General features: G+C 47.4%; 44 protein-coding genes, 1 tRNA gene and 4 pseudogenes (2 of these 49 only partly in view). 26 read left to right on the top strand and 23 right to left on the bottom strand.

All coding sequences use genetic code 11. The features are described from left to right. Both HMPREF9141_RS03715 and HMPREF9141_RS03710 read left to right on the top strand, forming a co-directional pair. The coding region annotated (locus HMPREF9141_RS03715) for a hypothetical protein (RefSeq protein ID WP_007367159.1) crosses the window boundary (this coding region is incomplete at its 5' end): on the top strand, window positions 1-3,179 show 3,179 of its 3,634 nt. 455 nt of the annotated region lie to the left of the window's left edge. A 125-nt stretch (window positions 3,180-3,304) separates the two neighbouring features. Further along, window positions 3,305-3,505, top strand: coding sequence for a hypothetical protein (locus HMPREF9141_RS03710; protein WP_007367158.1), 201 nt, complete (start codon window positions 3,305-3,307; stop codon window positions 3,503-3,505). 190 nt (window positions 3,506-3,695) lie between these two features. Here HMPREF9141_RS03710 and HMPREF9141_RS03705 read toward each other — a convergent pair. Continuing rightward, window positions 3,696-5,023: pseudogene (locus HMPREF9141_RS03705) on the bottom strand (TraM recognition domain-containing protein); the annotation flags it as partial. 3 nt (window positions 5,024-5,026) lie between these two features. Here HMPREF9141_RS03705 and HMPREF9141_RS12675 point away from each other — a divergent pair. The 3 genes and pseudogenes from HMPREF9141_RS12675 to HMPREF9141_RS03695 all read left to right on the top strand — a co-directional run. Then, window positions 5,027-5,260: pseudogene (locus HMPREF9141_RS12675) on the top strand (hypothetical protein); the annotation flags it as partial. A gap of 154 nt (window positions 5,261-5,414) precedes the next feature. Then, on the top strand, window positions 5,415-5,717 hold the full coding sequence (locus HMPREF9141_RS03700) for a DUF4134 domain-containing protein (RefSeq protein WP_007367154.1): 303 nt from the start codon (window positions 5,415-5,417) through the stop codon (window positions 5,715-5,717). Between the two features lie 4 nt (window positions 5,718-5,721). Continuing rightward, a complete protein-coding gene (locus tag HMPREF9141_RS03695) occupies window positions 5,722-6,057 on the top strand; it encodes a DUF4133 domain-containing protein (protein ID WP_007367153.1) in 336 nt (111 codons plus the stop codon). Between the two features lie 178 nt (window positions 6,058-6,235). Here the strand turns inward: HMPREF9141_RS03695 and HMPREF9141_RS03690 are convergent, their stop codons facing one another. Continuing rightward, window positions 6,236-8,080: an ATP-binding protein gene (locus HMPREF9141_RS03690; RefSeq protein ID WP_007367152.1), complete on the bottom strand. Its 1,845-nt coding sequence runs from the start codon at window positions 8,078-8,080 to the stop codon at window positions 6,236-6,238. Window positions 8,081-8,841: 761 nt separating this feature from the next. Between HMPREF9141_RS03690 and traM the strand changes: the two are divergent. From traM to HMPREF9141_RS03660, 6 genes and pseudogenes are all read left to right on the top strand, one after another. Continuing rightward, a pseudogene (gene traM / locus HMPREF9141_RS03685) lies at window positions 8,842-9,678 on the top strand (conjugative transposon protein TraM); the annotation flags it as partial. Window positions 9,679-9,726: 48 nt separating this feature from the next. Further along, entirely contained in the window at window positions 9,727-10,677 is a 951-nt protein-coding gene (traN, locus tag HMPREF9141_RS03680; protein WP_007367149.1) for a conjugative transposon protein TraN, read from the top strand. Continuing rightward, window positions 10,671-11,261 carry a conjugal transfer protein TraO gene (locus tag HMPREF9141_RS03675; RefSeq protein WP_007367148.1) on the top strand — a complete coding sequence of 197 codons (591 nt, stop codon included), beginning with the start codon at window positions 10,671-10,673 and terminating at the stop codon, window positions 11,259-11,261. Before traN ends, HMPREF9141_RS03675 begins: the two co-directional genes overlap by 7 nt. Before the next feature lie 12 nt (window positions 11,262-11,273). After that, window positions 11,274-11,732, top strand: a complete 459-nt coding sequence (locus HMPREF9141_RS03670; protein ID WP_007367147.1) for a DUF3872 domain-containing protein — start codon at window positions 11,274-11,276, stop codon at window positions 11,730-11,732. Window positions 11,733-11,743: 11 nt separating this feature from the next. Next, window positions 11,744-12,250: a glycoside hydrolase family protein gene (locus HMPREF9141_RS03665; RefSeq protein WP_007367146.1), complete on the top strand. Its 507-nt coding sequence runs from the start codon at window positions 11,744-11,746 to the stop codon at window positions 12,248-12,250. 88 nt (window positions 12,251-12,338) lie between these two features. Continuing rightward, complete coding sequence (locus HMPREF9141_RS03660; protein WP_007367145.1) at window positions 12,339-12,941, top strand: type 1 glutamine amidotransferase family protein; 603 nt, start codon at window positions 12,339-12,341, stop codon at window positions 12,939-12,941. 88 nt (window positions 12,942-13,029) lie between these two features. Here the strand turns inward: HMPREF9141_RS03660 and HMPREF9141_RS03655 are convergent, their stop codons facing one another. Beyond that, window positions 13,030-13,491, bottom strand: a complete 462-nt coding sequence (locus tag HMPREF9141_RS03655) for an HU family DNA-binding protein (RefSeq protein WP_040554429.1) — start codon at window positions 13,489-13,491, stop codon at window positions 13,030-13,032. 496 nt (window positions 13,492-13,987) lie between these two features. On the opposite strand from HMPREF9141_RS03655, the gene HMPREF9141_RS03650 reads away from it, so the two are divergent. Continuing rightward, window positions 13,988-14,671 carry a hypothetical protein gene (locus HMPREF9141_RS03650; protein ID WP_007367142.1) on the top strand — a complete coding sequence of 228 codons (684 nt, stop codon included), beginning with the start codon at window positions 13,988-13,990 and terminating at the stop codon, window positions 14,669-14,671. Window positions 14,672-14,748: 77 nt separating this feature from the next. Here the strand turns inward: HMPREF9141_RS03650 and HMPREF9141_RS03645 are convergent. From HMPREF9141_RS03645 to HMPREF9141_RS03620, 6 genes and pseudogenes are all read right to left on the bottom strand, one after another. Beyond that, a pseudogene (locus HMPREF9141_RS03645) lies at window positions 14,749-15,591 on the bottom strand (PcfJ domain-containing protein); the annotation flags it as partial. A gap of 4 nt (window positions 15,592-15,595) precedes the next feature. Next, the gene (locus tag HMPREF9141_RS03640) at window positions 15,596-16,015 is read right to left on the bottom strand and encodes a PcfK-like family protein (protein WP_007367140.1); all 420 of its coding nucleotides are present in this window, start codon (window positions 16,013-16,015) and stop codon (window positions 15,596-15,598) included. Window positions 16,016-16,037: 22 nt separating this feature from the next. Then, complete coding sequence (locus tag HMPREF9141_RS03635; protein ID WP_007367139.1) at window positions 16,038-16,469, bottom strand: hypothetical protein; 432 nt, start codon at window positions 16,467-16,469, stop codon at window positions 16,038-16,040. A gap of 361 nt (window positions 16,470-16,830) precedes the next feature. Next, the gene (locus HMPREF9141_RS03630; protein WP_007367138.1) at window positions 16,831-17,178 is read right to left on the bottom strand and encodes a hypothetical protein; all 348 of its coding nucleotides are present in this window, start codon (window positions 17,176-17,178) and stop codon (window positions 16,831-16,833) included. Window positions 17,179-17,318: 140 nt separating this feature from the next. Continuing rightward, complete coding sequence (locus HMPREF9141_RS03625; RefSeq protein WP_007367137.1) at window positions 17,319-17,783, bottom strand: DUF1896 domain-containing protein; 465 nt, start codon at window positions 17,781-17,783, stop codon at window positions 17,319-17,321. Window positions 17,784-17,818: 35 nt separating this feature from the next. Beyond that, complete coding sequence (locus HMPREF9141_RS03620) at window positions 17,819-19,042, bottom strand: site-specific integrase (RefSeq protein WP_007367136.1); 1,224 nt, start codon at window positions 19,040-19,042, stop codon at window positions 17,819-17,821. A 483-nt stretch (window positions 19,043-19,525) separates the two neighbouring features. Here HMPREF9141_RS03620 and HMPREF9141_RS03615 point away from each other — a divergent pair, with 483 nt between their 5' ends. The 3 genes from HMPREF9141_RS03615 to HMPREF9141_RS03605 are packed head-to-tail and all read left to right on the top strand — an operon-like array spanning window position 19,526 to window position 23,404. After that, window positions 19,526-20,815, top strand: coding sequence for a site-specific integrase (locus HMPREF9141_RS03615; protein WP_007367135.1), 1,290 nt, complete (start codon window positions 19,526-19,528; stop codon window positions 20,813-20,815). 12 nt (window positions 20,816-20,827) lie between these two features. Continuing rightward, window positions 20,828-22,096 carry a PDDEXK nuclease domain-containing protein gene (locus tag HMPREF9141_RS03610; RefSeq protein ID WP_007367134.1) on the top strand — a complete coding sequence of 423 codons (1,269 nt, stop codon included), beginning with the start codon at window positions 20,828-20,830 and terminating at the stop codon, window positions 22,094-22,096. 18 nt (window positions 22,097-22,114) lie between these two features. Further along, window positions 22,115-23,404: a hypothetical protein gene (locus HMPREF9141_RS03605; protein ID WP_007367133.1), complete on the top strand. Its 1,290-nt coding sequence runs from the start codon at window positions 22,115-22,117 to the stop codon at window positions 23,402-23,404. Window positions 23,405-23,444: 40 nt separating this feature from the next. Here HMPREF9141_RS03605 and HMPREF9141_RS03600 read toward each other — a convergent pair whose 3' ends face one another. From HMPREF9141_RS03600 to HMPREF9141_RS03575, 6 genes are all read right to left on the bottom strand, one after another. Beyond that, window positions 23,445-24,107 (bottom strand): hypothetical protein, encoded by a 663-nt coding sequence (locus HMPREF9141_RS03600; RefSeq protein WP_007367132.1) that lies wholly within the window; start codon window positions 24,105-24,107, stop codon window positions 23,445-23,447. Between the two features lie 21 nt (window positions 24,108-24,128). Further along, complete coding sequence (locus HMPREF9141_RS03595) at window positions 24,129-25,055, bottom strand: relaxase/mobilization nuclease domain-containing protein (RefSeq protein ID WP_007367131.1); 927 nt, start codon at window positions 25,053-25,055, stop codon at window positions 24,129-24,131. Continuing rightward, window positions 25,052-25,399, bottom strand: coding sequence for a plasmid mobilization protein (locus HMPREF9141_RS03590; protein ID WP_007367130.1), 348 nt, complete (start codon window positions 25,397-25,399; stop codon window positions 25,052-25,054). Before HMPREF9141_RS03590 ends, HMPREF9141_RS03595 begins: the two co-directional genes overlap by 4 nt. A gap of 102 nt (window positions 25,400-25,501) precedes the next feature. Further along, window positions 25,502-26,392: a DUF8464 domain-containing protein gene (locus HMPREF9141_RS03585; RefSeq protein ID WP_005845937.1), complete on the bottom strand. Its 891-nt coding sequence runs from the start codon at window positions 26,390-26,392 to the stop codon at window positions 25,502-25,504. A 182-nt stretch (window positions 26,393-26,574) separates the two neighbouring features. Continuing rightward, entirely contained in the window at window positions 26,575-27,627 is a 1,053-nt protein-coding gene (locus HMPREF9141_RS03580; RefSeq protein ID WP_005845938.1) for an AAA family ATPase, read from the bottom strand. Beyond that, window positions 27,624-27,932 carry a DUF3853 family protein gene (locus HMPREF9141_RS03575; protein WP_005845939.1) on the bottom strand — a complete coding sequence of 103 codons (309 nt, stop codon included), beginning with the start codon at window positions 27,930-27,932 and terminating at the stop codon, window positions 27,624-27,626. The genes HMPREF9141_RS03580 and HMPREF9141_RS03575 overlap by 4 nt, the downstream gene beginning before the upstream one ends. A 356-nt stretch (window positions 27,933-28,288) precedes the next feature. Between HMPREF9141_RS03575 and HMPREF9141_RS03570 the strand changes: the two genes are divergently transcribed. From HMPREF9141_RS03570 to HMPREF9141_RS03560, 3 genes are all read left to right on the top strand, one after another. Beyond that, complete coding sequence (locus tag HMPREF9141_RS03570) at window positions 28,289-28,492, top strand: helix-turn-helix domain-containing protein (RefSeq protein WP_005845940.1); 204 nt, start codon at window positions 28,289-28,291, stop codon at window positions 28,490-28,492. A gap of 91 nt (window positions 28,493-28,583) precedes the next feature. After that, window positions 28,584-31,904, top strand: a complete 3,321-nt coding sequence (locus HMPREF9141_RS03565; RefSeq protein ID WP_007367129.1) for a helicase-related protein — start codon at window positions 28,584-28,586, stop codon at window positions 31,902-31,904. A gap of 15 nt (window positions 31,905-31,919) precedes the next feature. Next, on the top strand, window positions 31,920-35,306 hold the full coding sequence (locus tag HMPREF9141_RS03560; protein WP_007367128.1) for an Eco57I restriction-modification methylase domain-containing protein: 3,387 nt from the start codon (window positions 31,920-31,922) through the stop codon (window positions 35,304-35,306). A gap of 23 nt (window positions 35,307-35,329) precedes the next feature. Here HMPREF9141_RS03560 and HMPREF9141_RS03555 read toward each other — a convergent pair whose 3' ends face one another. From HMPREF9141_RS03555 to HMPREF9141_RS03530, 5 genes are all read right to left on the bottom strand, one after another. Further along, window positions 35,330-36,190 (bottom strand): TaqI-like C-terminal specificity domain-containing protein, encoded by an 861-nt coding sequence (locus HMPREF9141_RS03555; RefSeq protein WP_007367127.1) that lies wholly within the window; start codon window positions 36,188-36,190, stop codon window positions 35,330-35,332. Continuing rightward, a complete protein-coding gene (locus tag HMPREF9141_RS03550; protein WP_040554192.1) occupies window positions 36,190-36,801 on the bottom strand; it encodes a master DNA invertase Mpi family serine-type recombinase in 612 nt (203 codons plus the stop codon). Before HMPREF9141_RS03550 ends, HMPREF9141_RS03555 begins: the two co-directional genes overlap by 1 nt. A 145-nt stretch (window positions 36,802-36,946) precedes the next feature. After that, window positions 36,947-37,031 (bottom strand) — tRNA-Ser (locus HMPREF9141_RS03545). Window positions 37,032-38,047: 1,016 nt separating this feature from the next. Further along, complete coding sequence (locus tag HMPREF9141_RS03535; protein WP_007367123.1) at window positions 38,048-38,494, bottom strand: RpiB/LacA/LacB family sugar-phosphate isomerase; 447 nt, start codon at window positions 38,492-38,494, stop codon at window positions 38,048-38,050. 65 nt (window positions 38,495-38,559) lie between these two features. Then, window positions 38,560-40,575: a transketolase family protein gene (locus tag HMPREF9141_RS03530; RefSeq protein WP_007367122.1), complete on the bottom strand. Its 2,016-nt coding sequence runs from the start codon at window positions 40,573-40,575 to the stop codon at window positions 38,560-38,562. 483 nt (window positions 40,576-41,058) lie between these two features. On the opposite strand from HMPREF9141_RS03530, the gene HMPREF9141_RS03525 reads away from it, so the two are divergent. The 4 genes from HMPREF9141_RS03525 to fdxA all read left to right on the top strand — a co-directional run bounded on the left by HMPREF9141_RS03525 (window position 41,059) and on the right by fdxA (window position 46,388). Then, a complete protein-coding gene (locus HMPREF9141_RS03525; RefSeq protein ID WP_007367120.1) occupies window positions 41,059-44,634 on the top strand; it encodes a sensor histidine kinase in 3,576 nt (1,191 codons plus the stop codon). Continuing rightward, window positions 44,621-45,346: a DUF5932 domain-containing protein gene (locus HMPREF9141_RS03520; protein WP_007367119.1), complete on the top strand. Its 726-nt coding sequence runs from the start codon at window positions 44,621-44,623 to the stop codon at window positions 45,344-45,346. Before HMPREF9141_RS03525 ends, HMPREF9141_RS03520 begins: the two co-directional genes overlap by 14 nt. After that, entirely contained in the window at window positions 45,336-45,977 is a 642-nt protein-coding gene (locus HMPREF9141_RS03515) for a hypothetical protein (protein WP_007367118.1), read from the top strand. The genes HMPREF9141_RS03520 and HMPREF9141_RS03515 overlap by 11 nt, the downstream gene beginning before the upstream one ends. Window positions 45,978-46,220: 243 nt before the next feature. Next, window positions 46,221-46,388 carry a 4Fe-4S ferredoxin gene (fdxA, locus tag HMPREF9141_RS12670; protein WP_007367116.1) on the top strand — a complete coding sequence of 56 codons (168 nt, stop codon included), beginning with the start codon at window positions 46,221-46,223 and terminating at the stop codon, window positions 46,386-46,388. Between the two features lie 1,320 nt (window positions 46,389-47,708). Here fdxA and HMPREF9141_RS03510 read toward each other — a convergent pair. From HMPREF9141_RS03510 to HMPREF9141_RS03500, 3 genes are read right to left on the bottom strand one after another with little or no spacing between them, the layout of a single operon-like run. Then, window positions 47,709-47,978 (bottom strand): hypothetical protein, encoded by a 270-nt coding sequence (locus tag HMPREF9141_RS03510; RefSeq protein ID WP_007367112.1) that lies wholly within the window; start codon window positions 47,976-47,978, stop codon window positions 47,709-47,711. 20 nt (window positions 47,979-47,998) lie between these two features. Then, window positions 47,999-48,703, bottom strand: a complete 705-nt coding sequence (locus HMPREF9141_RS03505; RefSeq protein WP_007367111.1) for a CDP-alcohol phosphatidyltransferase family protein — start codon at window positions 48,701-48,703, stop codon at window positions 47,999-48,001. A 21-nt stretch (window positions 48,704-48,724) separates the two neighbouring features. Further along, a complete protein-coding gene (locus HMPREF9141_RS03500; RefSeq protein WP_007367110.1) occupies window positions 48,725-49,423 on the bottom strand; it encodes a phosphatidylserine decarboxylase family protein in 699 nt (232 codons plus the stop codon). 129 nt (window positions 49,424-49,552) lie between these two features. Here HMPREF9141_RS03500 and dnaE point away from each other — a divergent pair, with 129 nt between their 5' ends. The 4 genes from dnaE to HMPREF9141_RS03475 form a co-directional block, all read left to right on the top strand. Continuing rightward, on the top strand, window positions 49,553-53,272 hold the full coding sequence (gene dnaE, locus HMPREF9141_RS03495; RefSeq protein ID WP_007367109.1) for a DNA polymerase III subunit alpha: 3,720 nt from the start codon (window positions 49,553-49,555) through the stop codon (window positions 53,270-53,272). Window positions 53,273-53,409: 137 nt separating this feature from the next. After that, window positions 53,410-53,724, top strand: a complete 315-nt coding sequence (gene trxA / locus HMPREF9141_RS03490) for a thioredoxin (RefSeq protein WP_007367108.1) — start codon at window positions 53,410-53,412, stop codon at window positions 53,722-53,724. 848 nt (window positions 53,725-54,572) lie between these two features. Beyond that, window positions 54,573-57,053, top strand: coding sequence for a ferrous iron transport protein B (gene feoB / locus HMPREF9141_RS03480; RefSeq protein ID WP_007367104.1), 2,481 nt, complete (start codon window positions 54,573-54,575; stop codon window positions 57,051-57,053). 443 nt (window positions 57,054-57,496) lie between these two features. After that, on the top strand, window positions 57,497-57,671 hold the 5' portion of the coding sequence (locus HMPREF9141_RS03475; RefSeq protein ID WP_007367103.1) for a SusC/RagA family TonB-linked outer membrane protein. Its footprint extends 3,134 nt past the window's final position; only the first 175 of its 3,309 coding nucleotides appear in the window; the start codon lies at window positions 57,497-57,499; the stop codon falls past the right edge of the window.

The following is a 57,671-nucleotide window of genomic DNA, read 5'->3' as shown; positions in this document are numbered from 1 at the left end:
GGAGCCACAACAATTCCAAGTGGGACCAGTTCAAGGTGCGCGACATCATTGTAGGTTACGTCAGGGCACCCAAGGTGAGGTTCGAGCGGGACAGGTACGATATGTACTACACATCGATACCATCAAGTTTTTTTAAGCCCGTCCTCAACTATGATACTCACAACGTTAATGCCGAGTTCAAGGTGGACAATAATGATATTGCGACTGTCACCTCGGGCGGATTCCTAAAGTTCAAGCGCCCCGGAACGGTAGTCTTCACCGCCACTTGCAGTGCCAGTGAGAACTGTGCCAAAGCGCAGTGCAGCACGACGGTCACCACGAAGCGCGACGGAGTAACCTTTACCTCAGTAGGCCTGCCCGATGTGCTTTTCAGTAACACCCCTCACAACTTACGCGACTATCTCAATAATAGCAAAACAAAGAGCGGCGAGAATTTTGATTATAACGATGAGTCCTTCAGCGTTACCAGCAGCAACAACGCCGTCCTCCGCTACGATATGCCTTATCTCAAGTTCGGCGGCACGGCAGGCGAGGCGACTATCACCTTCACGCAGAAAGAGACCAATTTCTACGAGGCGGCCTCCCTCTCGCATACCATCATCGTGATGCGCCGTGACCAGGACGGCACGATACTCATCAAGGACGCCAACGAGTGGAAGCTGTTCTGCAAACTCGTCAATGAAAAGGGCATGACTAATCTCAACGCCAAGCTCGAAGCCGACATCAATCTCGGTGGAGATATCGCGATGATAGGCAGATATGACCATAAGTATGCCGGCACGTTCGACGGACAGAACCATACGCTCACGCTCAACTGGAACACCGGCGAAAGCGACATCGCCCCCTTCCGCAGGGTGGACGGCGCAACCATCAAGAACCTGCGCACCGCAGGGACTATCAAATCGAGCGGTCACTTTCTGGCAGGGCTGATTGACGAGGCATCCGGCGATAACAACACCATCTCGAACTGCGTCAGCGCGGTGAACATCACGAGCAGCTATACCAGCGACAGATGCGGGGCTGGAGGCTTGATTTCCTATATATACACCAACACCCAAGTCACCATCACCGACTGCCTCGTCAAGGGCGCAATCAACGCCACCGGTGCAGGCAGGACAGGCATGGGCGGATTTGTATGTTACCAGTATGGCACCTGCACCCTGAACACCTGCCTCTACGCTGGCACGAACAACGGCAGCAACGAATATAGCTACACCATCGCCCCCAACGCCACCATCAACAACTGCTACTACCTCAACGCCTGCGGTAGTGAATACAAGCAGGGCACGAAAGTAACCGAGGAGCAGCTGCGGAGCGGCGAAGTAGCTTATAAGTTGCAGAACGGCAGAAACAACACCGTCTGGGGACAAATGCTCGGCACGAACGACGAGCCCCTGCTCACTGACGACGGCGCGAAGCGGGTCTATAAGGTGGATTTCACCTTCAACAGCCAGGTGCGCGCCACGCGCTACGCCACGCGCAACAAGGCCATCTACGGCTCCATGCCCACCTTTACACCAAAGGACCTCCTTGGCAGCGACTACAACGAGCACCATTATTACTCCGGAATCGCCTTTGAGGACGGCTTCAACGGCTCAACCACCGTAACATCCGACAAGCAGGTGCGCATCAACCTCGCCGAAAAGGACTGCTACGAAATCGCATCAAAGGAGAACTGGAAGGCGTTCTGCGACATTGTAAACAGCGGACAGAACAAGATCGACGCCAAGCTCATGCGCAACGTCGACCTCGGCTCGGAAATCAACATGGTGGGAAATGATTCGAAAGAGTACGGCGGCACGTTCGACGGGCAGGGATATACGCTGAAGCTCAACTGGGATAGCGGTTCAAACGGGTACATAGCTCCCTTCAGCGTTGTGGAAGGCGCCACCATCAAAAACCTGCGCACCGAAGGGCAGATAACCTCAAACGAAAAGTTTTTGTCTGGATTGCTTATGAGTGCCTATGGCACCATCACCCTCACTAACTGTGTCAGCAATGTGAACATCACGAGCAGTATTCTAATTAGCGCATGCGACGCGGCGGGCATGATTTACTTTGTAAAACCCGGTGCCAATGTTACCATCGATGACTGCGTTGTAAAGGGTAATATCACTGCCACGACGGATATAGGAAAGGATAAAATGGCGGGATTCGTAGGAAGTCAGGAAGGCACCTGCACTCTGAACAACTGCCTATATCTTGGCAGCGGCAATGGGGATACATTTTCAAGAACCTTTGTAGGTGACGCTTACTACGGCGCAACCACAACCCTCAACAACTGCTACTACCTCAACACCTGCGGCAAGGCACAAGGCACGAAGATAACCGCCGAGCAGCTCAAGAGCGGCGAGGTGACAAAGAAGTTGCAGGCCGACCGCACCGACAAGTGCTACTGGGCACAGCAGTTGGGTGAAATGCCCGACTTCTACAACGCAGCCGACAAGAGCAAGGCGAACTACGTGTACTACGACGCGGCAAAGAACGGCTGGGCGTGCGACGACTTCCGCCTCACCGACGGACAGCCGTTGCCCATCGGGCTCGACTTCACTGCCGCCACCGTTACCTACGAGCGCAACTTCAATGGCACGCAGAATGCCACGCTGTGTCTGCCTTACGACTTGTATGCTCAGGGGTTCAAGGCCTACACCCTCTCGGGCGGCAACAAAAACGAAGTCCATTTCAAGGAAGTGGACGACAAGCTCACGGCATACACGCCGTATTACATCACGGCTAACGGTATGCCACAGCTCGGCGGCAGAAACATCGAGGTGAAAGCCTACAAGGCCGACAAGATGACGATCCCCGCCGCAGGTTACAAATTCACGGGTACGGTAGCCGGCGTGAGCAACGCCACCGCTGCCGCCAACAACGCCTACATTCTGCAGGACGACGGCAAGTTCCACAAGGTAACGACGACCAATTCCGCCGCCACCATTCCTGCCTACCGTGCCTACATCATCTGTCCACCGCAGGCGTCAGGTGCCAAGCAGCTCTCTGTCGTCCTCGACGGCGAGACCACCGGCATCGGCAGCACGACGAACGAGGCGACCGACGGAAAGAACGGTCCGGTGTATGACCTGCAAGGCCGCCGCGTGGCCGATCGCCTCGATGACGCACGCCACCGGCTGCCCGCAGGCGTCTACATCGTCGGCGGCCGCAAGGTTGTTGTGAAATAAAAAGATGTCTCTCTCATCGGGGGTGCGGCACGCCGCTGGAGCGTGATTCATCACGTTCCGAATCCCATGGAAACGGGTGGTGCGCTCCCCCCGATGATTTAAAACAAACAGTTAATTAATAAAAAATGAACAATTACATCAAACCGGAAATCAAAGTGGTCCCCATCACATTAGAAAACTCTATACTCGCCGGCTCCATCAGCGTGGGCATCAGTGAAGACCCCGCTACGGGACCGGCCCTGTCGAAGGGTAACAGCTTCTTCGACGACGACGAGGACAACGAGGGCAACAGCGGCAGTTCCTCGTCCTCGCTGTGGGACGATTAACGCTATCTTTTCATCGGGGCACGACACGCAACAGGTGCCGCGCCCTCCCGATGATTAAAAAATTGACGCACATATACAATCCGATAGATATTCTCTCGAATATTAATCTTTAGCCTCCTAATGGTAAGGTATCTATTCTCGGATACCTTTGCAAGAAACAGATGCTCGGAGACATCGGTTGGTAAATGGTCTACTCCTTGTTTAAGTGGGCAAGAGTCGGGTCGGCCTTGATGCGTTCCTCCTCCAATTCCACAAGTGATAGAATCTCTTGTTTGATGCGTTTATAGTTGGCTTCGATAGTCTCTTTGAGATTATCAGATCCAACTTCATTTGTAAAGTCTACTATTACAGGTATGGGCTGGTAGGCTTTCATTTCTGCCGATACCTTAGCACTATTCACGACTATTTCTGCGTGGAATATCTTTTGGTCGATGCGCTCGTTGAAATTGTCCGACACAGCACCGGCAAACATTCCCTGTGTAAGATTACTGATTTTGCTTGCAGGGATAAGGCTGTCCATCTGTGTGGAGATAGACGTAGACTTGTCATTGCGGTTGATGGTCATAGACTGCCGTTGTTGCAAGACCTTACCAAAGCGCTCACTCAATGTCTTGGCAGTTTCGCCTACTACTTGACCAGAGAAAACATTGCCCACCGTATTTTGAATCACCTTGCTTTCTTTGTCTCCATAGTCACGGGTGAGCTGTGAAAAGTCCTGAAAGCCTAAGCAGACTGCCACTTTATTACTTCGGGCAGTAGCGATAAGATTATCAAGTCCACGAAAGTAAATGGTAGGCAGCTCGTCGATGATTACTGATGATTTGAGTTGCTTCTTCTTGTTGATGAGTTTCACAATACGACTGTTATACAGACCGAGAGCAGCCGAGTAGATATTCTGACGGTCGGGATTATTACCAACAACAAGGACTTTCGGCTCATTAGGGTTATTGATGTCGAGCGAGAAATCATCACCCGTCATCACCCAATAAAGAGCTGGCGAGATCATACGGGAAAGCGGTATCTTGGCACTGGCTATCTGCCCCTGCAACTGATCCTGTGCTCCGCCCTCCCAAGCGTCCATAAAGGAGAAAGGTAGTTGGCAAGCTCATCGTAGGAAGTGAGTATAGGGAATATCTGTGCATAGGGGCGGTTCAGAAACTCTATGGCGTGCGGAAAAGTGCAATACTTCCCGTTCTCATAGATTTTCAAAAACCAGATGATGGCTGCCAGCAAGATAATCGGCGACTCCACAAAGAAATCTCCCTGCTTCTGAATCCATGAACGGTTCAGATTGAGCATAATCGTATAGGCACTCTCATAGGCATCCGATATATCCGTCATAAAGGCTGGATTGATGGGATTGCAACGGTGCGACTTGCGAGGGTCGTCAAAGTTAATCACATAGAACTGTGGTTTTACCTTGTAAGCGTCCAAATGCTGGAGCAGGTGATTATAGGCAATCTCGGAAAGGTCGGGAAACTTGTAATCGTAGATATACATGGCAAAGCCTTTCTCTATCACGAAACACTGCAGGCGATACGAGGCACACAGCTCATGGACTACATTAAGGAGGCAACGCTCAAACAGGAGCAAGACCATCAAAAGCTACTTGCTGCCATTCGCAAGGCGGAAGAAGCGGAATTACAGCAAGGCTATATAGGGGCTTCTCCTAATTCAGAAACAGACTATAGCATATTGAGCAGCAACAGCGATGTTTCGGAAGAAGCCGCGCGTTCACTGTCATACTATTTGTAAAACTATTGTTTTTGTTCATATTGTACAGTGTTCGAGGGGTGGCTCAAAAGTAAAACAATCAAACTATATCTGTCATACGATAAAACCGAGCCACCCCTTTTCACCTCTACCCAAAAGAAAACAATTCATTTAACAACTTAAAATAAAAAAAACAATGAACAACAAAAAGAAAATCACAATGCTGTTCCTGCTGACGGCTACCGCCATAGGAGCATACGCACATGGCAACGGCATGGCGGGTATCAATGAAGCCACAAAAATGGTAACAAGCTATTTTGATCCCGGAACGAAGCTTATCTATGCTATCGGTGCTGTGGTAGGTCTGATAGGAGGAATAAAAGTGTACAACAAGTTCTCAAGTGGCGACCCCGATACGAGCAAGACCGCAGCCTCTTGGTTCGGTGCGTGTATCTTCCTCATCGTGGCTGCCACTATCCTGAGAAGCTTCTTCCTGTAAGGCGATGGCATCATTTGAAATCAACAAGGGCGTAGGTCGGACGGTGGAGTTCAAGGGCTTGAAGGCACAGTACCTCTTCCTCTTTGCAGGAGGGCTGCTGGCTGTCTTCATTCTCGTTGTCGTGCTCTATCTCTGTGGCATCAGTCAGATAGCCTGTCTTGTCATAGGCGTAGTGGGTGCCAGCCTTGTGGTATGGCAAACGTTCACCATGAACAGAAAGTACGGGCAATACGGGCTGATGAAAAAAGGAGCAGTGCGTATGCACCCACGCTACCTTGTGAACCGCCGTACGGTCTGCCACCTTATCCGTAACCTTCAACCAAAGAAAGCGAAGAAATGAGACGTGCTGTTGAGGTTTTTAACCGAAAAAACAAGACAACCTCTTTAGAGTCGAAGTTTCTACTGCTCTCCGTAGCGTAGGAATGCTGACATTATGATGATTTCAGTGTGGAACAGCCTAGATTTGTAGTTATAATTGAGGTGATAATGTACCTAACCTCGAAACGCACAAACTTCACTTATTGTTTTCGTTTTTCGAAACTATGTTGGAGTATTTTTAAGAATGTCGAATTCCTCGAATTTGCGTCTTCAACCATAGCAGAAAAATCAAGTATGTAAGCATTTTGAATAACACTTTCTGAACTTGTTAAATTTAAAGACACTTGTTTTGAACGAAAATATATTTTCCCATTTGAAAATAAAGGCTTGAAATAATTATCCCTTAGATGCATTTCATATTGATCATCGAAATCAACAATACCATAAAACCACATTCTCTGTATACGATTACCATAATATTCAGCTAGTCTGCGCGTTCGAGTATCCAATTGAAATTCAACAATAGAATTTTGTTCAGCACTTAAGCCTAAACGTTTTAATTCAACAACAACAACATCTACTTTCTTGTCTGATTCGTTTGGATTTCCCGAAAAGAAGAGCGTTATATCTGGACGATCATTATCTTTATCTCTAACTTCCCCTTCAGTAAGGACATCTATTACTCGTGACATTTCTGCTTCACTAAGTACTGTGCTATAACTCATAAATTTATCATCAAGGACCCAGACGTTATTTCTATACATATCTGTAACAACATCTTGTCCATGAAATTCTGCGTATTTAGGTGCTATAAGATTATGCAGTTCCTCTTCTTTATTATTTTTATCTAATCCTTTCATTCTTTTGATTACATTCTGTCTGAATAAAATATATTCAGTTAAAGCACGTGCAGAAAGGTCTAATGATTTGTTAAATTGTTCGTCATTTAACTCCTTGGCACCAAGAATTTCTTTCTGATCTCTGAAGAACTTATCTTGAGCTTTTTTCAGAATATCAGTTTGCGAAGAATATCCTATGTCATTATTATCAAAATAACCGCAAAGATGTGGAAAGGTTTGTTTTAAATAAGTAACTCTTTTCTCATTATTCTTATTTATTTGAGGGAACTGCTCTTTTATGACTTCTGATATTCCATTCCTAAAAATAGTCTTTATTATAGTCAATTCATTGTCTGAGATGGTAAGATTCTGACGAGTTCCATCTATATTTCCTTGAAATGATTCAGAAATGAGCAAAAATATCATTTCATAACCTTTAGGTAGATTTTCATCTGCAATTATTTCTACTCTATGACTACGGTCATCAATAGCTAATGCTGTTATAACCTTTGTCTCTTTTATTTCTACTTCTCTGACATAGTAATAAAGGTCTATACTATTAAAAAGATCCATTTGTGTAGTTAATTCCTTAACAGAGAAAGAAGGCATACTATCAGTGGTAATTGTTTCTTCTGAAACGATTTGCCCATCAACAAATAAGCGAATAAAGATATTGAGTTGTTTACCTGCCAACTTCGCTTTATAGAACTTCATATAGAAATTTTCCAATAGTGCATTCTTTATATAAGATGGCTTTATATAATCATTTCTTCCAAGTTTTGTTCCTAAGAACTCCGTCATAGTCAATACCGTGCCATTGTCTTCATTACCCGTATGTATAGTTTGACTTGTTCCGCTGAAGGATTCATCAAAATCAAAAACTCTTGTGACAGAATTGTTAAAACAGCTCTCAACATGTACCTTACCAAAATAGCACAAATAGACTAGGCGTCCTAGTCCCTTATGACTTGGCTCTTCTTCAACATCAAAGAGCTTTCCAAATTTTCGAAAACGTTCATCTGTGAAACCTATACCATTATCTGTTAGAACTAAGGATAACTCCTTTAGCTCATTCCCTTGTTTTATATCAATATAAAAATCAGTTGCACCCGCATCAAGAGCATTGGCAAATGCCTCAAAATAAATCATCTCAAATGATGATTTAGAAAAGAAAACTTTCAAAGCCTGTTTTATATTTACTTCCATGATGATTATGAGTTTATTTATATCTAAAAAAGATATTACTTCATTTCTCCTTTTGCTTATAACTGCGCAAAGTTACATTTATAATTTTATATTTCAAACAAAAGAGACAACCTTTTATTATTACATGCTAACCTTTTCATAATAACTTAATAGAACATATTTCTCCAGTATATCATTACAAATAGTAAAAAGATTCTTTCGTTAAATGCGTGGATACTTTTCGTATAGCTTTAACAGAAGAACCGAAGATTTATTAAAAAAGGCATAGACAAGACTGTCAACTACCTACTTTATTATCACCCTCTAACACAGAAAACTTTGATGGCAAACAATGGATTAAGAATGACATTATTTCGGATAAAACATCTATCAATAAAGGCAAAATTTGTGTAAAGAGCGAGTTTGCAAACAACGGTAAATCAATTAGTTATAAAGCCTTGTAAGAAAAGGTGCTTGTTTGGATTTCAAAAGGGCGTTATTTAGACTTCAAAAGAGCATCTATTGCTCGACAAACAGGCGTCTTTATGAAACCAAAAGAGCATGTGTTAGCTTTGAACTGCATAAAAAGAGTTTATAAACGTTGGTTGGTATGGGGATAAGTTGTTTGTAGAAGATGAAAGACGTGGTGTTAACTTGTCTTTTCTGCATTTTTATCTTGTGCTTTATCCCTTTTTGTGAGACCGCCTAACTTCGGATAGTCATATCGTATAAGGATATAAGATTTTATTCTGTTTCCAACCTATGCATTTAACGGAAGAACCCTTAAAAATGAACTCTCTGTCAAAGACAGCAGGGAGGACAATGAAGAGAAACGACAGCTTGCCTTGATGGAAAAGAGCTATCAGATGGCAGCGAAGTATCTTTCCAAAGCATCAACTCCACCTACCCTCAATAACGGTCTGACTGCTGAAAAAGAGAAGACAGAAGGGGCTGCAGGTGGCTCTGAAGCCGCTAAGGGCAAGACCATGCAGAATGAAAAGCCTGCAATGGAGGTGCTGCCGGAGCGTAGGCAGTTAGTATCTTCACTTAATCAGCCTATGAGCGATGTGTACTTTATGGAGGAATACGGCAAGAAGGCTCGTAATATGGGCTTTCATTCGCTTACCGGCAGTTCTCCTTCTTTGCTGTGCAATACGCTCAAAGTAGTAGTGGACAGGACTACTGTTCTTAAGGAGGGTGACAATGTCGTACTCCGTCTGCTTGAAAGTGCCAAGGTAGAGGGGCTGCACATTTCACGTCAAAGCCGACTCATAGCCGTCGCCAAGATAGAAGGTAACCGTATGCACCTGCTTGTCAAAAGCATTGAGGTGGACGGACATATCATAGCCGTCAAACTCTCGGCATACGACACAGACGGACAGGAGGGAGTGTATATACCAGGTTCGGAGGACATCAATGCGCTTAAGGAAGTCGGGGCGAACATCGGCGGTTCAATGGGAACATCCTTTACCTTCGCTTCCTCTGCCAAAGACCAGATTATCTCAGAGGCTGCCCGTGGGGTGATGCAGGGTGCAAGTCAGCTGCTTCAGAAGAAACTGCGTACTATCAAGGTAACGCTCAAGGGTGGCTACCGCCTTTTCTTGGTTCAGTCCAAATAAAACAATCGAAAATGATAAGTAAAAATAACATCAAATCAAAAAGGAACAATGAAGAAAATTATTTTATCAATGGCTATGCTTACCTTGGTGGGAGCAACAGCCACAGCACAGGAAAACAATGATGGTCTGACACCAAGCCGTCCGCTTACTTCGGGAGAGCTTTTTCAAGGTATGAGCCGTTCCATTCCTAACGGGCGTGTCGTCCTGCCATACGGCTTGGACGTAACCTTTGACAAGACCGTGCATCTTATCTTCCCTTCTGCCATTCGTTATGTAGACTTGGGTTCACAGAACATTATCGCAGGGAAGGCGGAGGATGCAGAGAACGTACTACGTGTAAAGGCTTCGGTGAAGGACTTTGAGACAGAGACTAACATGAGTGTTATCTGTGAGGACGGCTCATTTTACGCTTTTAATGTAAAATATGCCGATGAACCGGAAAAGTTAAGCATCGAGATGAAGGACTTTCTCTCTACAACAGAAGGCAGGCTGCCAAGCAATCGCTCTGATATTTACTTTAAGGAACTCGGTAACGAGTCGCCTGTATTAGTAAAACTGATGATGCAGACTATCTATCAGAATGACAGACGCTGCATCAAGCACATCGGTGCACAGCAGTTTGGCATGAAGTTCCTGCTTCGTGGCTTGTATGCCCACAATGGCTTGCTGTATTTCCACACTCGTATGGAAAACGGCACAAATATGCCGTACTCAGTGGATTTTATCACATTCAAAGTGGTGGATAAGAAGGGGGCAAAGCGCACCGCCATACAAGAGCAGGTGCTTCAGCCACTTCGTGCCTATCATCAGGTGATGCAGGTGCGTGGCATGGGTAGTGAACACGCTGTGTTTGCGCTCGAGCAGTTTTCTCTTGCAGAAGACAAGCAGCTTGAAGTGACGCTCTATGAGAGAAATGGCAGTCGTATGCTGACTTTTTATGTGACGGCAGAAGACCTGCAACTGGCAAAGAAGATTGATAACCTCAAACTGAAATGGTAATGAAAAAGAACAATATCATTCTGACAGTATGCATTGCGGTGGCCATGACTTTCAGTTTGCCATCGCAGGCACAGCGACTGATACCCAAGCAAAGGGGAATAGAGGTCGTAGGGAGTGTTCCGCTTATTAAGGGAGAAAAGTTCCATGCAGCTGACAATTTCGGTATAGGAGCATCACTCACCCGCTATCTGGGTCGTGAGAACTATACCTTTGTTATGGCAGAGTATGAACAGCAGAATATGCCGTACAGAAGTTATAACGTAAAACTCAAGGATGCACTCTTGCAGGTGGGCTATATGCACCCTGTTCTTTCTGATAGAGGAAAGAATGTGCATCTTTATGGCGGCATATCCGCTTTGGGTGGCTATGAGCAACTGAACGAGGACAAGAAGTTGCTGCCCGATGGGGCAACACTGCTCGACCGCTCTCGCCTTGTCTATGGCGGTGCCGTGCATGGCTCGGTGGAAGTGTTCCTCACGGACAGGGTTCTCTTTCTTGTAAAGGCGCAGGGACGTTTCCTCTTTGGAACGGACGTGCATCGTTTCCGTCCGGCTGTTTCAGCAGGACTAAGGTTTAACTTTTAAGTAGAAGAAAAGATGAAGAAGATATTGAATACGATATGGGTAATGGGTGTGCTGACCCTTGCCGTGTTTTGCCTATCTGCTTGTGATAGGGATTTGGATGTTCAGCAGTCTTATCCGTTTACGGTGGAAACAATGCCGGTTCAGAAGGACATTATAAGGGGGCAGACGGCTGAGATACGCTGCACGCTGAAGCGGGGCGGTGAGTTTGCCGACACTCGCTATACGATACGCTACTTCCAGTCTGACGGTAAGGGCTTGCTAAGAAATGATAACGGCACTGTTTTCAAACCGAACGACCGCTATCCGCTGACGAAGGATGTGTTCCGTCTATATTACACTTCTCTGTCATCTGACCGCCAGACGATTGATGTATACGTGGAGGATAGTTTCGGAAAGGTGCAGCAGTTGACCTTTAGTTTCAACAACGAGAGAGAACAGGGCAAGGATAAGCCTGCATCTTCTCGCCACTAAGACCATAATTGATGCGAACGATAAATGCTTTCATTTTACTTTGTGTATTCTGCCTGTTCTGTCAGCCGACCCTTGCCCAGCGCAGGGTGCGGCTGGCAGACTTGCCACCTTTTGAGCGTGCAGTTGTCGTAGTGAAATACTTTGAGGGTATGCACGGCTGGAAGAATTATCCGTATGTTGGATATGGGCATCAGCTGCAACCAGGAGAGCGTTTCACAGCGGATATGACGGAACGGCAGGCAGACTCCCTGCTCCGTGCCGACCTTTGGAAATGCTTTGAACACTTCAAAGGGTATGGTAAGGATGCCCTGCTGCTGACCTTGCTTGCCTACAATGTGGGTGTAGGGCGATTGCTTGGATATGGTAAGCACCCAAAGAGTAAGCTACTGCGAAAGATAGAGGCTGGAGATAGAAACTTCTATTGGGAGTATGTTTCGTTTTGCCGATATAAGGGTAAAGTTTTGAATGGGTTAGTCAAATGCCGAAAGGTTGAGTTTGCGTTGTTCTTTATCATCTGACTATATTAAACCAAGAATTATTCCTATGATGTTGTTTCTATTTTGCTGAAAAATTGTAACTTTGTATTACGATTAAATAGGATAAGCAATGAATAAAGAAACAAAAAAGGTACTCTTCGTCTTATTGAATGAGTACACAGATTGGGAAGGTGCTTTTCTCTCTACAGCCCTTCATGTTGGCGTAATACCAGGTAGTGAAATCAAGTACAGAGTGCATACAGTTGCTCCGACATTAGATGCAGTCTGTTCCATTGGTGGATTCAAAACGTTACCTGATTATTCTTTTGAGAATATGCCCAAAGACTATGCAGCCTTAGTCCTTATCGGTGGCAATCGATGGGATTCACCTGAAGCAGAACTTGTTGCGCCATTGGTACAAGAAGCATTGGATAAGGGTAAAATAGTAGGAGCGATATGCAACGGAGCATCGTTTCTGTGTGCTCATGGCTTCTTGAACAACGTAAAACATACGGGTAATGGTCTCGACCAACTTAAACAATGGGGTGGTGAAAGATACACGAACGAAACAGGATATGTGAACGCACAGGCTGTAAGTGATAAAAACATCGTTACAGCAAATATTACTGGTCACTTGGAGTCCACTCGTGAAATGCTCTTACTTCTGAAAGCCAATACCTCGGAAAAGATTGCAGCTTGGTATGACTTTTATAAGAATGGATTTGTAAAATAGTAGTCATACTACTAAATAAAATTGATGCGTGGAGTACATCGTCTCCACGCATCAATTTTATAGTTAGCAATCACACATACATCTTATTTTATGGATGCGGTTGTGGCTGAGGTCCTGGATTAGGCTGTTTCTCACCAGACTTCTTGTCAGGTGCAGCAACACGTTCGTAGCTCACGCCAGTAAGTGTAAAATACTTCTTTGAGGGAGTGAGGTGTACCACAGGTTTCGTAATATGAACCTTTGGGTTGAACTCCGCTTTTCCTTTCTCTACCAGTTTACTCTGGAAAGAAGGTGTAAGTGTCCCGATGTCTCCGAAGTCTACAATGTCTCCGTTCTCAACGTGCTTTTTTGCTATCTCGGCTGCAAGTCTGAGAACAGCCTCGACTTCTGCACCTGTGAACGTTGTAGCGTGTGCCACTTCATCACAGAAACTACGATGATCAACTCTCTTTCGTCCTGTAGGATGTGCCTGAAGAACGATTTTCCCTTTCAAGTTTCCAACTGTTCCTTTACGCTCCTTTAGCGTATAAGCAATGGGTCTGTTCGCCATAGTCATTAGTGTTGCCCCCGATTGTTAAGCCTTTGGAGGCTGGGGCTTTATCCTCCTCAACTTGTTAATAGATTTATATCACAAAGGTAAGAAAATTATCGACTGTCTCCAAGGAAAACACATACTTTTTTGATATTTCTCAACCCTTTTCTTTTAAAAGGTTTACCTATTTCAATAAAATTGTCTACCTATTATCAGAAAACCGTCTACCTTTTCCGCCAAAAGGGTTTACCTTTTCAATTAAAAAGGTCTACCTTTTTCGGCGAAAAGGTAGACCTTTTTTGAATAAACCGTCAAACCTCTTCTGTAGATTTAGATATGGTTATCCGCATATAATTGAAATATAGTAAATAGAAAACCATCGAATATTTTGTTAGTTTCACAATATTTGCGTATATTTGCGGTGTTATTATATATCTAAACACATTATTGACCAAAACTAATAAGAATGAAAAGTAAAGGGTATTCGAGGTTTTGTAATAGATTACAATACTTCATGGCTGACAATGAAATGATTAACATTTTGTTGAAAAATAAGGAGCTTCTTGCAGGAGATGATGCTATTTTTAAAGGTGTAACAAAAGAAGATAGTCCCGTATTATCCTCATATGCTAACACCCCACATTGCCGTAAAATAACAATTTATCATTTAAGAAAAACCTTGTTAGTTTCATTTATAAAGGAACAGTACGAAGAAGTAACTGAATACTTGAGGTATGTTCTTTTTCATGCCGCAAAAAATGGAGCACCAACTCGACGCCTTATAGGAGAAAATAACAAGATTAACCTTGATGCTAATTTCATACTATCCGCACCTAACCATGATACACTTAGAAAAGTTGTGACAGAGCGTATATTCCAACAATTAGAAAATGAAAAAAGTACCTTGGATTTAATTAAGAAAATTAACAATAAATTGGGGTTGGAAATTCCTGAAAACATTATAAAAGAAGCTTTGCCATACTTACTGATTAGGCATATATTTGTCCATTCAGACGGGAAGCCTGATAAAGAATTTAAAGAGAAATACCCTCAATTCAAATTAGATGAGAAGAAAAAAATAAATCTTTTAAAATTACCAATCAATGATATAAAAGACAAAGTGAAAAAATTAATAAGAATGATTGATGAGAAAATGTTAGAAAAAGATTTTTTCCCAAAAAATGAAATTCAAAATTAACGAAGCCTGCTGATTTAAAGGTAGAGAAAATAAGCCATGCAAATTTTAAGTTTGCGTGGCTCTTTGTATTGCCTTGTTTTAAGGTCTGTTGGGCATAAATATTTTGGATTATGAATATCCTTACCTAATCTTCTAAGTGTATCTACATAATCACTCCAAAGGGAAATATCTGTAATATCATAGCCGTTACGAACTGCAATCTTGTAGGACTGCCATAGTTCCTCAAAAGTCCTCCTGTTGCCAAGAAAGTAACGTAAATGGTCTGTGCTACCTGCCTTTAGCAATGTTTCCACTCGGCTGTCTGTAAGCAATGCAGGAATAAGCTGGGTAGGCACGATGCCATAGAAATTATCCTTAAAACCATTTCTACGAAGTATGTCTGTAACCTTGAACTTCGGAAATATCGGTGAGTAGGCAATATGCTGATAGGCTTCATTATCGTTGCGTATCGCCATAGGACTATAATAGGAAAAGGTATCAACATAGTGTCCCAATACCCTCTGTATGGCAACCACAGCTTTTCGTCCCTGCATATTCCACCAATATTGCCCAATCTCTATTATGGAAGTCTGTGCTTTGTAACCTTTCTCCATACCCACAATAAGTAGGAACATACGCAATACTTGAAACTCTCCGCAAGTGGTAAGTATAGTGAAATACTGCTTCTGCTGCAACTTGCGTTCGTAGGTTCCCTTGACCTGCAACTTTGCCCTGCAATGAGGGCAAGTGCAAGCTTCTCTATGTTTGTTCATTACCCAACTATGCCCACAATCCATACAAGTGGTGCGACCTTTTGGCAAGCGGTAGGCTAAGTGGTCTATGCACTCACGGAATGCCCACTTGCTTTGTGTCTTGGTTATCGGACGAAGATACTTGCTTTGTTCCAAAACCGCCTTTTCAAATTTGTTTCTCGGTTTCATAGGCTTAAAAATCGAATAGTGATGGTTGTACTTGGGTTGTCGCGTTCTCAGTCTTTTTCACTCGTGCGTTACGGCTCTGTATCTTGGCAAGTTCCTCCCGCTGATATTGCTTAATGGCTTCCTGCCTTGCTTCGGCTTTTTCTTCCTCCGTGAGTTCTACAATGTGATTAACGGCAACTTGGCAAGAAATAGCCTTACCTACTTCTATATCGTCCTCATCGTAGTAGTGAACAGCCATAGAGAAGATTTCATCATCATCAAAGCCATTACAACCGCTTTTCTGCACTTCATTAAGAATGTAGGTGATGCACTCCTCGATATTCTTGTTCGGCTTCATCAAGTTAGGGGCAAACAAGGGGTCTGTCATAGCACGCTGATTGAGATACTCGGCTATTGTCCGTGTGAAATGTTCTGTTCCTTTCATTGTCGTATATGTTTTGATGTTGTTAATACTTGGGAATTTCTACTATTTGATTGATGCGTCCATATAGGTAGGCTCTTAGGCTTGTTCTGTCGGGTGCGTAATACTCTGTCCATTGTCCATACTGCTTGACAAGATATTTCTTCAGCACGTCAAAGAAGTCAAAGCGATAGCCTTGCAGGGGAACGGCTGTGCGGAAATAGGTGTTTGAGTTCACCGCTTCACATAGCCAATTCTTTTCCTCACGGCTCATACGCTCGCCACAATAGAGTTTCACACGTAGGAGATATACTTTGCTATTACAAAGGCTCTCCAAAGAGGGTACGTCCCATTGTACAAACTTAATTGCCAACACTTGCTCACTTTTTCCAACCACAGAGTTAATGCGGTAATGAGAGGAGGAGCTATATCCTTTTCTTTTCATCGAAGATGTTGTATTTACTTTCTGCTTATCCATAGCGACATTTTTTTTATGCGTCCAAAGATCGGAGTATGCTGATTCCTTTTTGTAGCAAAATAGAGGTAGCGGGGCGAGGCTTGCACAAGGTTTTGGCGGAAAATACTACCCATAGGTGTGGAGATTTTCCAGACAAACCCAGCGGCACTGACCTTTTGAAAGCCACAAGCCCCGTACTACCTTTGCGGATAAAAAGGGAACAGCATCCGTCTTCTTCATTTCGCATATCGTGGAGCATTGGAAAGGAAGCGAAAGTGCAACGCCCATAGTGGAAAACAGAAAAGGTGGCTATCTCAAAATGCGAGATAACCACCTGATGAACGATAAATGAAAGTGTTTACAGATTACATCGTCGTGCTTCTCAAAGCACGCAAAGCAGGATGGCACAGAGTATCGCCAGCCAGAAGAGAAAGCTCAGCAGCGTAAAGGTAACTTGGAGAATGACTCTGACAATAAAGCGCAGTATCAGAAAGCCTGCAATGACTGACACGGCGGTAACGACCTGTGGCGTTACTATCTTTGAGATAAGCCAAACGACACCGATAACGATGGAAAGCAGGATGACCAGTTCGATGAAGCGTGTCCAACTGAAACGGCGGACTTGCTTGAAAGAAATCGGCTGCTGCTTGATGTTATTGCTTTTGTTCGATGCGTCTGCCTTGATGAAGGCAGGTGTGTGGACATCTTGATTCATGATGATTGTATTCATAATCGGAGCTTTGAATAGTTCAAGAGCAATAACAAGATGCGCAGGCTACACAAAGACAAGTGTTGGTACAAACTCTTGGCGTGTGGAGCGGAGCGTTTATCTTGGCTCTTGATACTACAAAAGCTCCCGATGGTGCTGCATCAAGTCATGTTCTCACCGCCTATCGTTGGCAGACCATTGACCTCAATGAGCAGAACGATTGTTCCTGTCAGTTCGGTGTAGAGTTTCTCATACTCAGGACTTGCGCCAAAATCTTCCGTGAGTTCATACTTGTCGAAAACGCTTTGCACAGCCTTGTTCTTCAGGAGTATCGGGGATAGTCTTTCGGGGAGTGGGGAGGGCAGTTCTTTCTCAAACTCATTCTCCAAGACAGATACAAGCGTGTCGTACTTTGAGAAATGCAGTCCTCTATACAACACTTCGCTTGCCATACTCTCAGCTTCGGGATGCGAGAAGCCTTGCGCTACTGCATCACAGTAGGTAGTAAGGGCTTCACCGGCTCTTGCCGTTATGAATGGTTTATCACCCAGCATTTCGGGGAAATGCTCACTGAGATAATTCTCTAATTTCAATCGGAAGTAAGATAGTTCTTTCTTTGTTTCCATAATCGTCTATTATTTTAGGGTTATACATTAATATATTATATGCCCATGGCTGTATTGAACTTACTGAGTTTTCCAGCCAGTTCTTCCATATCATGCTCTATCTTCTTGTTGGTGATGCGAGCATAGATTTGTGTAGTCTTTATGTTGGTGTGCCCCAGCATCTTCGACACACTTTCCATCGGAACGCCCTTACTCAGCGACATTGTGGCAAATGTGTGGCGTGCAAGGTGGAAGGTCAGCCTCTTCTTGATACCGCAAAGGTCGGCAATTTCCTTGAGATAAGCGTTAATCTTCTGGTTTGTAAGTACCGGAAGGAGTTTACCGTCCCGATAGGTCTTATGCCCATATTTGGTGATGATACGCTTAGGAATGTCAAGAAGCAGCACATTGGTTTCCACGCTTGTCTTCTGTCGTTTGGTCATAATCCATTGCTTGTCGTCAAGCGTAACGATGTTGTCCGGCGTAAGGTTGGACACGTCTATATATGCCAGACCTGTAAAGCAAGAGAAGATGAAAACATCCCTTACTAACTCCAAGCGTTGAATAGCAAGATCCTTGTTGGCTATCTTCATAATTTCCTCGTCCGTAAGGAAGCCACGGTTTACCGGCTCCAAGTGGAAACGATGATTGAGGAATGGGTCGTGAAGAAGATAGCCACGCTTTTGCGCATAGATGGTCACGGTTTTCAGTGCCTTCAATTTCTTGACTGATGTGTTATAGGCACACCCAGCCGCCGTACTCAGATATAACTCAAAATCCTGTACTACGGATGGCGTGAACTCTGCCAGTCCAATATCTTTCTTCCCATACTTATAGATAAGGAATTCTGCGAAATGCCTTCTTAAAACGCTGTACTTTTGCAGGCTGTCCTTGCTGATGGTATGTCCGACACGCTGTCTGACATCTTCGTTGAACTTGTCGAATATAGGGAGAAAGGTCGTGTACTCCCTGTCTTTCCCGACAAAGAATGAGCGGATTTTATCCAATGACAAGGATTTATCATCCTCGAATTTGTGGTAAATGTTATTCAGCATTGTGGAAATGGAGTCCAATGCGGCATTAGCGGATAAGGCTTCTGCCGTCCGACCTTTGAGCCTGCTTGTGGCATTGTTCCATACAGTCTTGTCCACGAAGATTTTCGTAGATCCAAAATTAGCCATCTCTCCGTTAAGGAATACCCGGAGCATTACAGGCGACTTTCCTTCTTTGTTCTCATAGTTTGAGCGTAGGTAGAAGGATACCTTGAAATTTGTTCTCATAATGCATCATTCTTTTGTGTAGCACTCGGCTGCAAAGTTAATATATAACATACTGAAACAGAAAGAATTGATGCCGTCAATATGGTATTCAGAATCCCGTCACTGCTACATTTTTTATTGCTACAATTTTTGTGTAGCAGTTTATGTAGCAGAATTTGACCGAATAATGACTGTCAAAACATAGGGTTATGCCGTCAGGCGATAGAGGTTTATACAAAGAAAAATCGTTGTAAAACCTTGATTTTACAACGATTAGCTAATTTTTGAAGGCTAAATTGACAACCCTTGTGAAGCCCTTTTGAAGCCTATTAGCGGAGAGAGAGGCTCTTTCTCTTGAACCTTCAAATAGTATCATAAACGCTCAATCTGTTGTATAATAGTCCTTTAAGTAGAATGTTAATAAAATAAGATTTCATGGAAAATCTTTGGTAGAATTAATTTTTGGGTGTAAATTTGGGTGCAGAAATCAAAATACCCAAAAGTATGAACATCAAACGGAATATTATTTTCACGTTGGAAAGCAGGAAAAAGGACGGAGTTCTCATTGTAGAGAATGTGCCTATCCGTATGCGTGTCAATTTTGCTTCCAAACGAATTGAATTTACAACAGGTTATCGTATTGATGCTGCGAAATGGGATTCTGATAAGCAGCGTGTAAGAAATGGTTGTACAAACAAACTGAAACAATCAGCTTCTGAAATCAATGCTTCACTATTGAGCTATTATACAGAGGTGCAGGAAATCTTCAAGAAGTTTGAAGTAGAAGAAATAATGCCAACCCCTGAACAAATCAAAGAAGCATTCAATGCGCTGCACAAACCTATTGAGGAAGAAGTCAAACCGAGAAAATCAATGCCTAACACTTTTTACAAAGTGTTTGATGAATTTGTGCGAGATTGTGGACGGCAAAATGATTGGACGGATTCCACCTACGAGAAGTTTGCTGCGGTGAAAAATCATCTGATGAACTTTCGAGATGAACTTACATTTGATTTCTTTGATGAAAAAGGTCTAAACGATTATGTTACCTATCTCCGTGATGTAAAGGAAATGCGCAATTCTACTATTGGCAAGCAACTCAGTTTCTTAAAATGGTTTTTACGTTGGGCTTTCAAGAAAGGTCTGCATCAGAACAATGCTTACGATAGTTATAAACCTAAACTCAAAAGCACACAGAAGAAAATCATCTTCCTCACATGGGAGGAACTGAACAAACTCCGAGAGTTTGAAATACCAGCAGCCAAGCAAGCTTTAGATCGGGTGCGTGATGTATTTCTCTTCCAATGTTTCACGGGCTTGCGCTACTCCGATGTGTTTAATCTTCGTAGAAGTGATATAAAGGGCGACCACATTGAGGTGACAACAGTTAAGACTTCTGATAGCCTGATTATCGAGTTGAACAACCATAGTAAAGCAATTCTTGATAAATACAAGGATGTGGCATTTGAAGATGACAAGGTGTTGCCTGTTATTACTAACCAGAAAATGAACGATTATCTTAAAGAATTAGCAGAACTGGTAGGCATTGACGAGCCTGTACGTCAAACTTATTATAGAGGTAATGAACGCATTGATGAAGTTACACCTAAATATGCCTTACTTGGAACACACGCTGGTCGTAGAACGTTCATCTGTAATGCGCTTGCATTGGGTATTCCACCTCAAGTTGTGATGAAATGGACTGGACATAGCGATTATAAGGCTATGAAACCTTACATAGATATTGCAGACGACATCAAGGCAAATGCCATGAGTAAATTCAATCAATTATAACACCGAAACAATATGAGCCAGGAAATAAATAAAGCAGAGAAACAATATTTATCTCTCGTTGTTCGAGCCATCGGTTCTGACCTTGAGCATACGCAAGTACGCATGATAGCCTCTGCAAATGCAGATATGCTTTTCCACTATTGGAAAGTAGGGCATTTTATTCTCTACCTCCAAAAAAAAGAGGGTTGGGGAAGCAAAGTAATAGATAATCTTTCTAAGGCGATACGTTCTAAATATCCTGATAAGAAAGGCTATTCCACTCGTAACCTTATCTATATGTGCCAATTCGCCAAAGCTTATCCTATGGAGATTCTATTAGAAATGGGTAAGGTTGAAAAACAGCTTAATAGTCCTTCGGTAGATAATGTATTACAACTTACAAACGAACTCAATCAATTTACGCAAGAACCTCTTGCGCAAATTCAAGCTACAGATAATCAGGGAAATATAATTACGCAAGAACCTCTTGCACAATTAGGAGAGATTTCAGAAACAGTGTCTGTCATCTACCAACACGACATAAATCTGATAGAAGACATTTTTAAGCAGTCTGCCGTAGTTCGCACTAACTGGGCGAGCCATGTTATATTGCTTAATAGCAAGCTGCCTTTGGGTGAACGTTATTGGTATATCACGCAGGCGGTTGCCAATGGTTGGAGTAGTAATGTTCTGCAAATGCAGATTGAAACCAATCTTTTCGCTCGGCAGATTACGGCAACGAAAGTGAGCAACTTCTCTGTACGATTACCCAAACCGCAAAGCGACCTCGCGAACTATTTGATGAAAGACCCTTATATCTTTGACATGATGGGGCAAACGGATAAAATGGCAGAACGAGACATTGAACGACAATTGGTTTCTCATATCACCAAATATCTTTTGGAAATGGGCAGCGGCTTTGCGTTTGTAGCACAGCAGAAGCATTTTGAAGTGGGCGATTCTGATTTCTATGCTGACCTTATCCTCTATAATATCCAACTACACGCATACGTAGTTATCGAACTTAAAACCACACCATTTAAGCCCGAATATATGGGCCAACTTAACTTCTACATCAATGTTGTGGACGAAACTCTCCGTGACGAACACGACAACAAGACTATCGGCTTACTCCTCTGCAATGGTGGCGACAAGGTTGTGGCGCAATACGCTCTCTCTGGCTACGACCAGCCTATAAGTGTGAGCGACTATCAACTCTCAAAGGCAATCCCCGATAATCTAAAATCGGCTCTGCCTACGGTGGAGGAAGTGGAAGAAGAACTATCAAAGTGTATACAATAACAGCAAAGAAACCTTATTATGAAAAGACATAAATTATTAGGCTACTATGTACCTGCATTTTTTGAAATGCATATTGATACAGAAAGTGAGGATATGATTATCAATCAAATGCCTATAGAGGATGCAACGGTTTTATTTCATGAGTACATTCATTTTCTACAAGACATTTCCTCATATTATGGATTGAGCCGAATATATGCCTATAGCGAATATATGCATAAAATGATCAATGAGATATACAAGATGCCACAGGGAGATTTCCAAATCCCTATGACTCTTTTACATAGCAATGATAATGTTAAATTAAATAATGATCTAATTAAACTAACAGAAGGAGATGTTGCGAACAAAGCCACGATTAGTATAAATGGGATAAATATATTAGAAGATAACCTTGAGAAAAATGAGGATCTACAGACTATACCTTCTGTTATGTTAGAATTTTCGGACAATGATATTGTCACCTTTGGCGCAGGTGCTATTTCTGAAAGTATGGCATACTTATTAGAGCGGTTGTGCTCTCCCAATGGATATAAGAAATCTCCCGAATACCCTTATATGGCTGCAGAAAAAGTTGCATCGTTTTATGATGAGGAATTTGTAAAAGACAAACTAAAGATTTTAGCTCTATGCGATATGAGTTTAATGTCTTCTAACCCTGGAATTTGTTTCGTAAGAGTAATGGATAGCATTCGGAAGAAAGAATTATCTTTTGCTTCTCCTGAGGCTGTCTACGACTACTTTTATGAGAACAAGACTGCAAAAGTTACGGGCGAAGAAACGATTTTGATTGATGCATTTATCACATTACAAAACACGGTAGTGCAATGCCTCAAAAATTATTTGACCATAGATGAGATTAATACACCATATTATCAGTGGATAGATCTCGTTATGAAATTTGTAATAGACTGGCGTAAATATGACATGTATTTCTTATTAAAAATGGCACGCCATAATCAGCTATTTACCAATGATTGTTTTGGTTATTGTATTAAAAAAATTGGTACGCCTCTTATGAGTAATAATATTCGTGGGTGCTATTTTAAAATACCAATAGGTGAAGAACAAACAGAAAATGGCATGGATGTTGAGTATTTTAAAGCAATTTATCAAATAGATACATTACTGAGTAAAGGTAAAGTCAGTTGTGACATGTATGACTGGTGTTGCAATTCTCCTTTATCAACTCCGAATGATTTATGCAAGACTTCTCCATGGCTAAAGATTTCTGAAAAAGCACTGTGCCCATATGCATTTTTATGGAAACATTGGAATTTAAGCAAATATAAGCCATACAAAAGATAAGAGATACAGTAAACGTTCTACATTACCGTATCTTTTATGCCTATCGAATTCTTAGTTTAAATCTTAGCCTTCTTTGTTCTTGCTTAATCCTATCTTGTTGTAATAACAATTCAGCTTGCCGTTGCAAGGCTTGCTCATAATCAGTGACCTTCTCCTTCAATAGGTGAATAGCTTTGGGATTGCGATGCGTTAAAAATATGCTGTCAAGATGAGCGAAGTCCAAAGTTGTGGCTTTGCCCTGCATACGTAGATAACGATAACGTAGGTCGAAATCAGAGGCTGTTTGCAGCTTGTTGGCTCCCATACCGAAGAACCAACAGCTAACCACGACCAATCCGCAAACCAATCCAAGTAGAATACGCTCGGCTAATTGTACGCTTGCAAAGAGCGAGTAGTTCTTAAATTCTACAGGCTTTTGTTGCTTGCTGATGAGTTCATGCAGCGTTTCAAACTTTGGATCGAGTTTCTTATTCGACTCTGATAGTGCCTCCAAAACAAAAAGTTGATGTTCTTTGATTTTGGTTTGAGTTTCTTTCGAGAGATGGATTTGTATGGCTTCTTGCCTTTTAATACTATCTGCTCTTGGACTGGACAGTTTTTCTGCAATAGTAGTACGCAGTTCTGCTTGTGCCTTACTGATGACTTTGCAATCTTGTTTGAGTTCTTCGAGAATATCGAGAACAGGTGTTATTTCGTTATTCATACTGATATAAATTTGCTGTGATTAAATTCTACGTTTGCGATTAGCTCTATTGCGAAGTTTCTTTTGGAAGCGGAGCTCATCAACATCTACGCCATTACTTGGTGTTGGCATAGAAAACACTTCACTAATTGCTTCGGATAGGTCGGTAATAAAATTGCTTTCATCTACAGAATGTACCATAGGATCGTTTTGTAGATGAATTTGCTCTTGTTTGTGAGAATTTTGTTCTATCTCCACTTTGAGGCGAGAGAAAGAGCACGTTCGGTCTATCTTTGAGCCACTGAAACTGCATCCGTCTTTTTCAAAGATGATCCCCTGAACAACATCGGTATTACCTTTCGTCTTGAAACGAGTGGTAATATCTTGTTGCTCTAATTCTGCAACAAAATCTTTCCAAGTCTGAGATTGAGGTAATATAGACTTAATAGCATCGAATATCTCATACTGCAATTTATCTTCACCTCTTAATCGCGAGCGGTTTACCTCTTGCTTTCCTTCGCCAATGGATAGACCATAACGCTCAGTCAGTTCTCTACAAATCTTAGTTGAACGATACTTTTCGTTGTGGTCGCTGATGGTTTTGCCATTGTTACCAATGCGATTGATACAAATGTGCAGGTGAGGATGCTGGCGGTCACTGTGCCTTACGATAAGGCTCTGTGTGTCGCCATAGCCCATTTTATGAAGATATTCGTTGGCAATCTTCGCCATTGTTGCATCTGTTAGTCGTTCTGAATCATGTGTCGAGAATGAGAGTATGGTATGGCAAACTGTTTTCTGTACACTTGGACGCATAGAGGCTTGCAAGTTGAAGTCGTATGCAATGTCATATGGAAAAGAACTGCGCACGCCATTGGCTTGTAAGACTTTGACTTTATCTTCACGCTTGCTAAGCATATAACTGACAACTCCACTGAAGTTTGTTCCTTTAATAATCTTGGCAATCATGGTTTCAAGCGTTTCATAAGTTCGTGAATAAGTTGTTTCAGAGCATTCAAATCTTCATTGAGTGCAGAGATTCCGAAAGCATTGAGTCGATGGGCAATCTGATTAAGATTGTTTGCCATGCCTGACACCGTGCGAATGAGTTGCATCTCTTCGGGTTTGATGTGTGCCTTAACTTCTGCTTTTGCAATGAGCCGACGCAGAAACTCGGTATGAGTGATGGAGGCTTCTCTCGCTTTGCCCAACAAAGTATAGTACTCCATCGTATTAAGCCGAAGAAGCACTTGATATTTCCGCTTCTCTGATAATGTCTTGGTGGGTCGCCCACCTTTATTCTTCTGTTCCATATTTTTATTTTTTGATGAGACCAACGGGATTTTTACCTCCCAATGGTGGGAGCAAGTAGGTTTTGAGATACTCAAAACACAAACTTGCTTCCCTGATAAACACTATCTTCTGATACCACGCTTCGTGGTCGGTAACGAAGGTTGACTTTCTTGCACTTTGGATTGAGAAACAAGCCATTCGTTGAGATCTTTGTGAGTTTGATAGCGAACAGATCCATCTATGACAGATGGGTAAAACTGTTTCAAAAATTCAAACAATTTTCGTCCTGCTTCATCATTGTCTAGAAAACTCTCAACTTGCTTGTAGCCTTTTATCTTCTCTTGAATGCGTGGCAAAAGAGCCAGAGAATTAAGAACTATGGTGTCGCAGGTTGAAGAAAGATTTAGCGTTTGCCACGAAAGGAAATCCATAAACCCTTCAAAGATTTGTAAAACGTCTGTGCCTTTACTAATAGTTGTAATCGCTTTTGGAGCAATGCAGCCTTTGAAATAAGGACTACGAATTTCCCATCCGCCAGCATCGTTTGAAAATCCAATGGCATAGTATGTTCGATTGGTATTATTGTATCGAATTTCAGAACATAATCTATTAGCGATGCTGAGAGATATTCCTCGCTCTGCGATGTAACGTAACAAATAAGGATTGGTAAGTGATTGCACAGATATGATTTCTAATTTGTGCTTAGAGGTTTTTCTTTCACCGCCAAAAGAAAAATCTCTATGCGCTACTTGTTTTATATCTCCCAAAAGTTCGATGGCTTTGCTAATGGTGCAATGCTGTAAGGCACACACAAGGTCGATGATGTCGCCATGTTCTCCTGTCCCGAAGTCATACCATTGGTTGCGCTCTGTATTTACTTTGAATGATGGAGTATTTTCGTTACGAAGTGGGGAGCAGTACCAAAAATGAATTCCTTGTACTCGTGCAGGTGAATAACCCTGTTGCTGCAAATAATCTGTGATAGAGATTTGCTTTATATTTTGTATTTCCATTGTAATTTTGTATTGATGTTTGAAATGAATAACTCTCAGCCTTTTTCTTTTGGAGGCTGAAGGTTTTAGGATTAGTCGGACAGTCGTACACTATAGGCACCCCTTTACGTCCGACCAAGTTTGTTTCTCCTTGGTCGAATTAGTTCAGGTATATATAGCCTGTGTCCAACCGACCAAAGGTTTTATTGTAGAGAATTATGGTTGAGCCGATATTTTCCTCGTTCCTCCTTAACCACTATGCCTTTGTTGAGCAAGAATTGCAAAAGCTCCTTGAGCTTTGTTTGTCCGTAGGATTGTCCCACAACTTCTGCATAAGCCTCTTTAAGAGCTACGATAAGTTTACTATATGGCAAAATTTCGCTTGTAGAGAAAACTGATTCCAACGCCTTTCGATGTTCGTTATCGCTTAACTCTTGATAGGAGAAGCGATGTGATTTTCGCTCATTGTCCGAATATGAGAGATCTATTTGGGGTATGCAAATATCGTCTTCAACTTCCTTGAGCCGAAAGGCAAATTTTTCAAAGGGTTTGGAGCGGATGATGGAGGGCACAACAATACTGCGTTCAGGCATAGTGTTATCCCTCGTGATTTGAAGAACTGTTTCTGCCTTGTTGTTGAGTTCCGTCCCAATATGTCCCCGTGCGTTGTCGTCGCCCTTATTGAGGTGAAGCACGGTCTGTATGTGGATGTTTTGCTCGCTCGTCCATTGCATTAGGTCGCCCACTAACTTGGTTGCCTCCGTTGAATTGTTGATGTCGAGCATCAAATCACGAATGCCATCAATGACTACCAAGCCCACGTTAGGAGTATTGTAAATGGCGTAACGGATGATTTCTCTACGCTCGTTGGGATCGGCAATGGCTCTGAGATGGCTAAACTTCAAATGTTCTGGCTCTCTATCAGTCGGCAATCCTGCCAATCGCAGAATGCGTTGCATCACGAGTTGGCAATGATAAGGGCTTTGCTCAGTGTCAAAGTAGAGGATAGTGCGCTTGCTCTCGGGAAATGACGCCCGATACTCCAGAACTTGCCCATTGACAAGGGCTGCTGCAACGATAGCACTCACATTGAAAGTCTTCTTAGCTTTCGCCTTGCCTGTCGATACACTGAAATTGCCCAACGTGCCGATGATGGCTTCGCCTGCTTGCAGCACAACGGGCGGAAGCGAGAACTCGTCCGTTACATGAATGAGCGACTTTCGCCAAATGTTTTCATAATCAGTTGTATTCATCATCGTCCTCCTGTCTTTCGTCCTGCCAGTTCGAGTGCAAGGTCTGCATCAACAATAATCTTACGACCGATTTGTGTAATGGCACGATTGATTTTGCCACTCTGTTTGATACGGTTGGCTGTGGGCAAGCTGCATCCGAAAAGACATGCTATACCAGCCAATCCATACACATATCGTTTTTCTTCTTTGGAGGAAGAAGCCTTTGTTAATTCCCTGCTCGTGGATATATTACCGTGTTGTGCAAGGAAAAGCAATTCTTCACCAGTCATCTGCCAAACAGGCTTGTCTCGTAATTCATTTATCGTCATAATTCAATTGTTTTGAAATGAATAACTCGCCCTTGCGCATAGGGCATTCAGTCAGCTCTGACAGTACAAAAGTAGAGGGCTTTTGATGTTATTCCAAGAGGCTGGGATATAGCGGGAAGTATAGGAAAATGTAAGGAAATCAACAACTATCAAAAACGCTCAATACATACTCAAAAAGTGGATGGTTTCGGACAAAGGCATATTCATTTCCAATCATCATTAACTACTTAATAAATTACTTTTGGGTCTTCACACAAGAAAAAATCATTTGAATTGCATTAAAGCTCTATTTTTCTTCGTTTTATTCATTATAAGTTCATATCTTTGTAACTAATATTGAGATATACAATCATCTAATGGGACAGAAGAAAGAACATAGCAACCTCATTAAGGAACATTTGAAGAAGCGAGGTATCACCCAAACATGGCTCGCCAAAGAGTTGGGTATGAGTTTCAGCATCACCAACGCCTACGTTTGTAACCGCAAGCAGCCTAATCTTGCTACCATCTTCAAGGTAGCAGACCTGCTCGGCGTGTCCCCCAAAGAATTAGTGAAATAGGAGTTTATGAAAACAACAATATAGATATTCTCAGTGCAATTTCTAAAACTATAGAAGTAAACATGAATAATCTATATACGAATAAGAATATATGAATACAATTCAGCAGCCCAATTCCCACATCTTTACCAATAAGGATGGAAATACATTAATAAAAGAGTTTGAGGGGGTATTGCAGCATAACCCTCAAATCAGAAACCTTGATGCTGTTGTAGGCTTTCTTCGTGCATCTGGCTACTTCTCCTTACGCCCTTTCCTTGATAATATTGGAAAGGTGAGAGTACTGATAGGCATAGATGTAGACAAATATATCGCTAAAGCGGCACAGCAAGGAAAACTATTTTTTGGAGCAGAAGAAGAGGTTAAAGAAGAGTATCTCAGAAAGATAAGAACTGACATAGAAACTTCCAACTATCGTAAGGATATAGAAGATGGAATGTATCTAATGGTACAAGACCTTCTTGACAAAAAACTTGAATTACGCGCTCATCCTTCCAAAAAGATTCATGCAAAGATATATGTGCTATATCCCGATAATTTTAATCAGTACTCTCAAAGTATGGCCATTACAGGCTCAAGTAATTTATCAGGGAATGGATTAGGAATAACACAGGACAAGCAATATGAGTTCAATGTAAAGTTGGACCGATATGATGATGTGAAATTTGCAAAAGATGAATTCGAGCAGTTATGGAACGAAGCTGAAGGTTGTGAAATAACTTCTGAAGATATAAAAGCAGCCATTGACAGGACCTATCTTAAAGGCGATGTTCCTCCTTATGATCTTTACATTAAGATGCTAATGGAGTATTATGCTGACCGTGTACTTGAGACCGACAGTGCTGATCCCTTTGATATGCCAGAGGGCTATACGAAATATGATTATCAGATGGATGCCGTCATAGAAGGCTATCAAAAGCTTATTCGCTATGATGGATTCTTTCTCTCGGATGTGGTTGGCTTGGGTAAGACCATTGTTGCAACTATGATTGCAAAGAAATTCCTTATAGAGAATGGTTATGAGCACACCAAGATTCTTGTAGTATACCCTCCAGCAGTAGAACAGAACTGGAAGTCTACTTTCAAAGATTTTGGTATAGACAAATACGCCAAGTTCATTACAAACGGTAGCTTAAGCAAGGTTCTTGATGAAGAGGATTATAATTATTGGAATGCAGAAGAATATGATCTCATACTTGTAGATGAGGCTCATAAATTCCGTAGTCATACCACATCAGCTTTTGAGCAACTTCAAGAAATTTGCAAGATGCCACGCTTAGAAGCAGGTAATATTCCTGGTTACAAAAAGAAGGTCATGCTTATTTCCGCAACTCCTATGAACAATTCTCCAGCTGATATCTATACGGAGATATTACTTTTCCAAGACCCTCGTCATTGTACCATTGATGGAGTTAGCAACCTTACTGCATTCTTTTCTCCATTGATAAAAGAATTCAAGAGACTACGAAAAAATAACAATACAAGTATTGAGGATTTTAAACGATTAGCAGAGAAGGTAAGAGACCGTATCATTAAACCATTAACTGTGCGTCGTACCCGAACAGATATAGAAAGTATACCCCGATACAACAAGGATGTGAATGGATTTCCTAAAGTTGAACATCCAATTGAGAACCAGTATGAGCTAAATGAGCATTTAGCCAATCTCTTTGAACAGGCTATACAGATTCTTGATAAGCAGCTTACCTATGCACGTTATCAAGCTATTGCATACTTAAAACCAGAAGTCGCAAATGGTCTTTATGACAATGCAGAGTTGATAAGCCGTAGCCTTGCAGGAATTCGAAAGAATGGACTTGTAAAGCGTTTGGAAAGTAGTTTCTATGCATTTCAAGTTTCTATAGAGAATTTCCATCAAGCCAATCAGAATATGATTGACATGTTTGATAATGACAAGGTCTATATTGCACCAGACCTTGACATCAATCTGCTATTGGAGTCTGGATTATCCGAAGAAGAAATCGAAGAGAAACTTAACGCTAAAGCTTCTAACAATCCTAAGAACGCAATCTTTCATGCTGCTGATTTCCGTCCAGAGTTTATAGATATGCTACATAATGATCAAGCTATCCTTGAACAAATGTTAGCTGATTGGAAAGATATTTCTGATGAAGATGATTCTAAGTTTGCCAAGTTTAATGAGTTACTAAAACATGAACTTTTCAGAAGTGATCGAAACCCAGAGAAAAAGTTAGTTGTGTTCTCTGAGTCAGTTGATACTGTTGACTATCTAAAACGTAGAATCAATCGTAAGGACGTATTGGTAATCTCTGCACAGAATCGCAATAAACAATTTAAGACAATACGTGAGAACTTTGATGCTAACTACAAGCAGAAACTCAACGAGTATAATATCATCCTGACGACAGACGTACTGGCAGAAGGTGTCAACTTACATCGTTCTAATGTGATTGTGAATTATGATACGCCGTGGAATTCGACAAGGCTGATGCAGCGTATTGGTCGTGTTAATCGTATTGGTTCTGCCTCAAAGCATATCTATAACTATGTTTTCTACCCTTCAAGGGAAGGTAATAAACAAATTAATCTGAACCAGATTGCATTAAGCAAAATCCAATCATTTCATAGTACATTTGGTGAGGATAATCAAATTTATTCTCAAGAAGAAATTATAGACCGTAACCTAAGTAAATTGTTTGAAGAAGGAGTGAACGAGCAAAAGAAAGATATTAACAAGGAACTACCTTTCTATGAGGAGCTTCGTACTCTCTTTAAGACGAACCGACAGGAATACAACCGTATTGCTAAGATTTCCTTACGCAGTCGAACAGGGCGAGAGTCTAAAACTATTAATGGTGTTACGCTATCTGAAGACACACTGGTATTCTTAAAGACAAACTTCCGAAAAGTGTTCTTCCTTGTGTCGGAAAATGCTCAAGAAATTTCCGTTCTTGATGCACTTAATTACTTCAAAGCAACTAAGGATGAGAAACCTGTTACTCGTATAAGCAACCATCACAAGCATGTGGAGAAAGTCTTGACAAAGTTCCGTACTATTCAAGACGAGGAAATCCGTATACAAGAAACCTCGCAGAAAGATCTCTATAATTTGGGTGCGCAGGTTAGTACGGCTATCAATCTGTTGAACAATTTTATGAATGAGATTGGAGACAATGACCTTTACATCAAAGTTGCACATCTAAAAACATTGGTGGAGCGTGGTGTTATCACCTATATTGCCAAGCGTTTACAACGTATCCAGAAAAACCTTCGACGTACTGGCGGTAAAGCTCGAATGACACATGATGAGGCTTTCAGCGAAATCATCACAATGGCGCAAAAGTATGCCCCTTATTATATTGCAGAAGAAACAATGTTGAATCAACAAGAAACAGACGCAGAAATTATACTTTCCGAAAGTTTCCAATAAATCAAATATCGAACAATGAATTACAAAGAGATTATTGAATCAAAATATAACCGTGAATCATGGCAGCAACTGCTTCATGACATATTCCTGAACAAGGTTACTTTTCATAATAGTCCAGGAAAGGTTCATGTAAGCAGTCATTTGGCTAAAGAAGCATTAAACTTGGGTTATATAAAATTGTCAGATGGCTTGACTATTGCCATTTACGAAGTAGAACTCTCAGACAATGTAGATATAGAGCGTAATCGGCGTGGCATTCGTGATATGCTCACCACGGACTGGCGCACCAATCATGCAGGTGCTTTTATGTTCTGCTATCGCAAGAATGAAAGCATACTACGTTTCTCCTATGTAAGCGAGACTTGGGGCTTCAACAAACAGGGAGAATATGAAAAAATATCTACTGATACAAAACGTTATACCTATTTGCTTGGAGAAGGACGTGGATGCCACACAGCTATAAAGCAGTTTGGAAAGTTGAAAGAAAGTAAACAAGCTTTAACTGACATCACCGAGGCCTTTTCTGTTGAGACACTCACCAAACAATTCTACAAAGACTTGTTTGAGTGGTATCAGTGGGCTATAGACGACTCTACTCAGGTAACCTTCCCTAATAATATAACTACGGAAGATGATGATAGGGACGATGTAGAAAAGAAGGTTATACGTATGATAACCCGTATTATGTTCGTATGGTTTATCAAACAGAAAGAATTGGTGCCAAACCGAATCTTTGATATTGAATATCTTTCAACAATACTGAAAGAGTTCGACCCATATAGCACGACTGTCGGTAACTATTATAATGCTATTCTCCAGAATCTTTTCTTTGCTACCTTGAATTGTGCCATTGAGGACGAGAATGGCAATACACGTAAATTTGCCACTTCAACTAAACGAGATGTCAAGACACTATATAGATACGCTGAAATGTTCTCTATCAGCGAACAGGAAATTGTCAACCTCTTCTCTGAAGTTCCGTTCTTGAATGGAGGCCTCTTTGAGTGTTTAGATAAGACACGCTATATTGATGGTGTTGAACAATGCTATAATTTTGATGGGTTCAGTCGTAATGATGCTCGTTTTGCGGATGGTCGATACAAGCATCGTGCTGTAGTTCCGAACATTCTTTTCTTTGAACCAGAGAAAGGATTGCTCTCCATTCTGAGCCGATATAACTTTACTATTGAGGAGAACTCACCTGAGGAACAGCAGGTAGCACTTGACCCTGAACTCTTAGGTAAAGTCTTCGAAAACTTGTTGGGTGCCTATAACCCAGAAACAAAAGAGACGGCACGCAACCAAAGTGGCTCATTCTATACACCACGTGAGATTGTCAATTATATGGTTGATGAAAGTCTCATTGCCTATTTGGGAAACAATGACTTTGTTCGTTCACTTTTTTCTTATGATTTCACTTTTGACAAAGCAAAGAGTAATGAATATCTAAAGATTGCTGACAAACTAAAGGCTGTCAAGATACTTGACCCTGCTTGTGGCTCTGGTGCTTTTCCTATGGGACTGTTAAACAGAATAATTGACATCCTTGAACGAATATCACCTAATGAAGATATTTATGAACTCAAACTGTCTGTTATAGAGAACTGCCTATACGGCTGTGATATACAGAGTATTGCAGCACAGATAACAAAACTGCGCTTCTTCATTTCCTTAATATGTAATTGTGAGAAAGATGCCTCTAAACCAAACTTCGGCATCCCAACATTGCCTAACCTTGAAACTAATTTTGTTTCAGCAAACTCACTTATTGCAAAGAAGAAGGAAGATCGTCAGTTAAACCTCTTTAAAAGTGAGGAGATAGAGTCAATAAAGAAAGAATTACATCAGATACGTCATCTACATTTTTCTGCTAAGTCGACTTCTACAAAACACCGCTTAAGAGAGAAGGATTTAGCCTTACGCGAAGAACTAATAGAACTTTTATCTGATGAGAATAACTTTGCATCTGATGATGCCAAACAACTTGCAGAATGGAATCCATACGACCAGAATGATACAAGCTCATTCTTTGACCCAGAATGGATGTTCGGAGTAGCTGATGGTTTTGATATCGTCATTGGCAATCCGCCATACATACAACTTCAAAATAATGGTGGAGAATTAGCGAAACTGTATGAAGGGTGTGGATATTTCACCTTTGCACGTACAGGTGATATCTATTGTCTGTTCTATGAACGTGGATGGCAGCTATTGAAGAAAGATGGGCACTTATGCTATATTACGTCCAACAAATGGATGCGTGCAGGATATGGAGAGAAGACAAGAGACTTCTTTGCAAATAAGACAAACCCATTACTGCTTATAGACTTTGCTGGAGTGAAGATCTTTGAGAGTGCTACTGTTGACACAAATATCTTACTTATCTCAAGGTCTAATAACCAGCATAAAACAACCTGCGCCATTACCAATAAGCAGAATAAAGATAGTGTAAAGAATTTGAGCGATTTTGTGCGGCAACAGAACTCCGTTTGCGACTTTGGCTCGTCTGACAGTTGGGTGGTTCTTTCACCTATTGAACAAAGCATCAAAAAGAAAATAGAAGCTGTTGGTACGCCATTGAGAGATTGGAATATAAACATCTATCGTGGTGTGCTGACAGGTTGCAATGAGGCCTTTATTATCAATACCGAAAAGCGTGATGAGATATTGGCAAATTGCCAAACTGATGACGAGCGGACAAGAACGGCTGAACTTATTCGACCTATTCTGCGAGGCAGGGATATTAAGAGATATGGGTATGAGTGGGCTGAACTATGGCTTATTGCCACTTTCCCCTCACGCCATTACAGTATTGATGAGTACCCAGCAGTTAAACAATACTTACTTTCTTTCGGTATTGAAAGGTTGGAGCAAACAGGTAAAACGCATATTGTAAATGGTGAGAAAGTGAAAGCCCGTAAGAAAACCCATAATAAATGGTTTGAGACACAGGATAGTATCAGTTATTGGGAGGATTTTTCTAAGCCAAAGATTGTATATATGGAAATACAAACAGATAATGAAAAAGAAGGCTATCTATTCCCATGTTTTTCCTATGATAATAGCAACAAAATAGTATTAAATACTGCATACATCATTAGTAGTAATACGGAAGATGTGCGCTTTATTCTTGGTGTTATTAATTCCAAGATGGGACGCTTCCTTACAAAACTATATGTTTCACAGTTACAAGAAAGACAGTTTAGAATGCTTGCACAATATGTTAAGAACTTCCCAATTCCCAAATTACCACAGAATGAAATAGATTATATCATTAAAGCTGTGGAATACAATATAAATAAATGCAATTCTGAATTAGAAGAAAAAATTAATCGTGCAGTTTGTTCATGGTATAATTTGAATGCAGACGAGCTTAATTTTATAGAACAGGGAGCTTTCTAATTCTCCCTGTTCGTAGCGTGTTATCAAATCCGATATGTTGTTATATATTCCCATTCGTCATAACTAAATCCATACAACTGTTTAACATACAAATTTACCATTTCCTCTTTATTAGGCATGTTGAGGATTTTAGATATATATTTCATGTCAAAATCTATAGGTATTGGAAATTTAATGAGCGATTGGATATTAAGCATAATATCGCCAGCGCCTGTTGTATCACTGTTCTTAAAAATAAAATATTTACTAACATCTGAACATAGTAATGCCAACAAATAATCATTGTATTCTCCTGCCGAGATGAAACTTGCTGGGGCTGTTAAAAATATTCCGCTATCAACTTTTGCAAATGAAAGATTACGCCCTACAGCTTTCCAGCATATATGTGGCTGAAAAAATAAGTCCAAATAAGCGCAGTTACGGAGATTATATGGTGTATCTCCTTTATCCGAACGAACAGATATTTTATCCCAATATTGGTCTAAATGTGCCTTTACAGCAGGATAGTCATTGATATTAATACGTAGGAGTTTGCCCTTTATGCCATTGTGAGTATTGATTAGGAATAATTCATTGTCAACATATCCATATCTCTTTATATCCCTGCCTCGCAGAATAGGTCGAATAAGTTCAGCCGTTCTTTTGCGTTCGTCCTCAGTTTGACAGTTATCAAGGATTTCTTTCCTTTTCTCTGTCGATATTATAAAAGCCTCGTTACAGCCTGTCTTTATGCCATAGTTGATTTGGATATCCCAATCTTTCAATGGTGTGCCTATTGCTTCTATCTTCTTTTTAATGCTTTGCTCAATCGGTGAAAGCACGACCCAACTATCCGATGTTGAAAAGTCACAAATGGTATCTTGTTGCCGCACAAAATCGCTCATTAGTTTTCTACCAATCTTTTGAGTCTAATAAACCGTGCAAGGGTATTCCTATCAACCTTGCAAATCTTCGCTATTTTTCGAAGGGATGTACCATTCTTCAACAACTCTGATATGAGAACTTCCTTACCAGAAAGTTTGTATTTGTCGGGGGAGCTTTTGCGACCTTTAGGACGACCAAGTACAATACCCTCAGCTTTCTTTCTCGCCAACGCTTCTTTTGTGCGTTGGCTGATAAGGTTACGCTCAATCTCTGCCGATAGTCCGAATGCAAAAGCGAGAACTTTGCTCTGAATATCATCCCCAAGGCGATAGTTGTCTTTGATAGTCCAGACTCTGCATTCCTTAGTCATGCAGATGTTCAGTATTTCCATAATCATAAAGAGATTCCTGCCAAGACGTGATAGCTCGCTACAAATAATAATATCGTCCTTTCCTACCTTTTTGAGTAATCTGCCGAGTTCCCGTTTGCTATAGTTCTTTGTACCACTGATAGTTTCCTCTATCCAATCGTCAATTGAAAGATTTTGATGTTTACAAAAGTTGCTAATCTCGAAGCGTTGATTCTCTACTGTTTGCTTATCGCTGCTAACTCTGATATATCCGTAAATCATAATTGTATATGTGATAATTATTACTTTCACAAAAACAAACGGATATTGTAATAAAGGAAATGCTATAAGTTTTCTTAGGTAATAGAAAATTCGGGTGTAATAAAGGGTGTAAATCACGTAACCCGTTGATTTACACCCTTGTTTGCGGAGAGAGAGGGATTCGAACCCCCGGTACCTCTCGGTACGACGGTTTTCAAGACCGTTGTAATCGACCACTCTACCATCTCTCCATAAAAGGAACCGTAAAGCGTTCCTGCTTCCTTGTGAAAAGCGGTGCAAAGGTAGGAATAATTCTCGAGAATGTGAAATTTGAGACAGGCGTTTTGAGGATTAAAACACTTTTTAACCATTTTGTCATGAAGAATGTCAGCCTGTCCCATTCTGTTGATTGAAGAGTAAACTCTCTCGCAAAGAGACTTTAAAATCTACAACCTCTTGACAAGCATAAGCCGTAAGGAGGAAACGAGTGGGAAGAAGCGGTAGGTTGGGAATGGGTGAGGAAAAGCAGGGATAGGCGGGAATAGACGAGAATGAAGAGAGAATGAAGAGAGAATGAAGAGGGAATGAAGAGGAAGAAGCAGTAAGGAGGGAACGGGGAGGATAAGGGAGATATAGGCGAGAACGGGTAAGGAGATGCGGGAATGGGCGGGAATGGGCGATAATAGGCGGGAATGGGCGTGGATAAGCGGGAATAAGCGTGGATAAACGGCAGTTGGCATTATCCCAAGTTACTTCCGTCAGGCAGTTGCCTCCTTCGGGGAGGGGAGTTTCCTTTTTGGGACTGGGAGGGATTTCCTTTTGGCAGAGTTTTTTGGGGAGGGAAGCTATACCAAGGAGCTTTACAGAGGAATCACCACAGGAAAAGCCCATTCCTAAACTCGCTTGCAAGTAAAGAAATGGACTGTTTGCCTTCAGAGAGTCTTAACTTACAGACTAAAAGTCGTCTGGCCGTCAGTTCGCATTCTGACGCCGTTAAAAGTACACAGGAAGAACTCGCAGTCGCCGCCAGCCGAATCAGACATTTGACCGGCCGCTTCGGCCTCACCCAAAGGGCAGAGGAAGAACTCGCAGTCGCCGTCAGCCGGATCAGAGACATTTGACCGGCCGCTTCGGCCTCACTCAAAGGGCAGAGGACAAACTTCTGCCTCTGCCGGCTGGACCAGCCATTTGACCGGCTGCTCAGCCTCACCCAAAGGGCAGAGGGCAGCCTCCGCCCTCTGCCTGAGTCCGCCTGCCGGTCAGCTTTCTATCCTTGCTGCATGGCAATCTTCTTGACACGCCGTTCGTGTCTGCCGCCCTCGAATCCAGCCTTGAAGAACTCATCGAGAATTTTTCCGGCGGTCTTGTTGTCGATGAACCGGCCCGGGAGTACCAGGACATTGGCATCGTTGTGCTGGCGTATCAGTTCGGCAACATCCTTGTTCCATGCCAGTCCGGCGCGCACCCCCTGATGCTTGTTGAGTGTCATCGCCATTCCCTCGCCGCTTCCGCAGATGGCGATGCCCGGATAGACCTCACCCTTCTCGACAGCCTCAGCCAGCGGATGGGCGTAGTCGGGATAGTCACAGCTCAGGTCGCTGTTGCAACCGAAGTCTTTATATGGGTACTTGTGTTCTTCCAGATACTGGATGACGAACTGCTTCAACGGATAGCCTGCGTGGTCGCAGGCAACTCCTACTGTCTTAATTTCCATAAGCTGTTTAGGTTTTATGAGTCCTTCCGTCCGCCTCCGGCGGACGAAAGGCCCAGGTTAAACGTCTATGCTAAAAATTCTTTCACTTGTCTGTATACATTCTCGGCGGTGAAGCCCAGTTTCTCATCCAGCACCTTGTAAGGAGCGGAGAAGCCGAAGCTGTTGAGACCATACACCATGCCGTGTGCACCGACCATTCCCTCGAGCGTCACGGGGAGGCCGGCCGTGAGACCGAAGATCCTTGCATCCTCCGGAAGTACCTGCTCCTGATACTCCTTGCTCTGCCGGCGGAAGAGCCCTTCCGACGGAGCACTGACGACCCGCACTTTCAGTCCGTCCCTGCGCAGAAGCTCCGCTCCGTCGAGACAGGTGGCCACTTCTGATCCGCTGGCGAGGAGAATCACATCGAACGGTTCGTCAGAGCCTTTCACGATGTATGCCCCCCTGCGGGTCAGCTGGTAGTCGGTTCCTTCCGGCAGGCTCTTCACGTTCTGCCGGGAGAAGATGAGGGCCGTCGGCGTGTCAGTATTCTCCATGGCCATCTGCCAGCAGACGGTCGCCGCATCGCTGTCGGCAGGGCGGAGCACACGGACGGAATCCTGTCCGGCATGGTTCTGCAGCTTCTCCATCAGGCGGATCTGCGCCTCCTGTTCGACAGGTTCGTGGGTAGGGCCGTCCTCGCCGACACGGAACGCATCGTGGCTCCACACGAACTTCACGGGCACCTGCATGAGGGCCGCCATGCGGATGGCCGGCTTCATGTAGTCGGAGAAGACGAAGAAAGTACCCATTGCCGTGACGACACCGCCATGGAGCATCATGCCGATGCACATACATGCCATGGCCAGTTCGCTCACACCGGCCTGGAAGAAGGCGCCGCTGAAGTCGCCGCGGACGAAGGAATGCGTGTGCTTGAGGAAGCCGTCGGTCTTGTCGGAGTTGCTGAGGTCGGCAGACGACACGATCATGTTCGGCACCTGTTCTGCCAGCAGGCCGAGGCAGGCTGCCGATCCGTTGCGTGTCGGGATGTCACGCTTCTGCACAAGACCGCTCCAGTCGATCTCCGGCGCCTTGCCCGAGAACCACTGCCGCATCTGTGCCGCTTTCTCCGGATTCTCCTTTTCCCAGCCGGCCTCCGCGGCATGGCGTTCCGCCACGATTTTCCGGAGTTCGGCAGCACGGTCGTCGTAGAGCTGCTGTACTTCGGGGAAGATTCTGAACGGGTCGTCAGGGTCGCCGCCGAGGTTTCTCACCGTATTTATATAGGCATCGCCTCCGAGCGGTGCGCCGTGTGTCTTTATGCTGTGTTCGTAGCTGCTGCCGTCGGCCTGGCGTGCGCCTTTGGCCATGACGGTGTCACCGATGATGAGGGTGGGGCGGTTCTCTTCCCTGTTGGCAGCGGCGAGTGCCTCCCGGATGGCATCGGGGTCGTTGCCGTCAATCTTCATGACGTTCCATCCCCATGCCCGGTATTTCATGGCCGTATCTTCCGCCATGACGGCACCGCATTCGGTAGAGAGCTGGATGTCATTGGAATCATAGAACATGATGAGGTTGTCCAGGCCCAATGCGCCTGCCAGTCTTCCGACTTCTGCGCTGACGCCTTCCTGGACGCCGCCGTCGGAGATGTAGGCGTATATCTTGTGCTGCATCATGGTATGCCCGAGGCGTGCCTCGAGGAACTTCTCCGCCACGGCGGCTCCTGCCGCATAGGCATGTCCCTGTCCAAGCGGCCCCGACGAGTTTTCTATGCCGTGTGCCAGATCGCGTTCCGGGTGGCCTGGCGTGACCGATCCCCACTGGCGGAACTGCCTGATGTCGTCGACAGTGAATTTTCTCTGGAGCGTCAGCGCCGCATAGAGCATCGGCGACATGTGTCCCGGATCGAGATAGAAACGGTCGCGTCCTGCCCATTCCGGCCGGTCCGGATCGTAGACGAGGAATTCAGAGAAAAGGACATTGATAAAGTCTGCACCGCCCATGGCACCTCCCGGATGACCTGATCTGGCTTTCTCAACCATTGACACTGCGAGGATTCTGATGTTGTCTGCCGCGCGGTTCATCAGCTTCTTGTCATTCATATATAGATTGGATTTAATTTATTATAATGCAAATATAAAGATAAATAAGGAGAACTCAAAATAATCAGGTTACATTTTTCATAAAATCGTTCCGCATCCCCCAAAAGGCCGCTTTCCGGCGGAACCGGTCCGTCTCCCCTACCCGTCCGGACGGCATCCGGGAAACACGGAAGATTCCTTCTGAACATACGGATATTCACGGAATGTTCACGATGTTCATGTCTGACCGGCGGTGCGGCAAAGTCCAGGACACATCCCGCATCCTCCTGCCCGCAAGGATTCAGCGATGCCGTGAAATCCTGTGCGACATCATTATCCACCTGCCCCTAAGGATTCCGGCCAGACACAGACCTGTACCGGTCCACAGAGCCGGAGAGGGCGGGCACAGGAAGATTCTCCCGCCGGCAGTCCGCCGTTTGGGAAAAGTTTTGTATATTTGCCTTCAATTTCACAGAAGAAAGTCAGCAAGGCGAAACAAGACAGATGAAGAAAAGAAGGCTATACAGAACGGCAGCAGGATGGGCGGCAGGCCTGTGCCTGCTGCTGACGGCATGCAGCATCCCCCACCAGCAGGAGGTGGATGCCTGCAACGACAAGGCCTACGCCTTCCATTACCGCAGCCTCGACTCGGTCGACCTGTATGCCCGGCGGGCGTACAGGCTGGCGAAGCGGTACGATGCCGGACGGGCAGAGGCCCTGAACAACCTGGCGTTCGCCGACCTGATGAAGATGCGCTTCACGGAAGCCTTTGCCAAGCTCGACTCCGTACTCCAGATCACCGACAACCAGGTGGAGCTTCTGGTGGCGGACATCCAGCTCATGCGTCTCTGCCAGCGCGAGTCGCTCAACAAGGAGTTCTACGACTACTACGAGAAGGCACAGAAGCGGCTCCACCGCATCGAGGAGGACGAGAGCCTGCTCTCCGCCCGCCAGCGGCGCCGCATGGTGTATGCGCGGACAGAGTTCGCCATCGTCACCTCCACCTATTATTATTATGTGGGACTGGAACAGCCTTCCGTCAAGGCCATCCGGCAGATCAATCCCGACGGCGAGATACAGACCGACATGGCGCAGCTGCTGGACTACTACTACAACATCGGCGCAGGCGGCATCTTCACCACCGGGACACAGGAAGCCGTCAGCCAGCGCGAGTTCGACTACCTCATGCGCTGCTACATGCTCGCCCGCCAGCACGGCTATCCCTACTGGGAGGCCAACTCGCTGCAGGCACTCAGCGAGCACCTCGTCAACGACCGCAGCCGCAGGACGCTGATGCGCGACAACCTGCCGTCGTTCCAGTTCCTCAACCTCGACAACATGCCCGACAGCCTGCTGGCAGGCAACCTGGTGCAGCGGTCGCTCAACATCTTCCGGAAGTACGGCGACGTCTACCAGACCGCCGGCTCCTACCGTACGCTGGCCTCCTGCTACTGGCAGATCAAGGACTACCGCTCCGCCATCATCTGCCTGCAGAAGGCACTGAACGACAACCCCGCCATCCGCCAGGCCCCCGACCTCGTCGCCTCCATCCGCGAGCAGCTCAGCGTGACGTACTCCGCCATCAACAACAAGCAGCAGAGCGACTACAACCGCAACATCTACCTCGACCTGCAGGACGAGACCCGCCAGGACCGTTACCTTGCGTCGCGCGCCGAGCAGCTGGACCGCACCTCCCAGCAGCTCAACCTCATCATCGCCGCCGTAGGACTGTCCATCCTCATCGTCCTCGCCCTGCTTGTCCTCTTCCACTATCTTCGGCGGCGCAGCGACCGGCGCAGTTCGCTGGACGACCTCCTGCTCCCGCTCGAACAGTGGCGCAGACAGAACGGGCAGCACAGGGCGGCGATGACGGAAAAGTACGGCGAAATCGCCGAACAGCTCGACCTCTGCCGGCTCCACCTCGTCGACAACCGGCGCAAGAACCTCGAGCAGCGGGCGAAGGTGTCGCTTGTCAACAGCGTCATCCCCCTCATCGACCGGATGCTCCACGAGATCGGAAGGCTGAAGAAAGGCGGTGAGAGCGAAACGCTGAAAGCGGAACGCTACACCTATATCTGCGAACTGACCGACAAGATCAACGAACTGAACACGGTCCTCACCCAGTGGATACAGCTCCGGCAGGGACGCCTGTCACTGCACATCGAGAGCTTCCCCGTACAGCAGGTGTTCGACATCGTGAAGAAAGGGCGCATGGGTTTCCAGATGAAAGGCATAGACCTCCGGGTAGAAGACACCGGCGCCGTCGTCAAGGCCGACCGTGTGCTGACGCTCTTCATGGTCAACACCCTCGCCGACAATGCCCGCAAGTTCACCGGACGAGGGGGCCGGGTGACCATCCGTGCGGCCGAGGAAGAGGGCTATGTGGAAATCTCCGTCGCCGATACCGGCTGCGGACTCAGCGAGACACAGCAGGCACACATCTTCGACTACAAGCCCATCCGCGACCAGGGCGACTGCACGTCGCACGGCTTCGGACTGATGAACTGCAACGGCATCATCAACAAATACCGCAAGATCAGCCAGATCTTTTCCGTCTGCCGGATCGGCGTAGAGAGCCGGGAAGGCCGAGGGAGCCGCTTCTTCTTCCGCCTGCCGAAGGGCATCAGCCGCATGGCGGTGCTCCTCCTGTCCGCCGTCTGCGGCCTGACGGCCGCCTCCGCCCGTCCCGTCAGAGCCATCGACAAGGCGGCGGCACTGGCGCGCCACGACTACAGCACCCTTGCCGGCATCTATGCCGATTCGGCTTACTTCTCCAACATCAACGGCTCCTACAGCCAGACCCTCGCCTATGCCGATACCTGCCGGTACTACATCAACCAGCTCTACCGCCGCCTGCGCCCCAAGGGGAAGGACCTGATGCTGCGCACAGGCAGCCTCCCCAATGTCCCGGCGGAGATCAGGTGGATACAGGAAGGCATACCGATGGACTACGCCGTCATCCTCGACATCCGCAACGAGAGCGCGGTGGCGGCACTGGCCCTGCACGAGTGGGACCTCTACCGGTACAACAACTCCGTCTATACCCACCTTTTCAAGGAGCGCTACGCCGACAGGTCGCTGGGCGAGTACTGCCGGATGATGATGAAGTCGGAGACGAACAAGAACGTCGCCGTCGCCCTGCTCATCCTCTTCCTGCTGTCCATCTTCCCGGTCTACTATGTGATGTACTACCGCCGCCGACTGTCCTATCAGTTCTGCCTGGAACGGGTGAAGAGCATCAACACCATCCTCCTCAGCGACATGGACGTGCAGGAGAAGCTCCGGGAGGTGGAACGCGCGGCGAGCGACCGGTTCCCGCCGCGCCTGCTTGCCATCGTCACGCAGATCAGAGACGCCCTCCTCGCATCGGTCGAGGAGGACCAGAAGAGCCAGGCCGACATAGAGATGCTGGAGGACGAGGTGCGGTGTACGGAATACGAGAACGAACGCCTGCACATCAGCAACAGCATTCTCGACAACTGCCTGTCGACGCTCAAGCACGAGACGATGTACTATCCCTCGCGCATCCGGCAGCTCGTGGACCAGCCGGGAAACCAGCTCGACAGCATCGACGAGCTGGCCGTCTACTACAAGGAGCTCTACCTGATCCTGAGCCAGCAGGCGATGCACCAGGTCGAAGGCGTGAAGCTCATCGCACGTCCCCTGGACCTCGCCGCACTCGTAAGCACGGCGAAGCTGACGGCTCCCGTCCCTGCGGTGCCGCCCGTCAGCGGCGACCCGGTCCTCATCGCCTACCTCTTCGATATCCTGTACCAGAGCAACCACAGCCGTCCCCTCACGGTCAGCGCCGGGGAGGGGCAGCCGGGCTATGTCACCCTGCACGTCCTGATGTCCGCACTCCACCTGTCGGACGAGGCGTGCCGGCAGCTGTTCCAGCCCTCCGCCGACCATCTGATGTCATTCATCTGCCGCCAGATCGTCCGCGACAACGGCGAGGCGACCAACCGGCGGGGATGCGGCATATCGGCCACGGCCACGCCCGACGGCACGAGCGTGAAGGTCGTCCTCTCGCAATCCAGTCAAGAAACAAAAACGAAAGATACGTATGGAGAATTTTAGAGTCATCATCGTCGAGGATGTCCCTCTGGAACTGAAAGGGACGGAAGGCATCTTCAGAAACGAAATCCCGGAAGCCGAGATCATCGGGACGGCCGAGAGTGAACCGGCCTACTGGAAACTCATCAAGCGGCAGCTGCCCGACCTCGTACTGCTCGACCTCGGCCTGGGCGGTTCGACGACGGTCGGCGTGGAAATCTGCCGGCAGACCAAGCAGACCTATCCCAACGTGAAGGTGCTCATCTTCACGGGCGAGATACTGAACGAGAAACTGTGGGTCGACGTGCTCGACGCCGGCGCCGACGGCATCTGCCTCAAGAGCGGCGAGCTCCTGACGCGGGGCGACGTGGCCAGCGTCATGTCGGGCAAGCGCATGGTGTTCAACCAGCCCATCCTCGAGAAGATCGTGGGCAGGTTCAAGCAGAGCGTCAGCAGCATGCTCATGCACCAGGAGGCGATGGTAGGCTACGAGATCGACGAGTACGACGAGCGCTTCCTCCGCCATCTTGCCCTCGGCTACACCAAGGAGCAGATCACCAACCTGCGCGGGATGCCCTTCGGCGTGAAGAGCCTGGAGAAACGGCAGAACGAACTCGTGCAGAAACTCTTCCCCGACGGCAACAACGGCATGAGCGTCAATGCGACCCGCCTCGTCGTACGGGCACTGGAGCTGCGCATCATCGACATCGACAACCTCCATGCGGATGAAGAGTAAGTTAGGCTGGCTCGTCCTCGTGCTGCTCACCGCCCAGCTGGCACTGATCCTGCTCTCGTGGGTGCTGACGGCCGCTTTCCCCGAGCTGCCCATCCGCTCCCTGCTCAGCAGCGAGGGCATCCGCTGGTTCTTCGGATGCTTCTCCGACAACCAGCTGTCGCCGCTGCTGGTGGCACTGATCATGGCGGCGATGGCGGCGGGGGCGTGCGTCAGCAGCCGCCTCTATGCGGCCTTCCGCACACGGATGAAGGAGCTGGCACACGGGAAGACGGCGGACGGCGGACGCACGGCCCTCCACTACCGGGAGCGGGTGGGACTGCGCCTAGCGCTGCTGGAGCTGCTGGTCTATGCCGTCATCATGCTGCTGCTCACGGCCGTTCCCCATGCCATCCTCCTGAGCGTGACGGGACATCTCTTCCCCAGCGCCTTCTCCTCCAGCCTCATCCCCTCGCTGTCGTCCGTCCTTGTCATCATGTCGCTGTCGTACGGCGTGGCGAGCGGCACGGTAGACAGCGTAGCCGCCATGCACCGTGTCCTGGTGAGCGGCCTTGTGGTCGCCGCCCATCTGGTTCCGGCCTACGTCATCGGTGTCCAGCTGTACATGTCGCTGCTGTATGTGCTTGTGAGGTGAGAGAAGAGCGGCCGCACACGGGCGGTTCTCCGGCGGGCAGCCCCTGCCGGGAACGCCTGAGACAAAAGGAAGGGAGGGGCGGCAGAGCCGGGATTTTCTATTTTTATGCCGTCTAAATATTTACAATTCCGCTCACAATATTTAGGTATTACGGAAATTCTTTCTATCTTTGCACCATCAAAGTTAGGTATCAAGCCTGTTTGTAATACAAAAACATTATTCACATCATAAAACAAGAACATTATGGCTTACGTAATTGGTAATGACTGTATCGCTTGCGGTACATGTATCGATGAATGTCCGGTAGGAGCCATCTCCGAGGGCGACATCTACAAGATTGATGCAGACGCGTGCACAGAGTGTGGCACTTGCGCATCTGTCTGCCCCAACGAGGCGATCAGCCTCCCATAAGGTGCAGACCTGTTACTGATTAAATTCACAGGGCGAGTCGTGAGACCCGCCTTTTTTTGTGTCGACGGACGGAGAGCAGGCAGAGAATCCCGCTTCCAGGCAGACAGATTCCGCCCCTGTTCCTGTCTGCCGGATCTCAAGGTATCTTCTATAAAAAAGGTTTTTCCGAAACAGGGAGTGATAAAGTAAGCCTGCTACATAATGAGGTTTGAGATTTGAGGTTTGAGATTTGAGGTTTGAGGTTTGTCCACTATATTGCATCCATCAAAAAGGGTTCTCCCGAAATATGGAGTGATAAAGTAAGTCTGCTACATAATGAGCACGGAGAAGCGGAGAGCAGAGGGGAAGACGGCAGAAAGACAGAACCATGTTTACCTTTTCACTCTCTTAACTTTTTACTTCTCCAACAGCTCCATGCCTCTATGTGATATTCCATCAAAGCCATCAATACACGAGACAGACCTCACTGCATAACAATGTTCTTCCGTTAAATGGATAGATTGGAAACAGGATAAAGGCTTATACACTTACAGGGTATGACCATGCAAAATCAGATGGTCTTACAAAGGGGGATAAACTACAGGATAAAATTCAGAAAAAGTAAATAGACACGATGTTTATCCATCAGTATGTCTTTCCGTCTTCTACAAACAACTTATTGCCATATTATCGGTGTTTGTAAACTGTTTTCATGCAACCCAAGCTGAGACATGCTCTTCTGGCTCCTGAAAGGTGCCTGATTGACTTCCAACAGGTGCTCTCTTGAGGTGTTACCAACGCCCTTTTGAAGTCCAATCAAGCACCTCTTACAAACGACTGAATAACCAATTGATTGACTGCCGGTTGCAGACCTTCTTTTTGTACGTGTCTTCCATATTTACAGATGATTCATTTGGAATCATGTAATGACTTTTCAAAACCTTATCTGTCTTTTCAACGTATGAAAACGAAAAGGCTTTTGTATCGGAGGATGATAACAGAACAGACGGTTGACAGTCTTGACAATGTCTTTGTTTAATGAATAACTTTGGTTCTTCCGTTGAAGCAATACGAAAAGCATCCACGCATTGAACGGAAGAACACATAATAAGGCATACAGAGAAGCGAAGAAAATAGAGGAAAAACATCACGGAGATGCCGACGACACAAAAGAACGACAGAGAGGCAATGCACGGATTTCCTTTATTTTCGGGATAAACGCCATTCACGATCCTCACCAGCAAATACGCTGATAAAACTCTCAGATACTCTCCGCTGCTCCACGCACAGACGGTGCCTCCGTGAGGACCATTGCTTTGTTTTTAATAATCCTCCGCCGTTTCAGCGTCCGGGATCGTCGACCTCCGTAAAGTCGACATACTCGCCCTCGCTGTCGGGGATGACCTTCCTGTTCCGCTGCTCCGCCGTCCGCTTGTCGATGACGGTGCTTCCAGCGTCCTCTTTCCTTTCCTGCTGCTGTGCGAAAGGATCAAACTGCCGGCGCACCCTGGTCAATTGCCTGTAAAAGGAGAAGGCGATCCAGACGAGAATCGCCAGAAAGGCGATGAAGATGAAAAAAGCGAACTTCAGCAGGAAAGCAATAAACGTCATGTCCTTTCAGGTTGTATCCTCTATTGCTGGACGGAGGAAGGTTTTACGATAGCCGACAGGATTACATACCATGCGATGATGATGGCGAACGAGGAGATGCCGAAGACGACCAGCAGGGGCACGCACGTGGCAAGGAAGATGTATTTCACCTCGTTGCCCTTCCATCCCCAGTGTTTGAACTTCAATGCGAACATCGGGATTTCGGCAACCAGCAGCCAGGAGCTGACGAAGATTCCGGCAAGGACGAGGAGGACCGCCCAGGGACAGACCTCCAGTCTGTCGCCGAGCCCCACGATGAGCGAGCCCCAGAAGAGGGCGTTGGCAGGAGTCGGCAGCCCGATGAAGCCCAGTGCCTGACGCTCGTCAAGATTGAACTTGGCGAGGCGGAGCGCCGAGAATGCCGCCATGACGAAAGCCACGGAAGGCAGACAGGAGCGCAGCGGCTCCAGGAACTGAGGATAGTCCATGACCTGCAGCTGCGAGAAGAGGATGGCCGACGGAGCCAGCCCGAAGGTGATGTCGTCGGCCAGCGAGTCCAGTTCCTTGCCGATGGGAGAAGAGACCCGGAGGAGCCGTGCCGTCATGCCGTCGAAGAAGTCGAACACCGCTCCGATGATGATGCACAGCAGGGCCAGCTTCGCATCGCCTGCAAAGGCAAAGGCCGTGGCGACGCAGCCGGAGAAGAGGTTGCAGCAGGTGACAAAATTGGGAATGTGCTTTTTCATCTTTTCCTTCTTTTATGTTGTTTATCGGATCTTCATCCTGGCGATGACCGTCTGGTCGCCCGTCGTCGCCTGCCCCATCTTCACACAGACCTCCGAGTCGACCGGGAGGAAGAGGTCTACCCGGCTGCCCAGCTTGATGAAGCCCAGATGCTCGTCGATGTAGCAGTCTTCGCCCTCCTTGGCGTAGGTCACGATGCGGCGCGCCACCGCCCCGGCAATCTGGCGGCAGAGGATGTCGGTCCCGTCAGGGGTGGTGATGATGGTGTCGGCGTGCTCGTTCTCTTCGCTTGCCTTGGGGAGCCACGCCTTGTGGTAGTTGCCGTCAAAATGCTTCACCGACTTCACCACGCCGTCTACGGGGAACCAGTTGGCGTGGACGTTCCAGAGACTCATGAAGATAGAGACCATCAGCCGGCGTTCGTGGAAATATTCGTTCTCGTCCACCTCCTCGATGACCACGATGTGCCCGTCGGCCGGTGCGACGACGACGCCCTCCGTCTCCTCGCTGTTGAAGTAGCGGATAGGACAGCGGTAGAAGTTGAGCACAATGCCATAGACGGTACCGGATAGAACTGCAAAAATGCAGAAGGGTATCTTTGACGGAACAGCAAACCAGAGAACCAGCGCAATGAGGGCAAGACAGATTGCTCCGTAAAGCAATGTATTTGTGCCTTCCCGATGGATTCTTATCTTTTTGAGTTTCTTTTTTATTTTTCCCATGGTCGTTGAACGACGTTTTTGATTTGTTGCAAAGGTACTCCTTTTTTGTCATTTGCACAAATTTTCACTCTCATTCTTTTGCCATGTCGGTATTTCATCGTAACTTTACGCCTCAAAACGCATAACCCAATGGAAGATTACGTACATCTGCACGTCCACACGAACTACTCCATCCTGGACGGACAGTCGAAGGTGACAAGGCTGGTCGACAAGGCCGTGGCCGACGGGATGAAAGGCATGGCCATCACGGACCACGGCGTGATGTTCGGCATCAAGGAGTTCTCGGACTACTGCGCCAAGGTCAACAAAGGCAGGAAGGAGAAGGGCGAAGCGCCTTTCAAGCCGGTTTTCGGCTGCGAGATGTACGTAGCCCGCCGCTCGATGCACGACAAGGACAAGGGCATGCACGACAACTCGGGCTATCACCTCATCGTGCTGGCGAAGAACCACCATGGTTACAAGAACCTCATCAAGCTCGTGTCGAAGGCATGGGTGGACGGCTACTATTACAAACCCCGCACCGACCGGGAACAGCTCGAGAAGTACCACGAGGACCTGATCGTCTGCTCGGCCTGCATCGCCGGCGAGATACCCAGCAAGATCATCCACGACGACATAGAGGGGGCGAGGGAGGCCTGCGAATGGTACCACCGCGTCTTCGGCGACGACTTCTACCTGGAGCTGCAGCGGCACGAGGTGAAGGACCCGACGCTGGCGGCCAACCGCGAGGCCTACCCGCTGCAGCAGAAGGCCAACAGGGTGCTGCTGCGCTTCGCCAGGGAGTACGGCATCAAGGTCATCTGCACCAACGACTGCCACTTTGAAGACAAGGAGACCGCCGAGGCGCACGACCACCTCCTGTGCATCTCGACGAACGAGGACCTGGACGACCCGAAGCGGATGCGCTACTCCAAGCAGGAGTGGTTCAAGACCCGCCAGGAGATGAACGAGGTCTTCTCCGACATCCCCGAGGCACTGACGAACACGCTGGAGATACTCGACAAGGTGGAGATCTACAGCATCGACCACGGCCCGATCATGCCGTTCTTCCCCATCCCCGAAGACTTCGGGACGGAGGGAGAGTGGCGGGAGAAGTTCTCCGAGGACGACCTGTACCGGGAGTTCACGACCGACGAGAACGGCGAACATCCGCTTCCGCCCGAGGAGGGGCAGAAGGTCATCGCCCGGCTGGGCGGCTACGAGAAGATCTACCGCATCAAGTTCGAGGCCGACTATCTGGCGAAGCTGGCGTACGACGGAGCGAAGAGACTGTACGGCGACCCGCTGTCCGACGAGGTGAAGAACCATATCCGCTTCGAGCTGCACGTGATGAAGACCATGGGTTTCCCCGGTTACTTCCTCATCGTGCAGGACTTCATCAATGCCGCCCGCGAGAAGCTGGGGGTCATGGTGGGGCCGGGGCGCGGGTCGGCCGCCGGATCCGTCGTGGCGTACTGTCTGGGCATCACGAAGATCGACCCGCTGAAATACGACCTCCTGTTCGAGCGTTTCCTCAATCCCGACCGTGTCAACCTCCCGGATATCGACACCGACTTCGACGATGACGGACGCGGGAAGGTGCTGCAGTGGGTCATGGACAAGTACGGACACGAGAACTGCGCGCACATCATCACCTACTCCACCATGGCGACGAAGAACTCCATCAAGGATGTCGCCCGGGTGGAGAGGCTGCCGCTGGACGTGGCGAACGGCCTCTGCAAGGCGATTCCCGACCGACTGCCCGACGGCATGAAGATGAACCTGACGAACGCCATCAGGTGCACGCCCAGACTGCAGGATGCCGAGGTCAGCGAAGACGCCAGGGAACGGAACACCATCAAGTACGCCAAGATGCTGGAGGGAACGGTGCGCGGCACGGGCATCCACGCCTGCGGCTTCATCATCTGCCGCAACCCCATCGACGACTGGGTGCCGGTGTCGACGGCCTCCGACCCCGACTTCCCGGAGCAGAAAGTGCCTGTGACACAGTACGACGGACACGTGATCGAATCGACCGGGCTCATCAAAATGGACTTCCTCGGGCTGAAGACCCTCTCCGAGCTGAAGGAGGCCTGCAAGGTCATCAGGCAGACGACGGGCGACGTGGTCGACCTCGACAACATCCCGATCGACGACGAGCTGACCTACCGGCTCTATCAGCGCGGACAGACCGTCGGCACCTTCCAGTTCGAGTCGGCCGGCATGCAGAAGTACCTCCGGGAGCTGCACCCGACGGTCTTCGAGGACCTCATCGCCATGAACGCCCTCTACCGGCCGGGGCCGATGGACTACATCCCCGACTTCATCAAGCGCAAGCACGACCCTTCTCTGGTTAAGTACGACATCCCCTGCATGGAGAAGTACCTCAAGGACACCTACGGAATCACCGTCTACCAGGAGCAGGTGATGCTCCTCAGCCGCCAGCTGGCCAACTTCACGCGCGGCGAGAGCGATGCGCTCCGCAAGGCGATGGGAAAGAAGAAGAAAGCCATCGTAGACCAGATGAAGCCGAAGTTCATACGGCAGGGACAGGAGAACGGACACGACCCGCAGATCCTGGAGAAGATATGGAGCGACTGGGAGAAGTTCGCCAGCTACGCCTTCAACAAGTCGCACGCCACCTGCTATTCCTGGGTGGCCTACCAGACGGCCTACCTGAAGGCGCATTATCCTGCCGAATACATGGCCGCGCTGATGACGCGCCGTTTCAGCCAGATCACCGAGATCACGAAGCTGATGGAGGAGTGCAAGGCGATGAAGATCGCCACGCTCGGGCCGGATGTCAACGAGAGCCGGACGGGATTCGGCGTGAACGGCAAGGGCGAGATCCGCTTCGGACTGGCCGCCATCAAAGGGATGGGAGCCAGCGCCGCCGAGAGCATCGTCCGGGAACGGGAGGCGAACGGCCCCTACAAGGACATCTACGACTTCGCCGAGCGCGTCGACCTCAGCAATGTGAACCGGAAGGCCTTCGAGAGCCTGGCCTACAGCGGCGGCTTCGACAGCTTCGGCCTGCAGCGTGAACAGTACTTTGCCGAGACGGGGAAAGGAAGCCTGTTCCTTGACACCATCGTCCGTTACGGGCAGCTCTACCAGGCGGAGAAGGCAGAGCAGCAGAACTCTCTCTTCGGCGGCATGGATGCCGTAGAGGTAATGCACCCTGTCGCACCGAAGACCGAGAACTGGCCCGCCATAGAGAAGCTGAACAAGGAACGCGAGCTGGTGGGCATCTACCTGTCGGCCCACCCGCTCGACGAATACAGCGTCATACTGAACAACATGTGCAACACCCGATGCCCGCAGATAGGGCGCGATGCCGACCTCGCCGCCCTCTCGGCGCTGGACGAGGTGACGTTCGGCGGCATCGTGACAGCAGTCAACGAACGGTTCTCGCAGAAGACCGGAAAGCCGTTCGGGTTCGTGACCATCGAGGACTTCAACGGCTCGGGCGAACTGGCGCTCTTCGGCGACGACTGGGCACGGTGGAACAACCTCCTGAAGGTGAACTACACCGTCTACTTCACGGCAAGATGCCAGCCCCGTTACCGCAACAATCCGTCGGTACTCGAACTGAAGGTGCAGAGCATCGAACAGCTTTACGACGTGAAGGCACACCGGCTGAAACGCTTTACCGTCTCCATGGACGCGGCCGCCATGGACGACGCGCTGGTATCGGAGCTGTCGACCTTCGTGGAGCAGCACAAGGGCAGCACGCAGCTCTTCATCCAGCTCCGCACGCCCGACAACACGACGGTCGTGCTGAAGAGCCGCGGCGGCGGTGTGAACGTAGACCGCAAGCTGGTCGACTTCATCGACGCCAATCAGAAGATGGAGTTCCACATCAACTGACGGGAGGCCGGTCTGGAGCCGGCAAGGCGCAGCGTGAGAAGAAGCCGCCGGAGGAAAGAAAGTGGCACGGTCTTTGATAGAAGACAAGAAAGAAGAATCATCACGATAATAAACAGAATCATAAAAAGAAGACAAACATGGAAGTAAAGATCACATCCGAGAATCTGGAGACTTACAAGAACGGCGATCTGCCGTTGGTAGTTGATTTGTGGGCGCCCTGGTGCGGCCCCTGCAAGATGCTGGGTCCTGTCATTTCAGAACTGGCAGAAGCGTATGACGGCAGGATCGTCGTCGGCAAGTGCGACATCGAGGAGAACGATGACGTCGCCATCGACTTCGGCGTGCGCAACATCCCGACCATCCTCTTCTTCAAGGGAGGCAAGCTGGTCGACAAGTTCGTCGGCGCGGCTCCGAAGAATGTGCTGGACGAGAAGTTCAAGGCATTGCTGTAAGCCGCGGCATTGCGGATAAGCGGAAGCCCTGTCAGACAATCATTCCGGTGATTGCCCGGCAGGGCTTCCCTGTTTTCTCCATGTGGCGGAAGGTCTCCCGGAGGATTCCACCTGTTTCTTCCGAAACAGAGAGTGAAAAAGCAAGCCCGCCCATAACAAGGCACACGGAGAAAACAGAGGAAAACCGTCACGGCAGTGCCGGCGGCACAAAAGAGCGACAGAGAGGTACGGATTTCCTTTGCTTTCCGGATAAACGCCATTTATCATTCTCACAGACTAGGGAACATCTGTATTTTCATATGGTTTCTTTGCCTTACTCAGGCATCTTTCGTGATTGATTTTTCCTGTCTGGATAGAATGGCCTATTGCAGATAACCACTCACCTGACAAACGGCCGTCAACTGCATTGCAACCAAGGCTTACCCAGGGTTCAATCAGGCGTTAGTTGCAGTGCAAGTAAGCACCTGTTCGATTGCAGTCTGCAACCTTCTGTGAGACAGACTGATATAAAATGGAAGGGAACGAAGTGGCCAGGACGGCCGGCAGGCTTCCGCACACGGTCTGAAACGCAGTCTGCCCGCAGGCACACGACCGGCCGCAACCGGCATCCCCATTATTAGGTATTTAGACTGTCGGGAATGGCCGTTCTGATTTTTTTCATTACCTTTGCCTGTCAAGCCGGACGAAGCCCTGCGCAGCGGACAGGAGCAGGACGGCGGACGGACAGACACCGCCGCATGCGGCGGCCGCAAGGCCGGAGCAGCGGCAAGAAGCAAAGGAGGAGACGGCGGCGGAACCATTCTTCCGGATGAGGGACGCTGCAGGCCGGATCACAGAATCAGGAGCTTATGAAACTATCAGAATTAAAGACCGGCGAGACCGGCGTCATCGTGAAGGTATCGGGACACGGCGGATTCCGGAAACGCATCATCGAAATGGGGTTCATCAAGGGCAAGACCGTCGAGGTACTGCTCAACGCTCCCCTGCGCGACCCCGTGAAATACAAGATCATGGGCTATGAAGTCAGTCTGCGCCACAGCGAGGCCGACCAGATCGAAGTGCTCTCGGAGGAGGAGGCCCGCAGGCTGGAGAAAGCGGAGGTCCGTACGGCCCGCAACGCCGCCCTGCCTGCCGACCCGGGAGACGGCAGCGACAAGGAGCTGACCCCCGCCGAGCTGTCGGATGCCGCCGACCGCAAGAGCCGTACCATCAGCGTGGCACTCGTGGGCAACCCGAACTGCGGCAAGACATCGCTCTTCAACTTCGCCTCCGGGGCACACGAGCGGGTGGGCAACTACTCGGGCGTGACGGTCGACGCGAAGGTGGGCCACGCCGCATACGACGGCTACCAGTTCAACCTCGTCGACCTCCCCGGCACGTACAGTCTCTCGGCCTACAGCCCGGAGGAACTCTATGTGCGCAAGCAGCTCGTAGACAAGACGCCGGACGTCGTCATCAACGTCATCGATTCGTCCAACCTGGAGCGCAACCTCTACCTCACCACACAGCTCATCGACATGCACGTCCGCATGGTCTGCGCACTCAATATGTTCGACGAGACCGAACAGCGCGGCGACAACATCGACGTCCGGCAGCTCTCCGAGCTGTTCGGCGCGCCGATGGTGCCGACGGTGTTCACCAGCGGACGCGGCGTGAAGGAGCTTTTCAGGCAGGTCATCGCCGTCTACGAGGGCAAGGAGGACGAGTCGCCCTGCTTCCGCCACATCCACATCAACCACGGACACGAGATAGAGAACGGCATCCGGGAGATGCAGGAGCACCTGAAGAAATACCCCGAGCTGCGCCAGCGGTATTCCACCCGCTACCTCGCCATCAAACTCCTCGAACACGACAAGGACGTGGAGCAGCTCATCGCACCGCTGGGCGACTCGGCCGAGATCTTCCGGCACCGCGACAACGCCGCCGCACGCGTGAAAGAGGAGACGGGCAGCGACAGCGAGACGGCCATCATGGATGCCAAGTACGGCTTCATCCACGGTGCGCTGGAAGAGGCGGACTTCTCCACGGGCGACAAGAAGGACACGTACCAGACGACACACCTCATCGACAAGGTGCTCACGAACAAGTACCTCGGCTTCCCCATCTTCTTCCTGATCCTGCTGGTGATGTTCACCGCCACGTTCGTCATCGGGCAGTACCCGATGGACTGGATCGACGCCGCCGTCAGCCGGCTGGGCGGCTTCATCGCCACCCACATGCCCGACGGACCGGTGAAGGACATGCTCGTAGACGGCATCATCAGCGGCGTGGGAGCGGTCATCGTCTTCCTGCCGCAGATCCTGATCCTCTACTTCTTCATCTCCTACATGGAGGACAGCGGCTACATGTCGCGCGCCGCCTTCATCATGGACCGCCTGATGCACAAGATGGGACTGCACGGAAAATCGTTCATACCGCTCATCATGGGCTTCGGCTGCAACGTGCCGGCGGTGATGGCGACACGCACCATCGAGAGCCGGCGCAGCCGCCTGGTGACGATGCTCATCCTGCCGCTGATGAGCTGTTCGGCGCGCCTGCCGATCTACGTCATGATCACCGGATCGTTCTTCGCCATGAAGTACCGGTCGCTCGCCATGCTCTCCTTATATATAATAGGTATCGTGATGGCGGTCGTCATTAGCCGTCTCTTCTCGGTCTTCGTCGTCAAGGGCGAGGACACGCCGTTCGTGATGGAGCTGCCGCCTTACCGCTTCCCGACGTGGAAGGCCATCGGACGGCACACCTGGGAGAAAGGCAAGCAGTACCTCAAGAAGATGGGCGGCATCATCCTCGTGGCATCCATCATCGTATGGGCACTGGGCTACTTCCCCCTGCCCGACGACCCGCACATGGACCGGCAGGCACGGCAGGAACAGAGCTACATCGGACAGCTGGGCAAGACGGTAGAGCCGCTGTTCCGGCCGCAGGGATTCAACTGGAAACTGGACGTGGGACTGCTGGCCGGCGTAGGGGCGAAGGAAATCGTGGCCTCGACGATGGGCGTGCTCTATTCCGATGACGACAGCTTCTCCGACGACAACGGCTACAGCGACGAGACGGGTAAATACACCAAACTGCACCGCCTCATCACGCAGGATGTCGCCAAGCTGCACGGCATCAGCTACCGTGAGGCAGAGCCGGTCGCCACGCTGACGGCGTTCTGCTTCCTCCTCTTCGTACTGCTCTATTTCCCCTGCATCGCCACCATCGCCGCCATCAAGGGCGAGACCGGCAGCTGGCGGTGGGCGCTCTTCGCCGCCGGCTACACCACCGTGCTGGCCTGGGTGGTCAGTGCCGCCGTGTTCCAGGTGGGGATGTGGGTGATGTGAAGAATCTCCCCAAGCCCCTCCGAAGGCCTCCGAAGGAGGGGATGCGGTGGGTAAGGTGGGATAAGGCTTATCACCGCCTACCCTCGCTTATTGCCGCCTATCACCGCCTACCCCCGCTTATTGCCGCTTATTACCGCCTATCCCCGCTTATTGCCGCCTATCACCGCCTATCCCTCTCCTCCCCCCACAACATTTTTTCGTTTTTTTCTTGGTTCTTTTATAAATATTCGCTACATTTGCACCCAACGGCAGTAACAAAGCATAAAGAAACCTAAACAATCACGCTTCAATGCCGGAATATCGACGAGGTGCCGCCGCACCCCCATGATACCCGCATCTGCCGCCGCATCATGCCGTCCGCCTTGTGCGCCTCCAGGAAGGGAGGAGGAAGATGCCTTGAAAACAATGCCTTAGTAAACAAATCAGTTAATTTTAAAAAATCTATGGAGAAAAGATTTGCGCTCTTTTTGTTTGGGCTCGTCCTGTCAATCGGCACGGCGTTCGGTCAGACAAAGATCAATGGTACTGTATTTTCTCAGGACGATGGCGAACCCATCATCGGCGCATCCGTCATGGTACAGGGTACCACGGCGGGAACCGTCACCGACATCGACGGAA

This window comes from Prevotella multiformis DSM 16608 (assembly GCF_000191065.1).
Taxonomy (GTDB): Bacteria; Bacteroidota; Bacteroidia; order Bacteroidales; family Bacteroidaceae; genus Prevotella; species Prevotella multiformis.
Note: the sequence above shows the minus strand (reverse complement) of the source record. Positions and strands in the feature narration are given on the sequence as shown.

Coding starts and splice junctions, on each gene's coding strand:
- HMPREF9141_RS03710 (WP_007367158.1), top strand. CDS start 3,305: ATGAACAATTACATCAAACCGGAAATCAAAGTGGTCCCCATCACATTA.
- HMPREF9141_RS03700 (WP_007367154.1), top strand. CDS start 5,415: ATGAACAACAAAAAGAAAATCACAATGCTGTTCCTGCTGACGGCTACC.
- HMPREF9141_RS03695 (WP_007367153.1), top strand. CDS start 5,722: ATGGCATCATTTGAAATCAACAAGGGCGTAGGTCGGACGGTGGAGTTC.
- HMPREF9141_RS03690 (WP_007367152.1), bottom strand. CDS start 8,080: ATGGAAGTAAATATAAAACAGGCTTTGAAAGTTTTCTTTTCTAAATCA.
- traN (WP_007367149.1), top strand. CDS start 9,727: ATGAAGAAAATTATTTTATCAATGGCTATGCTTACCTTGGTGGGAGCA.
- HMPREF9141_RS03675 (WP_007367148.1), top strand. CDS start 10,671: ATGGTAATGAAAAAGAACAATATCATTCTGACAGTATGCATTGCGGTG.
- HMPREF9141_RS03670 (WP_007367147.1), top strand. CDS start 11,274: ATGAAGAAGATATTGAATACGATATGGGTAATGGGTGTGCTGACCCTT.
- HMPREF9141_RS03665 (WP_007367146.1), top strand. CDS start 11,744: ATGCGAACGATAAATGCTTTCATTTTACTTTGTGTATTCTGCCTGTTC.
- HMPREF9141_RS03660 (WP_007367145.1), top strand. CDS start 12,339: ATGAATAAAGAAACAAAAAAGGTACTCTTCGTCTTATTGAATGAGTAC.
- HMPREF9141_RS03655 (WP_040554429.1), bottom strand. CDS start 13,491: ATGGCGAACAGACCCATTGCTTATACGCTAAAGGAGCGTAAAGGAACA.
- HMPREF9141_RS03650 (WP_007367142.1), top strand. CDS start 13,988: ATGGCTGACAATGAAATGATTAACATTTTGTTGAAAAATAAGGAGCTT.
- HMPREF9141_RS03640 (WP_007367140.1), bottom strand. CDS start 16,015: ATGAAAGGAACAGAACATTTCACACGGACAATAGCCGAGTATCTCAAT.
- HMPREF9141_RS03635 (WP_007367139.1), bottom strand. CDS start 16,469: ATGGATAAGCAGAAAGTAAATACAACATCTTCGATGAAAAGAAAAGGA.
- HMPREF9141_RS03630 (WP_007367138.1), bottom strand. CDS start 17,178: ATGAATACAATCATCATGAATCAAGATGTCCACACACCTGCCTTCATC.
- HMPREF9141_RS03625 (WP_007367137.1), bottom strand. CDS start 17,783: ATGGAAACAAAGAAAGAACTATCTTACTTCCGATTGAAATTAGAGAAT.
- HMPREF9141_RS03620 (WP_007367136.1), bottom strand. CDS start 19,042: ATGAGAACAAATTTCAAGGTATCCTTCTACCTACGCTCAAACTATGAG.
- HMPREF9141_RS03615 (WP_007367135.1), top strand. CDS start 19,526: ATGAACATCAAACGGAATATTATTTTCACGTTGGAAAGCAGGAAAAAG.
- HMPREF9141_RS03610 (WP_007367134.1), top strand. CDS start 20,828: ATGAGCCAGGAAATAAATAAAGCAGAGAAACAATATTTATCTCTCGTT.
- HMPREF9141_RS03605 (WP_007367133.1), top strand. CDS start 22,115: ATGAAAAGACATAAATTATTAGGCTACTATGTACCTGCATTTTTTGAA.
- HMPREF9141_RS03600 (WP_007367132.1), bottom strand. CDS start 24,107: ATGAATAACGAAATAACACCTGTTCTCGATATTCTCGAAGAACTCAAA.
- HMPREF9141_RS03595 (WP_007367131.1), bottom strand. CDS start 25,055: ATGATTGCCAAGATTATTAAAGGAACAAACTTCAGTGGAGTTGTCAGT.
- HMPREF9141_RS03590 (WP_007367130.1), bottom strand. CDS start 25,399: ATGGAACAGAAGAATAAAGGTGGGCGACCCACCAAGACATTATCAGAG.
- HMPREF9141_RS03585 (WP_005845937.1), bottom strand. CDS start 26,392: ATGGAAATACAAAATATAAAGCAAATCTCTATCACAGATTATTTGCAG.
- HMPREF9141_RS03580 (WP_005845938.1), bottom strand. CDS start 27,627: ATGATGAATACAACTGATTATGAAAACATTTGGCGAAAGTCGCTCATT.
- HMPREF9141_RS03575 (WP_005845939.1), bottom strand. CDS start 27,932: ATGACGATAAATGAATTACGAGACAAGCCTGTTTGGCAGATGACTGGT.
- HMPREF9141_RS03570 (WP_005845940.1), top strand. CDS start 28,289: ATGGGACAGAAGAAAGAACATAGCAACCTCATTAAGGAACATTTGAAG.
- HMPREF9141_RS03565 (WP_007367129.1), top strand. CDS start 28,584: ATGAATACAATTCAGCAGCCCAATTCCCACATCTTTACCAATAAGGAT.
- HMPREF9141_RS03560 (WP_007367128.1), top strand. CDS start 31,920: ATGAATTACAAAGAGATTATTGAATCAAAATATAACCGTGAATCATGG.
- HMPREF9141_RS03555 (WP_007367127.1), bottom strand. CDS start 36,190: ATGAGCGATTTTGTGCGGCAACAAGATACCATTTGTGACTTTTCAACA.
- HMPREF9141_RS03550 (WP_040554192.1), bottom strand. CDS start 36,801: ATGATTTACGGATATATCAGAGTTAGCAGCGATAAGCAAACAGTAGAG.
- HMPREF9141_RS03535 (WP_007367123.1), bottom strand. CDS start 38,494: ATGGAAATTAAGACAGTAGGAGTTGCCTGCGACCACGCAGGCTATCCG.
- HMPREF9141_RS03530 (WP_007367122.1), bottom strand. CDS start 40,575: ATGAATGACAAGAAGCTGATGAACCGCGCGGCAGACAACATCAGAATC.
- HMPREF9141_RS03525 (WP_007367120.1), top strand. CDS start 41,059: ATGAAGAAAAGAAGGCTATACAGAACGGCAGCAGGATGGGCGGCAGGC.
- HMPREF9141_RS03520 (WP_007367119.1), top strand. CDS start 44,621: ATGGAGAATTTTAGAGTCATCATCGTCGAGGATGTCCCTCTGGAACTG.
- HMPREF9141_RS03515 (WP_007367118.1), top strand. CDS start 45,336: ATGAAGAGTAAGTTAGGCTGGCTCGTCCTCGTGCTGCTCACCGCCCAG.
- fdxA (WP_007367116.1), top strand. CDS start 46,221: ATGGCTTACGTAATTGGTAATGACTGTATCGCTTGCGGTACATGTATC.
- HMPREF9141_RS03510 (WP_007367112.1), bottom strand. CDS start 47,978: ATGACGTTTATTGCTTTCCTGCTGAAGTTCGCTTTTTTCATCTTCATC.
- HMPREF9141_RS03505 (WP_007367111.1), bottom strand. CDS start 48,703: ATGAAAAAGCACATTCCCAATTTTGTCACCTGCTGCAACCTCTTCTCC.
- HMPREF9141_RS03500 (WP_007367110.1), bottom strand. CDS start 49,423: ATGGGAAAAATAAAAAAGAAACTCAAAAAGATAAGAATCCATCGGGAA.
- dnaE (WP_007367109.1), top strand. CDS start 49,553: ATGGAAGATTACGTACATCTGCACGTCCACACGAACTACTCCATCCTG.
- trxA (WP_007367108.1), top strand. CDS start 53,410: ATGGAAGTAAAGATCACATCCGAGAATCTGGAGACTTACAAGAACGGC.
- feoB (WP_007367104.1), top strand. CDS start 54,573: ATGAAACTATCAGAATTAAAGACCGGCGAGACCGGCGTCATCGTGAAG.